This is a genomic window from Roseinatronobacter sp. (assembly GCF_051859525.1).
Lineage (GTDB): Bacteria > Pseudomonadota > Alphaproteobacteria > Rhodobacterales > Rhodobacteraceae > Roseinatronobacter.
On the sequence record NZ_JBHYFM010000002.1, the window covers coordinates 139,003 to 196,673 of the forward strand.

Sequence of the window (57,671 nt, forward strand, 5' to 3'; positions counted from 1 at the left end):
GGCGCATGGCTGGACAGCCACGAATTGCCCGACAGCGAAGGGCGCATGCAACGCGCCGTTCTGACCGCAGATGATATGGCGCGCTACAGCGCACAGATAGAGTTGCCCGTCTGGGGGCGCTACCGTGACTGGGATATCGCCAAATGCGGCGCGTGGACACAAGGGCCGGTGCTGCTGCAATCGCTTGCCCTGCTGGACGGTCTGGACCTGAACGGTCTGGACCCGCATGGGGCCGACTTCATCCATCTGGTCACAGAGGCGATGAAACTGGCGTTTGCCGACCGCGAAATCTATGTCGCCGACCCTGCGTTTACGGATGTGCCGTTACAGGCGTTGCTTGCCAAGGACTACACGTCTGCGCGCCGCGCCCTTATCGGCACGCGCGCCAGTCTGGACCTGACCCCCGGCACCCTGACCGGCTTTGAGGCGCAGCGCCGTGCCATGCTGGCAGCCCTTGACCGCCTGAGCAGCACGGACGGCGCGGTGTATGAACCCACAATGTCCCATCTGGCGCGCAAACGCGGCGATACCGTGCATCTGGATGTCATCGACGCCGAAGGGAACATGGTTGCGGCCACACCGTCAGGGGGCTGGCTGCAAAGTTCGCCCGCCATCCCGTCCTTGGGGTTCTGCCTGAACACGCGCGCGCAAATGTTCTGGCTGGAAGACGGCTTGCCCGGATCACTGGCCCCCGGCAAACGCCCGCGCACCACACTGTCGCCGACATTCGCCATGCAGAACGGACAACCGCGTATGGTGTTCGGCACACCCGGCGGCGACCAGCAGGACCAGTGGCAGCTGATATTCTTCCTGTATCACGCGGAATTCGGCATGGGGCTGCAACAGGCCCTTGATGCGCCGTTGTTTCATTCCACGCATTTCCCCGCCAGCTTCTACCCGCGATCGCGCAGCCCCGGCCAGATTATGGTCGAGGATACATTCGGCGCGCAGGTCATCGCAGACTTGCGTGCGCGCGGGCACGATGTGCAGATCGCCCCGCATATGAGTATCGGGCGGCTGACGGCGGCAGCACAGGGCGCGGACGGGATATTGCGCGCAGGCGCGTCACCGCGCCTGATGCAGGCCTATGCCGTGGGCCGGTAGCGCCCTATTCGGGATAGAGCACGCAGGCGACTTCGTGCCCGTCGGAAATCTTGCGCCGTTTGGGTGACGGGTGGCTGTCAAAGCTGACCACCAGTGCCTTGCCGGACTCGGTAATCGTCGCGGCCTCTGCCAATGATGCAGGGCGCGCGGCCAGCACTTCGGCCAGCTGTGCGCGGGCAAGCGCCACGCCTTTGGGTGCGGGAATACGCACTGCCAGCCCGTCGCGTTCGGGCACGCCCAGCGCATCGCGGTTGCGTTCATCCAGATCCCATTCGGCAAGGGCCGCGATCACGTCCCGCCCTTCCCACCCGCAGGTGACAGTTGCCAGCGGGCAGCGGTTGTGGAACCGGCAACCATTGGGAATGTCACTTGCAGACGGAATTTCCCCTGCCGATTCCAAGGGGGGCTTTTCCACACTTGGATCAGGTTCGGGCGACGCATCAAGCAGCAGTTGCGTATAAGGATGGCGGCGTTCGGCAATTACCTTTTCCGTGGGGCCAACCTCGACAATCTCGCCCAGATACATGATCGCGGTGCGGTCCGCGACATAGCGTATGGTGGGCAGATCATGGCTGACATAGATAAAGGAAATCCCCATCTCGTCACGGAAATGGCGCATCAGGTTCAACACGCCTGCGCGGATGGACACATCCAGCATCGACACAGGTTCGTCCGCGATGATGAAGCGCGGCTCCAACACAATCGCGCGGGCAATGGCCACGCGCTGGCGCTGCCCGCCCGACAATTCATGCGGAAAACGGTCCATATAGGTATCAGCGGGTTTCAGCCCTGCGCGTTCCAGCGCCTGCACCACCAGTTTACGCCGTGCAGCGCCCTTGGCCAATCCGTGTATCGTCAACGGTTCGCCCACAATGTCCTGAATGGTAAAGCGCGGGTTCAGGGTCTGGTACGGGTCTTGAAACACCATCTGGGCGCGGCGGCGGAAGGCCTTAAGCGCGGCACCTTTCAGGGGGGCAATGTCATCCCCCTCGGACACGATGCGACCGGCAGTCGGGTCTTGCAGCCGCACCAGCATTTCGCCCGTTGTCGTCTTGCCGGAACCGGATTCACCCGCCAGCCCCAGAATTTCGCCTTCTTGCAAGGTCAGGTCAATGCCGTCCACCGCGTGAACAAAGGTTTCGGATTTACCCAGAAACCCGCCCGCTATGGGGAAATGCTTGACCAGCCCTTCCACCTGCAACACCTCGGCGCTGGCCTTGTGTTCGCGGCGGGTCACACTGGTCACTTCTTCATTCAGGCGCTGGCCCACCTTGGCCCACGCGTCATTCGTGGCCGCGACGCGGCGGAATTCCTCGACACGGTCGGGGTAATGGCAGGCGGCATAGCGCCCCTCGCCGACTTCGTGCTGTGCGGGATCTTCCGCAATGCAGCGTTCCGTCGCAAACGGGCAGCGTTCGGCAAAGCAGCAGCCCTTGGGCGGGTCCAGCAGATTGGGCGGTGTGCCGGGAATGGAAATCAATTCGCGCTGCGCGCCTTCCAATGTGGGAAACGCGTTGGTCAGCCCCATCGTATAGGGGTGGAAGGGCTGGCCGAAGACCTGCCGCACAGGGCCGGTTTCCATGATCTTGCCGCCATACATGACCGCCACACGGTCGCAGGTCTGCACCACAACCGAAATATCATGCGTGATGAACATCAGCGCCATGCCACGTTCACGCTGCAGCCGCGCCAGCCGCGACAGGATTTGCGCCTGTGTCACCACATCCAGTGCAGTCGTCGGTTCATCCGCAATCAGCAGTTGCGGCTGAAGCGCCATTGCCATCGCAATGACGGCGCGCTGTTTCATGCCGCCCGACATTTCATGCGGATAGGCGCGCAGCCGCGACGGGTCCAGACCCACGGCGCGGAACAGGTCTTCGGCCTGCGCCCATGCATCGGCCTTGTCGATCTTGATATGCGCGTTCATCGCCTCCATGATCTGGTCACCCACGCGGTAAACCGGATCAAGCGCGTTCATCGCCGCCTGTGAAATCCACGCGATTTCCTTCCAGCGCACGCGGCGCATATCCTCGCCCTGCAAGGGCACCAGATCACGGCCCGCAAAATCAATCACCCCGCGCGGAATTTCACCATTGGGCGGCAGCAGCTTCAGCATGGCTTTGGCGGCCGTGGTCTTGCCGCAACCGGACTCGCCCACCAGCCCCAGTGCCTCGCCGGGGGCGATTGAAAAATCAATCCCGTCCACGGCCTGCACCGGCCCCGCCCCCGTGCGGTAATGAATGGCCAGATCGCGCACATCCAGAAGGGTCTTTTGTGCCATATCCTTCATTGCCGCGCCCTCAGCCTTGGGTTGGCGACCACTTCCAGCGACCGCGAGATGAAAAAGACCGACAGCACAGTGGTCATGATAAGAATACCCGGCGGCAGGTTCCACCACCACGCCGTGCGCCACGCACCCGACAGGCGCGCATCATGCAAGATGCCCCCCCAGCTGATGGATTGGGGCGGCCCAAGCCCAAGGAAGGACAGCGTCGCTTCGGCAATGATCGACACGCCCACAATGATTGCCAGCTCCAGAAAGACCAAGGGCAACACATTGGGGAAGATATGCAGATACATGATCCGCAGATCGGACGCACCCGCCACGCGCGCGGCCTTCACGAACGGACGTTCCCGCAAGGACAGCACCTGCGACCGGATCAACCGCGCGACCGTGCGCCATGTCAGCAAGGACACGGCCAGAATAACAATCGTCAGGCTGGGCTGGAACAGCAGCACCAGAATCAGCGCGAAGGGTTCAAACGGGATGCCATACATCACATCGACCGTGCGCATCAGGATGGTTTCGGTCCGGCCCCTGTAATACCCCGCAATCAGGCCGACATTGGTGCCGATCAGCACGACCAGCGTTGCCCCCAGAAAACCCACCAGCAGCGCGATCTGGCTGCCATGCACATTCTGGCTGAACAGGTCGCGGCCCAGATGGTCGGTGCCGAACCAGTGTTCCCGCGAAGGGGGCGAGAGGCGGGTGACGAAGCGGTCGGACCCCAGCGCCAGCCAGTCATCGCCTACGACCAGAAGCGCACGCAAATGACGCTCGCTTTCGGTGGGCACAATCTGCCACGCGGCACCGTCCCATTCCATGATGATGCCATTGCGCCCTGCGGCAACCGCGCGCCCGTCATCACCTATCCAGCCGGCACGCAGCGCGCGTGTGTCCGGTGCAGGGTCCGTGACCCAAGCGCCACCGGCGGTGTCGCGTCGCAACAGCGTGCCGCGTTCACCCACCACCAGCGCAGCCCCGTCCGGCGTAATATGAATGTGGTTCAAATCGCGGCTGGACCCGATACGTTCCAGTGCCGCCGTTCCCGTTTCGGGGTCATAGCGGATCGCAAGCCCCCGTTCGCCAACGATCAGCGCCGTGCCATCCGCATCCAGCGCCACACCGTGTAACGGAAAGCCGCGCCCGACAGGGCTGTCAATTTCCGTAATCGTCGCTGCGCCTGCATCCAGCAGCCAGATTTCTTCATTCGCGCCGACAATCAGGGCATTGTCTGTATCCAGCCAGATCACGGATCGCAGATCGGCTTCGGGGGCGGGAACAAGTTGCCAGGTCGCGCCATCCCCCAACAGGATGGTGCCCAGACCGCCCACGATGATCGTGCGCCCGTCCGCATTCAGGTCAACCGCGTTCAGGTCGGCATCGGTTTCCACATCGGCGCGCGTCCAGTCGTCACTGCCTGCACGCGTCCAGACTGTGCCACCCCGCCCGACAATGATGGACTGTCCGGCATGATGCGCCGCGTCGTTCAGCGCCAGCGGCCCCAGACTTTCGCGTAACTCCCACCCATCAGAACCGCGCAGCAGGACCGAGCCATCCTCGATTTCATTGATGTGGCGCGGGTCGTGCGGGGACAGAAGCGGGGCAAACAATGCCATTGCAATGATCACACCCAGCACACACATGCCAATCACGGCCAGCCGGTCTTGCACCATCAGCCGAAGCGGCCCCATGGCCGCGCGTAGGATCGGGGGAAGGGTCATCGGAAACTCACCCTTGGGTCAAGTGTGGTATACAAGATATCCACCAACAAATTCAAAGAGATGACGAAAGCCGCCATGATAAGGAAACTGGCCTGCGCCAGCGGGAAGTCAGACGTGCGCACCGCGTTCAGGATTTCGCGCCCCAGTCCGGGCCAGGAAAACACCACCTCGACCACCACCTGGCCGCCCGCGGCCAGACCGATGGTCACGGCCAGTTGCGTGACCACAGGCAGCAACGCATTGCGCGCGGCGTGCTTATACAGAATGTCGCGTTCCGGCAGGCCCTTGGCGCGGGCCATTTCAATGAAATCCTCGCCATAGACTTCCAGCATGGTGTTGCGCATGATCAACATGGGCGAGCCAAGATAATACAGCGCCACAATCAAGACCGGCAAAATCGCATGCCACAGGAAATCCAGCGTGAAAATCTTGTCCCAGAACCCCGTCGCATCATAGGGCAGCGTGCGCATGCCCGATGTCGGGAACATGGACAACCCCACCCCGAAGATCAGAATGGCAATCATGCCTGTCCAGAACATCGGGGCCGAGCGGAACATAAGGCCCACAAAGATACCCATTGTGTCCGTGCTGGACCCGCGCCGCCATGACAGCCACGCGCCCAAAGGCACACCGATCGCATAGGCCAGCACAATCGCCGCCAGCATCAGGATCATGGTATTGCCCAAGCGTTCCCAGACGATTTCCGCCACCGGCGCGCGGTAACTGAAGGATGTACCAAATTCGCCCTGCACGGCATTGGTCAGAAACAACACATATTGCCGCCAGAGCGGGTCATCCAGCCCGAACTGGGCGCGCACGGCGGCGCGTTGTTCGGCGTTCAACCCTTCGGTTATCAGCGCCGCAGTCGGGTCCGGCAGCCCCATGCGAAACAGGAAAAACAGGATCGTCGCGATAATCCACAGGGAAAAAACCGCCTGCAAAACGCGTTTGATCAGATAGGTGCGGCGTGTCATTGCCTGAACTTTCTGGGCAGTATCCCATTGTGCCGGATCATTACTGTCCGGCGGGACGGAAAAAGCACGCCCTGCCGCAGATCACTGCGGCAGGGCACAGGGCATTGCATCACATTCAGCGTTGCAGGCGTCCGTCGCTGTCCCAGCTATAGCCAGCCTCTTCCAACTCGGCGCGCGCGGCGTCCATGTCGAAGTCGAAGCGTTCCACAAACGGATTGTGCCAGAAGGCGTTGACAGGGGCCACCACAGTTGTGCCCACCTCGCCGCGACCATCCAGCAGCACATTGACCATGCGTTCACGGTCCATTGCCATGGTCAGTGCGCGACGCACTGCGCGGTCGTCGAACGGTTCGCGGCGCGTGTTATAGGTCATGTGGAAATAACCGAAATCGGGCACCGACACGACGGTCAGATCGCTGTTGCCTTCGGCCAGCGGAATCTGTCCCGGCTCCATGCGCCATGCGGTCATGTCGATCTGGCCGGTTTGCAGCGCGGTAAACACGCCTTCCGCATCGGCATAGATTACAAACTCCACACCATCCACGGCGATTTCATCGGCGTGGAAATGGTCGCGATTGGTGGTCAGCGACATGAATTCGCCGCGGTCATAGCGGTCGAACACGAACGGGCCGGACCCGACTGTCGGAATCTGTTCAGGCGTCAGATCCTGCGGGTTGTCGATTTCCGACCAGATATGCGCAGGCAGGATCGGAATCTGGCTAAGCGTGATGGTCGCAAATGGCGCAGACGGTTCAGACAGGTTGAACCGCACTGTCAGATCGCCTGTCACCTCGACCGAGGCCACGGGCGCAAGATAGGAATTGAAGTAGCTATATTCGCTGTCCATGTAGTAGTTGAAGGTAAACGCGATATCTTCAGCGGTCAGCGGCTCGCCATCATGGAAGGTCATGCCTTCGCGCAGGGTGACATCAATCGTGACCTCGTCCACGGCCTCGACACGTTCAGCCGCCCATGGCACAGGCTCCACATCCGGTGACAGGCGCACCAGACGGTCATAATACATGCGCATCCACTTCCAGCCCCACACGGATGTGGATGCAAGCGGGTTCACATTGTCCGGCTCCTGCGGGCCACCGATGCGCAGTGTCGTGCGATCCCCCACAGGCTGGGCTTCCATCGGGACCCATTCGGAATACAGCCCTTCACCCGCCATTGCGTTCATGTTGGTGAATTGGGTGTTGTTATAGGCCACGACTTCGTCACGGTGAAACAGCACCACGACAGGGACATCACCCATATACAGGTCTTGCATTTCATGCACGATATCGCGGCGCGCTTCGATGTCGAATTCGGCGCCTTGCGCGTCATACAGCGCATCATAATCGGGGTTGGAATAGCCGCCGGGGTTGTTGGCACCCAAATCTGCCTGCCGGCTGTCCAGCGTGCCAAGGAAGAATTGCGGGTCCAGACGATCCACACGCCCCGACCAGCCCAGTATGGTCGCGTCAAAATCCTGCTCGGAATAGAAGCGGTCCAGAAGGGTGCTGAATTCCATCGGGCGGACGGTTACATCCAGCCCCAGTTCGCGCCACGCTTCGGCAACGATAAACGCCCCTTCATAGCGGATCGGGTCGTAGGATTCCGTTGTGGTCAGGATCTCGACAGATGCGACCTGTTCCTGCGCAATACCCGGCGCGGCAAACGCGGCCAGTGCCAGCATCGATGTGCCGGCCAACATGAATTTCCGTGTCACAAGCATCTCCCCGTTGTTGTTTTGTTTTTAAATGACGATGCACAATAGAAGGCGCGCCATACGGCCACGGTATTACGCATGTTCACGAATGGTCAACCCATAGTGAAGGCAATATTGGCGCAGCATCGACATTAGCTAAGGCCGAATCGCGCGATCAGCCCCGCTTGTGGCGACGTATCGTGCAGCGCCAATCAGGCGTCAGACGGCTCGTGCGTGCCCTCGCGCGCGACGACCCAGCCGTTCAACCATGCCAGCCCCGCCAGCGTCAGCCCCAAGCCCAGAAATGCCCCCACGCGCAACAGCCCCTCCAGTTCGGAGGCATCGACCAGAAACGCCTTCGCGGCGGCAAATCCGGCAAGTGCAACGCCCAGTTTGCGCAGGTCCGGCCGCCTTGTGCGCAAGGCCCATGCCAAGGCGGCGGCACCGGCCAATAGCAGTGCAAATGTGTAGGCATAAAGCTCTCCCTGTGCGACGCCGTTCAACAGGCGTAGATCGGGGCCTTGCCACAGGTGACGGATTGCAGTTGCGAGCCACAAGGCGCACAGACCCCATGCCACAAACTGAAGATAGCGCACCCGTGCCAGCGCCAGCAACACAAGGGCGGGAAACAGATAGGCCAGCAACAGGTCATTCACCACGGGCCAGCCTGCAACCTCACCCCAGAACGGCCATATCCCGACAAGCGGCGAGGCAGGGAAAACCGCAGCCGCGACCAGCGCCACAGCCGCCCAAAGCGCAAACAGCCATGCGAGGGCCTTGCGGACATGTTGCAGCAACGGCAATGCGGCACGCCTGAGCTGCACCCATGTCAATGCAATCAGGACACCGGCCTGCAACCCCAACTGCGCATGCGGGCCAATCTGGTCCGGCAGCACACGCGCGATCACAAGCCCCGCAACAATCGCGGCACTGCCCGCCAATCCGGTTTCCACAACCAGACGCGCCTCTTGGCGGATATGCACATCCGCAAGGCGCTGCATCAGCCAAAGTGCCAGCAACGGTCCTGCAAGGGTCGCGACTATGGACGCCGCAAAGTCAAATCCCTGCGCCTGATCCAGATGCCAGGTGATGCCCGGGTCCAGCACCAGCCGCCAGCCCAGCGCAAGCGATGCCAGCACCATGAACGCCCCGATACCGGGAATGTCAAAGCGCCGGTCCATCGCGGCAGCCGCCACCATCAGCACCGCCAGCGCAATCGTCAGTGCCGCCTGCCCTAGAACCAGCGTCACGCCCAACGCCACAAACGCGAAACCCGCAGCAACGGATGCGCCCAGTCTGGGGCCGTGGCCCTTGTCACGCACGCCGTAGCGCAAGGCCAGCAGCGTTGCGAACCCGGCAGCGGCCATGGCGTGCAGCGCCCATGCATAGGGGCCAATAACGCCAGCAGGGTGCCACATGGTTTCCAGCGCCACCAATGCGCCGCCCGGCAAGACAAGTCCGGCAAGTGTGAAGGGCGCATAGCGGCCGGGGTTTTCCGCCTCGCCCCGCCAGATCATGGCCAGACTGGCCAGAAGGGCAAGCCCGAAGACATAGCTGGCCTGTAGCGGCATGGGCGATTCCGGCGGGCGCGGCAGGTGAAAGCCATAGACGACCGAGCCGCCGCCAAGCCACGCTTGCACAATAATCCACAGTGGCAGCGCAAGAACGGGCAACACCATCTGGTCGGACAACGCAGGCGCACGCAGGCACCAGACCGCGATCAATATGGCCAGCGCGGCAATGCCTATCGGTCCTGCCATGCCGTCCACCAACAGCGCCAGACCAAAGCCTGCGACAGCAGATGCCACGAAACTGGCGCGCACCCCTTGTGCGGGCCTGACCCGCCCCAAGGCGCGCGGCCCCTGCACCATTGGCGCGATATAGCCGAAAGGCAGCGTCATTGCAGCGCCCGCCACCATAATCACGGCAAGCGCGAAACCCAGCTCATCCGCGCCAGCAAACCGCCACATCACCATGGCGCCCAGCGGCCCGGCAAGCGCCAGCCATGTGACCCAACCCCAGCGCCGTTTTGCGTCAATTCCAAGTCCGGCGAAGGCCAGCAAAGCGAAATACCCGAACAACGCGGGTGGCGGCGGTCCCCCGCCCCCAAGGACGAAGGGAACTGCCGTGCCCGCAACCAGCCCCAGTGCCGACAACATGGGCCCGTATAGCCAGCCCAACCCGATAGCGGCAAAGGACAAGATTGCCAGACACGCCAGCGCTGTCGCAGGCCCGATCATCGCATAAAGATGCAGCGCTGCCAGCACAGCCGCCATTGCAATAACCAACCCCGCCCCTGTCAGCGTGGCGGGCAGAACAGGACCGGCAACAGGGCGGGGGCGCAACCATTCGCCTGCCCCCACCAGCATGGCGGCCAGAACCAGCGCCAGAACAATCTGCGTGAACGGTGTCAGTTTTCCGGTTTCAACCGCGTATTGAACCAGAAACACCCCTGACAGCACCAGTGCAGCACCCGCAACAGGGTAAATCCAGTTGTCGCGCAACCATGGCCGCAACCGCGCAAATACGCCTTCTCTAGACGCCTTCGCACCTGACTTGGGAACACGTGCCACTGTTGTCGCGTCTGGCGTCGCGCCTGCATTGCGCGAACGCTGGCCCCAGGGCGTTTTTCGGGTCGACATGTCAGGTGCCGCACTGACCGGTGCATCCGGCTGGCCCACTAGATCATGGCCAGCATCCACGCCCTGCGCGCGCAATGTCGCAATATCCTGTTCCAGCTTCTTGATGCGCGTGCGTGATGACAGGGCGATCCATAATGCCGCAACGCTTATCAAAGTCAGGAAAAGTTCCATGCTGGTCGCCTGTTGCCACGGTGTTTCATCAATAACGGCTGCTCTGTGCAACCATACTCGCGAAACGGCGCGGATCTAGCAAGGGCCTGCAATGAATTCCTGACAGGCAGCGGGCGCGGTCCGCGAACCCCGCCCTGCCGAGAGGCGGTCAATCAGGCCAAGGCAACCGTGCCTTCATGGCGGTCCAGCGTCTTGCCCGGCCTTGCGCCAGTGGGGGTGGCGTCCCGCCAGACGCAGCGTCCGTTTACCCATGTTTGCTGCAACCCGATTGCGGGGCGTTTGGGATCTTCATAGCTGGCCCCCGCCGCAATGCGCGCAGGATCAAACACCACCAGATCGGCATAATGCCCAAGTGCCAGACGCCCGCGCCCTGTCAGGCCAAAACGGTCGGCCGGCATGGAGGTCATGCGCTTGACGGCCTCTTCAAGGGTGAACACCCCCTCGTCGCGGGCATAATGGCCCAGCACGCGCGGAAAAGTGCCCCAGACGCGCGGATGCGGGTGTTTCCCCCGCCCGATCCCGTCGGAACAGATGATCGTATGCGGGTATTGCAAAATACGCCGCACATCGGTTTCGGCCATCAGGAAGAAAATACCGGTTGCAGGCAGCAGCCGTTCCATGGCGGTGTCCAGATCGACGCCCCACTCGCGCGCAATATCATCCAGATCGCGGCCCGCCATTTCAGGATAAGGCACGGAATCGGCGACCATCACGCGCTGTGCCTGTTTGTGCCGTCCGGAATTCAGCATCGTGGATGATGCGGTCCAGGGCGTTGTGTCCAGCCCCACATCCTGATGGGCGCGGGCGGTTTCAATCATCGCCAGCGTGACTTCTGACAGGCCGTGATTGGCCAGCCCTGCGCATTTGTGATGCGAGACATGCACACCGCAGCAGGCAGCGCGCCCGATTTGCAGCGTCTCATTCAGTGCTTCGATCACGCGGTCGCCTTCGTCGCGCATATGGGTGACATACAGCTTGCCATGCGCCTGCGCGATGCGCGCCATTTCAATCAGTTCTTCGGTGGGGGCGGCGCGCGCGGGCGGGTAGAATGCGCCCGTGGACAACCCGATCCCCCCGTCAGCCAGCGCGGCATCCAGCGATGCCGCCATCGCACGCAATTCGGCCTTGTCGGCGGGACGGTTCAAATCGGCGCATTCATTCACACGCAAGGTGCCATGCCCGATCAGGCAGGCAGTGTTCACCGCAGGCGGGGCTGCATCCAGATGCGCGCGATAAGCGGCGAAACTGGCAAAGCGCGGCACTTCGGCTGACAGGATAATGTCCAGCGGCGCGGGCAATGCCACATCGGCGCGCAAGGGGGCAATGGAAAACCCGCAATTGCCGTTAATGATGGTCGTCACCCCCTGCCCCACCATGCAGGCCATATCCGGATCGGTCAGCACGATTTCATCATGGTGCACATGCGGGTCAATAAACCCCGGTGCCAGCACCAGACCGGTGCAATCATGCTCCACGCCCGCGCTGTGCTGCGCCAGCTGGCCCATTGCCGTGATCCGGTCATCAGTGATGGCCAGATCGCCCTGCCATGACGGGCCACCTGTGCCGTCAATAATCGTTGCATTCCGGAAGATCACATCCGCTTTCATGGGAAGTCCTGATATTTGAGGGATAGGAACACGCCGGTTCAGTGTTGCGCCAGATCCTGTTCAACATTCACCGTATCGGGGGCTGCGCGTTCAAACGGGCGGGCCAACAGATGGATAAGGATGAACACAATCATCAGCGGCACAGCCACCGCGACCAGAAAGGTCGGAAAGCCCAGTGTTTCGGCCGTCATGCGCGAATGACGCACCAGAAAGCTGCGTTCCGGGTTCATGTTGGGACCAAAGAAGCTGAACCACAGGATTGGCAGCAGATAGATCAGCACCGCAAGCCCCTGAATGGCGCCCGTCACCGCCGACACCCACGCGGGGCGGTCGGCCTTGGCTGCGCCGATCAGGGCGGGGTCGAAACGGCGCTTGAACGACAGCGTCGCCCCCATCAACCCCGCCCAGATCATGGCATAGCGGGCCAGTTCTTCTGTCCATGCGGGGGGCGAATTCAGCACATAACGCGCGACAACCTGCGTCATGACTGCCCCCACCAGCACCACAAGGAACATCATCGACAAGGCACTGGCCAGACGGTCAATGCCACGGCTAAGCGCAACGACTATCCGTCCGGCCATCTGCATCAGTTGCGCACCAGATCCAGCGCGTCCAGATAGGCCTGCAGATGGTCTGCCTCCATCACGTCATCCCATGTGGGGCGTGTGGCCTCGACCATCTTCTCACGCTCGCCTTCGTCCAGTTCGGAAATGGTGACACCGGCCTCAATGTGACGTTCGGTGACGATTGTGCTCCAGTCCTCGATCCATGCGCGGTTGGCGGCAACACCTGCCTCAATGGCGGCATCGATCTGGGTTTTTTCTTCGTCCGACAGCATGTCATACCAGTCTTCGGACATCAGCACTATGCGGGTCGATGGCGTGACCGCGATTTGCGTGAAATGGCGCAGGAATTCCGTGTGGCCGGTGCGGATGGCGGAATTGGGCGGGTTGATATAGCCGTCGGCAATGCCGGTCTGGATGGCATTTGCGACCTCGGCCCAGGCGACAATCGTGCCCGATGCGCCCAGCGCCTCGATATAGGCCAGCTGTTCGGCATTCAGCGCACGCAGGCGCAGCGATGACAGGTCTTCCATCTTGGTGACTGCATGGCTGCGGTTATGAATACCGTTGGGCATACCGATATAGGTGAAGCCCACCAGACGCACACCATTGCGCACCAGCGGTTCATTCATCTGGTCCAGCAGGTCGGATTCCGCGATCACGGCATCGAATTCATCGCCATCTTCAAACATGAATGGCAGGGCCACGCCGCGGACCATGGGACTCATGCCATAGGTGGTGGATACGGTCGCCAGATTGATCTCCAACAAGCCCTGGGCCACCTGGTCAAAACGCTCGCGTTCGCTGCCCAATGTGTCGGACGGGAAGATGTTGACATCGAACCCCGTGCCTTCCAGCGCTTCGGCGAAGCCTGCGGCGAATGCGGCCTCGGCGTTGGTGGCAGGGTCGTTCACGCCATTCATGGCAATCTTGACTTCGGTTGCCGAAAGCGACGTTGTCGCCAGAAGGAAGCCAAGGCCGGTGGCCAGAAGTGTCTTTGTCATGTCTCAGTCCTCTTGGTTGTGAAACGGATCAGCGCAGCCCAAGTGCCTTGGGCAACGCCAGCGAGATTTCGGGAACAAATGTCAGCAGGATCAGAACGCCCAACTCGACCAGAAAGAACGGCAGGGTCACGCGGATCAGGCGCCAGTAATCCATCTTGACGACCGTGGCCAGAATCAGCAGCACCCCGCCCAGCGGCGGCGACAGCAAACCGATGGTGATGTTGAAACAGATCACAATGCCCAGATGCACAGGGTCAATTCCCATGGCCAGCGCAACGGGCACGAAAATGGGCGCGAACAATGCAACCGCCGCCTTCACATCCATGACCATACCCGCCAGCAGGAAAATGACGTTGATCAGCATCAGGTATTGCAGCGGCCCCAGACCCCAACCGTCAATCGTAGCCGCAATCGCTTGTGGCCATTGCATCAGTGCCGCCAGATAGCTGAAGGTCGAAATCGCGCACAGAATGATGAACAGCGCACCCAGCAAAACGCCCGTGCGGTGCAGGCTTTCGCCCACCTCGCGCCAGCCCAACTGGCCATACCCGATGCCAATCAGCAGGGCCGCCATGACAGCCACGCCCGCAGCTTCGGCCGGGGTCATGATGCCAAACAACGTGCCCCCCAGAATGATGACCGGCAACAACAACGCAGGCAAGGCCTTCAGCGCAGAGGGCAGCACCGCAGGCAGTTCGGCCCCCCGCCCGCCGGGGTGATCGTCGCGCCACGCATAGAACGCGTTCATCGCCATCAGCACAGCCGCCAGCAACAACCCCGGCACAATGCCCGCCGCGAACAGTGCCGCGATGGATGTGTCCATCAATGCGCCATAGAAAATAAGGATCGAACTGGGCGGAATGATTGGCCCGATGATGGATGATGCACCCGTAATCGCCGCCGCATAATCGCGCGAATACCCGCGCTTTTCCATTTCCGGCACCAGTGAATTGCCCAAAGCCGCCGCATCCGACACCGCAGACCCTGACACGCCCGCGAAAAACACACTGGTCAGGATGTTGACATGCCCAAGCCCCCCCTTCAGGCGCCCCACCAGCGACATGGAGAAATCGATCAGCGCCTTGGCCAGCCCGCCACGGTTCATCAGATCGCCCGCCAGAATGAACAGCGGCATCGCCAGAAAGGCGAATACATCCAGCTGGCTGAACAGGCGTTGCGGCAGCACCGCCATGTAGCGCGTGTTGTCGGACACGATGAATGTCACGATTGCAGCCGCGCCAACCGCATAGGCGATGGCCGCACCCGCAATCACGGCAACCATCAAAAACCCCAGGACGAAGACAGCTTGCATATGTTCAGACCCAGCATTCACTTAACATTTGAAACAGTATTGCGGCAAAGGCGCTATAATAAAATGAAAAGTTTTTGAAGCTTTCATAGCAATAGGCTATATCTATGACATGGATCATCGCGCAATAACCCTTCAACGCATGCAGGTTTTCTGCGCTGTATACGAGCATGGATCGTTCAGTGCGGCAGCACGCGCATTGTCAATTTCTCAACCGACGGTCAGCAAGCATCTGCGCGATCTGGAACGTGCCTTGGGAATGACCCTGTTTGTGCTGGACCACGGGCGCATCACCCCCAGCAACGAGGCGGGCTGGCTGTATCATCAAAGTAAATTCCTAAGCGAAGGTGTGCGCGAATTGTCCAAGCGCATCACGCGGTTTCGCAGTGGTGCCGAAAGACAGCTTTCTGTGGGCTGTGTGGGCATGTTGACCCGCCATCACCTGCCACAGGCCGTAGCGCGGATCATGGAACAAATGCCCGACCTGAACCTGAACCTGTGGGTGCAAACCGCGATCGAGCAGTTATCGGCCATTCGCGCAGGGCAAATAGATCTGGGAATTTGCGTTGGCATGGTCGACTGCGCCGATCTGCATGCCGTTCGGATCGGGCAGGGAAAACTGGTCCTGATGGCCCCGAAGGAAACCGCCGCCGCAGCCAGAATGCATGTTACCCCGCAAGATATCGTGGATCACGGGGTGGGCATAGATGTGCCGTTTGACCGCCCCTTGGGCAAACTGTTCCACAACTGGCTGGACGGTCGCGCCCCGTCGCAGGCTGCGGGACGTATAGTGGCCTATTCGCTTCAGCTTATGGTCCCGCTTGCACAGCAGTTGCGGCGCAGTGTGGTTATCGACAGCTTCTCGGCAAGCGCAATTATGGAAGATGACATGCAGCTGGTGGACCTGCACCCCGAAGTCACATTTGATGTGCTGGCCATTTCAGCGCGGCCGCTGGACCAGCTTGGGCCGGCGCGTGACCTGACACAGGCTTTGCAGCATATGCTGGCGGGGACCGGGTGCGGCACGAGGCAGCAAGAATAGTGCAGATTTTCCCTTGATTGGTGCGTCCATGTGCCTGACACTTTCGCAGCTTGCATCGCACCGGACGCCAAACCGACAAAAGGACTTCGCATGACACAACCGCAAGGACACCAGACACGCCTCGCAACGGCTGCCTTGATCGTGATATGCAGTGCAACCGCTGGCCATGCGCAGCTTGATGGCCATGGGCCGGATGCGTGGCGGGTCATTGATGTCGCGCCCGATGACGTACTGAACCTGCGCATGGGGCCGGGCACGCAATACCCGATTATCGGATCATTCGCCCCCGATGAAGGCGGGCTGGCGCAGACCACCTGCGTGCCGTTCATGCCCTATGGGCACGGCATGTCCCTTTCGCCCGAAAGCCGCGCAAGGCTGGACCTGCCGCCGCGCTGGTGCCTGATGGCGTCCGCCGACGCGCGCAGGCAAGGCTGGGTTTCGGCGCGGTTCCTTGCAGAGGATGCGACCCCAACAGATACGGACCCCGCACATTCCACCCGCGATGCCGAAGAAATCGCCGTGAATCTGGTCCGGCGCCTGTATACGCTTCACGATCTGGCGCTGCGCGGTCAGGCACTAAACCCGCTGGAGCCGCCGCGTATACAGGATTTTTTCTTTCTTGACGATGTCGCGCGCATCACAAACCACCCGATGGGGGCCGACCCCTTGTATGATGCCCAGGACACCGAGATAACCGATTTTCAGGTTTCGGTGGAATCCATGTATCGCGGTCTGATAACCGTGAATGCGACATTCAGGAATTTCGGACAACCGCAAACGGCCACCTTCAGCCTGCGCCCGGATACGCAGCAACCTGACGCCCCGATACGAATTCTGGAAATAACCCATCAGGACTGGCGTTTTCCGGGATAGTGAAACGCCACCACCGCGCACACTGAAACAGTGATTGCGCATCACGAAACTGCCTGTAATTTACCCATACACACAAAAAAGCTATTCAAAAATGCCCCGAAACGGTAAGGAACATGTGATAGTTCACATCGACCTGACCTACACCATCTGGGCAGCCGTTCTTACACTCGGAAGGGAGTGCTTGTGATTTCTGACGCATGTTGCACCGTCTAGTGGTCGTCGCGATGAAACAATGGCCGGGGCACATTCGCAGGGCCGTGCTGCGCAAGACCAATTTGCCAGCCGCACTGGCCCTGGTTGTCATTATCGCTGGCTGGGTTGCTGCCGAAACACAATCGCGCAACAACTACCTACAGGTCCAGCGCAATATTGTGCTGGCACAAGCGGCGGTGTTGCGCGCTGATCTGGAAGGCACGGTAAACGGGACGATCCAGCTTGTGCGTGGCTTGATCGCCACGATCGCGACCGAACCGGACATGGATCAGGCGCGCTTTGTGGAACTGGCCAGCAGGTTGCTGGCCGACCAGCAGGTGCTGCGCAATGTCGGGGCCGCGCCGGATATGGTCATCCGGATGATGTATCCGGTGGAAGGAAACGACGCGGCAATCGGGCTTGATTACGCGCGCCACCCCGACCAGCGGGACGCTGCGATGCGCGCACGCGAACTGGGCAAGATGGTGTTGGCGGGACCGCTGGACCTGTTGCAGGGGGGGCGGGGGTTCGCAGGTCGTTTTCCCGTATATGTGCCCCGCAATGATGGCCCGCCAGAATTCTGGGGGCTGGTGTCGGCGGTCATGGATGTTGACGTGCTCTACGCTCAGGCAGGGCTGAACGATGATCTGCCAATTTCCGTGATGCTGACAGGCCGGGACGCTACTGGCGCGCAAGGGCCTGCGTTTTTCGGGCCGGACATCACGCCGGAAGATGCGCCAGTGATAACCGAGGTGCAACTGCCCAGCGGATCATGGCAGATAGCGGCCCTGCCCCATGGCGGCTGGCAAACGCGCCCACCGCATATATGGACAACCCGCGCGCTGCTGTTGCTGGCGGCAATCCTGATCCTTGCGCCCAGCATACAGATGGGCCGCCTGATGGAAATGCGCCAATATGCCATCAGGGAACTGAAATCCGCCAACAGGATATTGCACCGCCAGATGCAGGAACGCGAGGCGGCGCGCGTGATCCAGCAGGAAACAGAAGCGCAGCTGCGCAACAGCCTGCAACAGCAACAAGCCATTACCAACCGGTTTCAGGATGTGGCAGATATTAGCCGTTCGTGGGTATGGGAAGTGGATGCGGACATGCGCTTCACCCATGTCTCGGACACGTTTCTGCGGCTGACCGAACTGCCCGCCGATAAAGTGCTGGGCCATACCCGTGCCGAGATTTATGCAGATAACCCGCATGCGATGCAAAGCGCAGACTGGAATTCACTGCTGGAACGGGTTGCGCGGCGTGAACCTTTCTCGGGCTTCGTGCACAGCATGATGACCGCGACAGGAAGGGAGCTTTGGGTACAGGTGTCCGGCACCCCGATGTTTGACGCGCACGGCCAGTTCACCGGATATCGGGGGGCAGGCATGGATGTGACGGAAATGCAGCTGGCCCGCGCCGCTGCCGAGGAATCAAGCCGCGTGAAAACCATGTTCCTTGCAAATATGAGCCATGAAATCCGCACACCACTGAATGGTGTCTTGGGCATAGCCGAAGCCTTGCAGGATGCGCTGCCAGACCCTGAACACCAGAAAATGGCCGAGACAATTCGCGCCAGCGGCGAAGGTTTGCTGCAAATCCTGAATGACATTCTTGATATATCGAAGATCGAAGCCGGAAAAATGCTGCTGGAGGAGACGGATTTCATTCCCGAAGATATCCTTGCGCAGGTTTGTTCGCTGCACCACCCCCGCTGCACGGAAAAAGGGCTTCGCCTGCGGATCATCCACCTTGCGCCCGAACGCGTGGCCCGCCGCGGCGACCCGCATCGGGTGCGTCAGGTGATCCATAACCTTGTCAGCAATGCAATCAAATTCACGGATCAGGGCGACGTGACCATCACGCTGAACAACATGCGCGATGGTCCTTTTGAAATAGACGTGCGCGATTCAGGCATTGGCATGACCGCCGAACAACTGGACAGGATATTCGAGGATTTCGCGCAGGCGGACGGTTCCATCACACGCAGGTTTGGTGGTACGGGACTGGGAATGTCTATCGTAAAGCGCCTTGTTACATTGATGCAGGGCACCATCAGCGTCGACTCAACCTTGGGCAGCGGAACATGTGTTCAAGTGGCCTTTCCACTGCCCGTTACGGACCAGACAACCGCCGTGCAACCGCCGGCACCCGCGAACCTTACGGGCCTGCGCCTGCTGGTCGCAGATGACATGCGCACCAACCAGATCGTGGTTCAGGCGCTGCTGGCAAACACCGGCGCCCAGATCACCATGGTCGATAACGGCGAACAGGCGGTCAATGCCTGGATGCAGGGGAAATTTGACGCGGTGCTGCTTGATATCTCGATGCCGGTTATGGACGGGCCGTCCGCACTTTCACGGATGATCCAGTATGCAGACAGCCACAGCCTTCCGCATCCGCGCGCCATAGCATTTACGGCCAATGTCATGCATCACCAGATCGAACACTATCACGCGGCCGGATTCGTTGCCTGTATTGCCAAACCGCTTAAGAAGGCGGATCTGATAAGCCAGATCGCCGCAGTTACAGGGCGGATCGCGGCATAAGGCGCGGCATTCCCGCGCCCCTGCCGTCACGCAATCTGGTCGCGCCAGCCGTGTTTGGGGGCAAACCCGACCAGATTGCGGGCCTTGTCGATCGCATAAACCGTATCATTGCCTGCAATGCTGCGGCGGACAGGCACGCCTGCGTAAAAACGCGCAATAACCTCTTGGGTGGGAATTCCGACAGAGGTGTCGGGATTTGCCACATTGAACACCTGATACCCCAGCCCGTCTGTGCGCAGACAACACGCCACCATATGCCCCAGATCACGCGCATCGATATAGCCGAAGATATTGCGCCTGCGCCGTGACGGGTCTTGCACGAAAGCAGGGAACATTTCGCTGTATTCATGCGGTTCAATCACGTTATTGATCCGCAACCCGTAAATATCAACGCCGGTACGCGCCTGAAATGACCGCGCTGTTACTTCATTGGCGACTTTCGACATGGCATAGCTGTCATGCGGCACGGTCGGGTGATCCTCGTCCACGGGCAAATAGGCGGGGCGCACCTCTCCTTGTGCGAAGCACACGCCATAGGTTGTTTCCGAAGACGCAAAAATCACCTTGCGAATGCCCAGCTTCACAGCAGCCTCAATGACATTATAGGTGCTTAGGGTGTTCACGCGAAACACCTCGGAGTCGGAGGTCACCAGAATGCGCGGGATCGCGGCAAAATGCACCACTGCATCGAAGCGCGGCACACCGGCGGGATCATCCAGTTCATCCATACCCGCAAGCCCGGACATTGCCGAATAGACCTGCCCGATATCCGTCAGATCCACCTTCAGGTTATCCACACGCGGATCATCCAGCGGCACCAGATCGGCATTCAACACCCTGTGCCCCTGATCCAGCAAATGGGACACCGCATGTTTGCCCGCCTTGCCCGAACCGCCCGTAAAGAAAATTCGCATGGAAACCCGCCTGTATTGTGTTGCCGAACTGGCTGTGGGTGCACGGTAAGGGACAAGCGCCGGACAATGCAAGCCCTGCACGCAGACCTACATTGTGTTGGGCAGGAACAGAACCAGCGCCGGAAACAGGATCAGCAGGATCAGGCGAATGACATCGGTTGCAACGAAGGGCAGCACACCGCGGAAAATCGTGGTCAGCCGAACGCCTTTGGATAACGTGTTGATCACAAACACATTGATACCCATGGGTGGCGTTATCATACCCAGTTCCGCCACCATCACGATAATGACACCGAACCAGATGGGGTCAAACCCCAGATGCATGACAACCGGAAACACGATGGGCACCAGCAACAGGATCATGGCCATCGTGTCCAGAATGCAGCCCGCGATGATAAACGCAATCAGGATCAGCGCCAGCGTGCCATGTGCGGACATGTCCAGACTGACCAGCCACGCTGTCAGCTTTTGCGGGGATCGTGTGATGGCCAGAAAATAGCCAAACAATACTGCCCCGATCAGCACCGTGAAAATCGACACTGAAATGCGCAGGGTTTCCACCAGTGACCGCAAAATCTTGTCAGTGTTCAACTGCCCGCGTGCAACCCCGATGGCCAGCGTGGCAATGGCACCAAGGGCAGATGCCTCGGTCGGGGTGGCGACACCCAGATAGATGGCCCCGATCACCGCCGCAAACAGCAACATGACCGCCCAGACCCCCGACAGTGACGCCACCGCATCGCGCAGGACAAACGGCTGCCCGTCCGGCAGGCCCCGCCCATAGGCAATGCGGATTGTCAGCATATACAGCACAATCGCCATCAGACCGGGAATGATGCCCGCGATGAACAACTGGCTGACATCGGTTTCGGTAATGAACGCATAGATGACCATCACCACTGATGGCGGGATCATGATGCCCAATGTGCCGCCCGCCGCAATCACGCCCGTGGCCATATCCTCGCGGTAGCCATAGCGGCGCATTTCTGGCAGGGCCACGCGGGTCATTGTGGCCGCTGTGGCCACCGAACTGCCCGATATGGCCGCAAACCCGCCGCAGGCCACCACCGTGGACATGGCGACCCCGCCGCGCAACGGGCCGAACCATGCACTGGCGGCGCGGAACACTTCACGGCTTAGGCCGGAATTGGTGGCAAGCGCGCCCATCAGGATGAAAAACACCACAAGGCTCAGGTGGAAATCCGTCAGCACGCGAATGGGCGATGTGGCCAGCAGGTTCAGGGCCGGCGTCCAGCCGCGAATGGCCGCGAAGCCGCCCACGCCCACCAATGCCAGTGCCACCCCCACCGGAACGCGCAGCAGCAGCATGGCAAACAATGCGGCGAACCCGCTGATGGCGACAATATCAGCGTATGCCACGGGTGACCTCTTTGAAATCCATATCCTCGGAAGATTCGACCTGATCATGGCCAGTGACAATCCGCACCAGCTTGATCGAAATGGTCACGATGCTGGCGGCAATCCCTGCCCAGATCAGCCCAAGAAACGGCCAGATCGGAATGCGCAAATCGAAGGTGGTTTCCCCCGATATACGCGCGCTGTCCACACGTCCGAACATTTTCCATGCAACCAGCGCGGCAAAACACAGCAGAAAGGCCCATGCCAGCGCATCAATCCCCCGGCGAATGCGGGGGCTGACGGTCTGGGCCACAATATCCACCTGCACATGCCCGCCGCGCAACCCGATCACCGCGAACCCCCATGCCAGACACGCCCCCAGCAACAGGCGCGAGAAATCGAAACTGTCGGGAACCGGCCATGCAAACACATATCGCCCCAGCGTGGAGGCCACGACCAGCAACGTCACAGCCCCCAGAAGGACTGCCGCGACCAGTTCCACAGCGCGCATGTAAAGATGAAGCAGACGCATCATTCAGGCACCAACGGTGTAATCAGCGGAAAAAGGGTGCGCGCGCCGCACATACCGGCGCGCGCGATCATGGCTTATTCGTAGGCTGCGCCCACAGCCTGCAAACGTGCAGTCAGGTCTTCCAGCGCGGCTTGCGGGTCCGCAAGTCCGGCATTGGCAGCCGCTTGTGCCCATTCTTCGCGCAACTGGTCCGACAGCGCCTGCCACTGTGCCATCTGCGCATCATCAGGGGTGTAGAAGACATGCCCTTCCTGATCCACAAGGCGCGCACGGCCAGAGGATTCCTGCTCGGCCCACGCAGCGTTGATCCGTTCGGACCATTCGGGCGTGCAATGTGCATCAATCACTTCGCGGTTTTCGGGTGACAGGCTGTCATACACGCCTTGGTTCATGGCATAGACAAACGTCACCGAATACAGCGGCAGGTCCAGATGGTGTGTGACAATATCGGCCACATTGAACACCGACAGGCTGTGCCATGGCGACACAGTCGCATCTGCGCCACCGGATGACAGGATCGCGCGCATTTCAGGAACCGGCACTTGCACGGGGCTTGCGCCCATCAGGCTGATCATGCGGGCAATCGTGCCCTGCGGGGGACGAATGTTCATGCCCGCGTAATCACCGGGTTCCGCGATGGGGCCGCGCGTTGCATGGAACGTGCCCGGATCATGCAGGTTGACCAGACAGACATGCACATCCGGCATTTCCTGTGCGGCATGCTGCATATACCATTCATGCAGGGCGCGGTTGGCTGTGGTGCCGTTGGACACAAGGAACGGCAGTTCCCCAGCTGCAATAATGGGGAAACGCCCCGCCTGATAGCCCGGATTGACGAAGGCGATATCGACAATGCCATCGCGCGCAAGGTCGTAATGGTCCGGCGCGGACCCAAGTTGCTGGGCGGGATACAGGTCAACCTGAATACGTCCGTCCGATGCCGCAGCGATTGATTCCGCCCATTCGGTCATGCCGTCCGTGTGCACTTCATGCACCGGCGGCAGCCAATGCGACAGCGCAAGCGTCACTTCTTGTGCGGTCGCAGCACTGCCTATGGCCATAGCCAGCGTTGCCCCTGTCATCATTACCTTTGCAGTCATGCTGTATCCTCCCTGATGTCTGCATGGATTGAATTTGTGGTCCGGCGCGCGGCGGCTTGCATGCGACGCGGCCTAAAGAGTTTCGCTGCGCTTACAGCTGCTTCAAGTTTGCAATGACACGATCAAGCGCGGCCAGCAGGTCTGTCACCTCGGCCTCGCTGAACCCTGCCAGCGTTTGTTCTTCCACGGCCTGCGCCTTGCGCGTCAGATCGGCGGTAACCTTTTCACCCAGCTTTGTGGCCCATACGGCATTGCTGCGGCGGTCGCCTTCGACTGCGCGACGCTCTACAATGCCGTTGGCTTCCAGCCGGTCCAGAATGGGCACCAGACTGGACCGCTGAAGCCCCACTGCTTCTGCGACGCGGTGCTGCGGCTGGCCGGGGTTGGCACAGATAATGGACAACAACCCCAGATATCGCGCGGCGCCCCCATGGTCCGGCGTGCAGGCCTCGAACGACTTATACGCCAGAATTTGCGCCATACGCAGCCGGAAGTTGATGCTTCCGGCCAGTTCCGGCTGCAACGCCAGTTCATCCTGCGGCGCGTCGTCCAAATCAGATTTAGCCAAAACAGATTTCGCCAGCATTGTTCTGCACCATATTGATTGATGTCGAACTATTCGATAACATCACATATATCTTTTGTCCAGCCGTTCTTTCGGCACAAGCTGGAGCGCACCCCGATGACCCCGACCCCTGCCCCCGCCATATGGCCAGCAAACCGCGATGGCCTTGCCCTTGTGGATACGACGCTTGGCGACATGCTGGACACACAAGCCGCCCGCTTTGGCACGCGCATGGCGGTTTGCGTGGATGATGCGGAACGGGGCGAAGCCGTCACATGGACCTATGAGGAACTGCGCGCCCATGCCGACCGTGCCGCGCGCGGTTTGATAGGTTTGGGTGTGCAGGCAGGCGACCGTGTGGCGCTGATGGCCCCGAACTGTGCGGAATGGGTCCTGCTGGAATACGCGCTGGCCAAGGTGGGCGCGGTGCTGGTCACGGTCAACCCCGCGCTGAAACGGGATGAACTGGCCTATGTGCTGGCGCAAGGGCGCGTCAGCGCGCTGATCTTCGCGCCGCAATTTCGCGGGGCGGATATTGGCGCGGACCTGCTGGCACTGATGCCAGATCTGGCCAGTGTCACGGACGGTCACCGCGACCAGCCTGCAGAATTTCCGCTGCTGCGCAATCTTGTGTGCATTGGCAAGGGCGGTAGTGCGTTCGCGCGGCCCTTCGCGGAAATGCTGGATCTGGGCGATACTGTGCCCGACAGCGCGCGCCAGACCCGTCAGGCCGCAGTGAAGGCCCGCGATGTGGCGCAAATTCAATATACCAGCGGCACCACCGGCAAGCCCAAAGGCGCAATGCTGACGCATCATTCCACGCTGAACAACGCCCGCCTGATGGCAGATCGCGGCGGATATACGCCCGATGATGTGATGCTGTCGGCCATGCCGCTGTTTCACACAGCCGGATGTGTGTGCAATGTCATGGCCATGCTGGCCTGTGGCGGATCTCTGGTCACGATGGACGCGTTCGACCCCGCGCGCATGCTGGCCCTGTGGCAAACCCACCGCCCGACCTTGCTGAATGCCGTGCCCACCATGATGACCCGTATGCTGGAACATCCCGACGCCGCACGCACCGACCTGCGCACGCTGCGCCGCGTCGTTTCCGGCGGCACCAATATTCCCCCCAGCCTGATGCGGCGCATGCGTGACCAGACGGGCGGCGAGCCGTTGATCATTATGGGCATGACGGAATGCAGCCCCGTCATAACCCAGACATGGCCCGATGACGACCTTGAAACCCGCCTGCAAACGGCGGGCACCCCCCTGCCGCATACCGAAATCCGCATCATCGATCCTGACACCGGCGCGGTTGTGCCATTTGGCACAGCCGGTGAATTGTGCATTCGCGGTTATCTGACTATGGCGGGCTATTTCGACATGCCCGACAAGACCGCCGAAACAATCGACAGTGACGGCTGGCTGCATAGCGGCGATCTGGCGGTGCTGGAGGCCAGCGGCCATTTGCGCATCGTCGGGCGCCTGAAGGACATGATCATTCGTGGCGGTGAAAACGTCTATCCGGTGGAAATTGAAACCTGCCTGCTGGACCACCCGTCCGTCAGTCAGGCGCAGGTCGTGGGCGTGCCCGATCCCGAGTTGGGAGAGGAGATTTTCGCCTTCGTTGTACCCACAGAGGGCAGCACTGCAACAGAAACCGACTTGCAAGGCTTTTGCAAAACCCGCATGGCACGCCACAAGATGCCGAAATATATTTCCATTGTGGACCGGATGCCCATGACGGCAAACGGCAAGATCCAGAAATTTGCGCTGCGCAAAGCGGCAGCGGACGCCATTGCAAATGGCACGATAAAGGCGGTGCGCAGATGACAAACTCCCCCCTGCTGACAAAACGCGATGGTGCTGTTCTGGTCCTGACCCTGAACCGGCCCGAAGCGCGCAATGCCCTTAGCCCCGAATTGATCTGCCGGCTGGCCGACACGCTGGCAAATGCCGCCGACGACCCCGATATCCGGTGCATTATCCTGACGGGTGCGGGCGAACAGGCGTTCTGTTCGGGCGGCGATCTGGCGCTGTCATTGCCACTGCTGTCAGGCGCGCGCGCACCCCAAACCGACTGGGACCACCGCCTGCTGAATGAAGACGGGCTGGATGCGCGCATCGCGTTTCGCGGGTTTGAAATGAACAAACCCGTCATTGCCGCGATCAATGGCCCGTGCATGGCGGGCGGAATGGAAATGCTGCTGGGCACCGACATCAGGCTGGCTGTGCCGCATGCACGGTTTGCCCTGCCCGAAGCGGCGCGCGGCGTCATTCCCTTCGCGGGGGCGCTGGTGCGGCTGCCGCGCCAGATCCCCTATGCGCTGGCCATGGAAATGTTGCTGACGGGCACTGCCATAGACGCCGAAACCGCACTGAAGGCGGGGCTTGTCAGTCGCATTGTGCCCGGCGAAGACCTTATGACCGCCGCCATGGACATAGCCCAGCGCATTGCAGAAAACGCCCCGATTGCGGTGCGTGAAATCAAGCGCACGGTCACTGCGGCAAGCGGGCTGACCCTGAATGCGGGCTTCGATCTGGAAGACCGCGCCAAGGATGTTGTTATGGCGACGGATGACGCGCGCGAAGGGCCGCGCGCCTTTATCGAGAAGCGCAAGGCGGTCTATCATGGAAGGTAATGCGCAGACATGCAGGCTGGATGGCAAAACCGTCATTGTCACGGGTGCGGGACAGGGCATAGGCAAAGCCACGGCACTGGCACTGGCGCAAGCAGGTGCGGCAGTTATCGTCAATGATGTGGACAAAGACGCCGCCAATTCGGTTACTGGCACCATACACGAACAGGGCGGCCAGGCTGCAACAGTGATTGCCGCCATCGGCACAGACGGGGCCGCAGAGGCCTGTGTCAGCGCAGCGGTAGACCATTTCGGCCGGCTGGACGGGCTGTTTGCCAATGCAGGTGTGCTGCGCGACAGTGTCTTGTGGAAAACCGAAGATGACGCGTTTGATATGGTCATCACCACCCATCTGCGCGGCACATTTCAATGCGCGCGCGCGGCAGTGCGGCAGTTTCGCGCGCAAGGCGGGGGCGGCAGCCTGATCTATGCGGCGTCCCCCGCTGGCCAGTCGGGCAATTTTGGTCAGGGGGCCTATGCTGCGGCCAAGGCGGGAATTGTCGGCATGATGCGCAGCCATACGCTGGAACTTGCACGCGACAAGGTGGCGGTCAACGCCATCATCCCCACGGCGCTGACACGCATGACCGCAACCATTCCCGCACTTGCCCCGCATGTGGCCGCCATGGAACAGGGCCACCCCCTGCCCGATAATTTGCGCGCGAAACATGGCATCGGCACCGCGCAGGACATCGCCCCGCTGGTTGTGTTTCTGGCATCTGACGCAGCGCGCGGCATATCGGGGCAATGTATCGGCATTGGCGGGGACCGCCTGTCGCTGTGGTCGCACCCGTCCGAAATACGGACCGCAACCCGTTCCGGGGGCTGGAGTGTCGAAGACCTGGCGCATGGCTGGCATGATTTCAGTGCGGATGCGGTGCAACCTGTCGGCGTTCCGCTGGTGTTTGACTGATACCTTATGCAGCCCTGAACCCAACGGAACTTCGGTCCGGACGGTCGCAAGGGGGATCACGGCGCGGCAGAAACCCGCTGGGACAATGGCATTTGTGCCAATGGCCTTGCACGGCACGGCACAGATTGTATTCAGGTCAGTGCCCCGCTGCATGGAACCTGTAGAATGACAACGCCCCAGTTTCTGGTCTTCGCAATCCTTGCCGCAACACTTGCGCTGTTTCTATGGGGTCGTCTGCGCCATGATGTCGTCGCACTTGTGTCGCTGATGGCCTGTGTAATTGCAGGGCTTGTTCCCGCGACCGAGGCGTTTTCCGGATTCGGACACCCCGCAGTCATCACCGTGGCCTGTGTTCTGATCCTTAGTCAGGGGTTGCAGAATACGGGTGCAGTGGACTGGCTGGCACGCAAGGCCCTGCCAAGGCAGGCGGGCCTGCTGGCCAGTATGACCGCGCTTATGGGCCTTGGGGCGCTGCTGTCGGGGTTTATGAACAATGTCGGGGCCATGGCGCTGCTTATGCCTGTGGCCGTCAAACTTGCGGGCAGGCTGGACATGACTGCGGGACAGGTGCTGATGCCGCTGGCGTTCGGCACCATCCTTGGCGGAATGACCACCCTGATCGGGACACCGCCCAACCTGATCGTTTCGGGGTTTCGCGCCGAAACAGGGCTGGGACATTACGGAATGTTCGATTTTGCGCCGGTGGGCGCGGCGGTTGCGGTGGTTGGGGTGCTGTTTGTCGCGCTGTTGGGCTGGCGGCTGGTTCCCGCACGCAAGGCGTCCGGATCCGAGAGTTTCGAGACGGGCAACTACCTGACAGAAGTGCGCGTGCCCGACGACAGCAAGGCCGTTGGCCTGACCCTGCGCGCCTTCGAGCGCGAGATCGAAGACAGCGAGTCGCAAGTTGTGGGGCTGGTGCGCAACGAGGTCCGCATCACTGCGCCCCATGGCGGGCGGCGCATTCGCGCAGACGATATTCTGGTTCTGGAAGCGGATGTGGAAACGCTGGCGAAAGCCTTGTCCGTCTTTGACATCAAACTGGAAGAACAAGGCCCGTCTTCCGACACACCCGATGTGCAGGACGCAACCACGACGAAACCGGACGAAACGGATGATAAACCCGACGATGATACGGATGACGACAGCACAAAACGCGACGAAGACGTCGTGCTGCGCGAACTTGCTGTGCTGCCCGGTTCCAGCATTGTCGGACGCTCGGCCAGTGATCTGCGGTTGCGCACGCGCTACGGGCTGAACCTGCTGGCCGTTTCGCGCGAAGGCCGCCCCCCGCGCGCACGTCTGCGCACCCTGAACCTGAAATCAGGGGATCTGTTGCTGATGCAAGGCCCCGCCGAAGTGCTGTCTGATTTCATCAACGACACCGGCTGTGTGCCCCTTGGCGAACGTGAATTGCGTATCCCCGACCGGCGCATGGCGCTGATCGCGGGGGCCATCATGCTGGGATCGGTGGGTATTGTCACCGCTGGCCTGTTGCCTGCGGCAGCCGCGTTCACATTGGGGGTGATCGCATCCATGCTGTTTCGCACAGTGCCGCCGCGACAAGTCTACACGGCAATCGACTGGCCGGTGATCGTGTTGCTGGCGGCATTGATCCCTGTTGCAGGCGCAATGCAGGCGACAGGGGCGGCCGATATACTGGCGCGGTTTCTGGTCAGCACAATCGCGCAGGGCAACGCCATTGCCGCGCTGGTCGTGGTGCTGATTACAACGATGCTGCTGTCGGATGTGATGAACAATGCCGCAACCGCTGCCGTGCTGTGCCCCATTGCAATCGGGATCGCCGGTGCATTGGGTGTCAATCCCGACAGCTTCCTGATGGCAGTGGCGATCGGGGCATCCTGTGCGTTTCTGACACCGATAGGGCACCAGAACAACACGCTTATCCTTGGGCCGGGCGGTTTCGGATTTGGCGATTACTGGAAACTGGGCCTGCCACTGGAGGCGCTGGTCGTTGCCGTCAGTATTCCGATGCTATTGTGGATATGGCCGTTATGACGCAGCACAACACATAAGGCCTTACAGCGCTGCTGCGGTAGTCAACATGCAAAATGAAAAGCACCGCCGCGCAAATATTCATGCGCGGCGGTGCGTATCGATATAGTGTTCTATCGTCAGTCGCGGTTTTAGCGATGGGTCGGTGCGTTGCCGCCAACCACTGTCCCTGCCGCTGCGCCGCCCAGAATTGCGGCTGTCCGGCCCGACCCTGACCCGATTTGCGTGCCCGCTGCGGCGCCCACAAGACCACCCGTTGCCGCATTGATTTGCGGATCGTTGGTGCAACCGGCCAACACGCCCAGACCTGCTACGAATACCGCGGTGATTGTAACTTTCTTCATTTCTGTGATCCTTTTATCTCACAAGCGTTCCTGAACCTTCGATGCGAAAGCAACTGCAAATCGCGACCCTTTCGGACACCAGCACCGTTGAACACACCATTCGTCTACCGATACCATCTGCACTGATGCAAAGGATGCTCTCGTCCCAATGATAACGCCGCAGACCGTGAAAAAGTTTCACCCCCTATGGCAGTTCACGCCGGTATCGTCGCACTTGTGCCCCGTATTTAACGGCACACACAGGCTGATATCGCATTATAGTCCAATGCTGGCACCCCCAACATAAAACTGCACACCATGTCACACATCTGTGTGAAAACCTGCGGGTCATACGCCCACGGGCCAGTGCGCGCACCAGCGCCCTTGGGGTATGTCGCATTCACGGGACATACCCTACTGAACGGTTTTGCATGTTCGAGAAGGCCGAAACCGGTTCCCGGTTTCAAGCAATACGCGCTACAGCATCAGAGGAACAAAGGTAACCGCAACCAGAACCACGATCAGCATGCAAAGATACGGCACGATTGCGCGGATAATACGTTCCAGCCCGATGCCAGTGACCGAAGATGCCACATATAAATTGATCGCCACCGGCGGGGTAATCATTCCGATCGCCAGCCCCATGACAATGATGATCCCGAAATGCACCGGATCAACGCCAAGCTGCACGGCAAGCGGCAGCAAAATCGGGGTCAGGATGATCAGCGCGGATGCCGTCTCGATGAAAACGCCTGTAAGCAGGATCAGCACCAGCATCAATGCAAGAATCAGATAGGTTTCGGTCGAAAAGCCCAGCACGAAGCGCGCGATTGTACCGGGAACCTGCCAGCTGGACAGCGCCCAGCTTAGGGCCGCAGATGATGCAATCACAATCATGATCACGGCCGTCGTCACGCCCGACCGGACCAGCAGGTGATACAAGTCGCGCAAACTGATATCGCGGTAGATAAACAACGACACCAGAATGGCGTAATTCACGGCAACCACTGCGGCCTCACTCGGGGTGAAAATACCGGAAAAAATGCCCCCCAGAATGATGACCGGCGTCATCAACCCCCAGAATGCCGCGCGGAACGTGCGCCAGATTGTGGACAGCGCAAATTTCTGACCCGCCGGATAGGCCCGCCGGTAACCTTGCACCAAGGCAATCGCCATCAGCCCCAACCCCATCGCCAGACCGGGGATAAACCCGCTTAGGAACAGTCGAGAGACGGATTCCTGCGCGATCACCGCATAAATGATCATCGGAACCGATGGCGGGATAACCACCCCGATTGTTCCGCTGGCCGCAATCAGGCTGGCAGCGGATGCGGGATCATAGCCCTTGCGTGTCAGTTCGGGAACCAATGTCGATGACACCGCCGCCGTGGTCGCCGCACCAGACCCCGAGATTGCCGCAAAGAACATGCCCGCCAGCACCGACACCACAGACAACCCGCCGCGCACAAACCCGATCAGGGCCTCGGCAAAGGCGACCAGCCGCGCACTGACGGCACCACGCGCCATAATATCGCCTGCCAGAATGAACATCGGGATCGCCACAAGCGCGAAGGAATTTATACCCGAAAACATTTGCTGTGGCATAACCAGCAACGGCACACCCGCCGCATACATGGCCGCAAGGGTCGCCGCCCCGATGGCGATTGCAACAGGCACACCAACCAGAAGAAACACGGCAAACAGGCCGAACAGCAGCAAGCTCATTGTGGCATGCCCCCTTGCCCGTCCAACCTTTGGCCGAAGATCAGACGCAGCAAATCACTCAGGCTGAACCACGCGATCAATCCGGCAGACAGCGGGATCACGGCATAAATATACGTCATCTGGATGCGCAGCGCAGGCGAGCGCTGGAAAGAACTCATGTCCATATAGGCCAGTCCCAGCCATGCCAGCGCCACGGCAAAGCCGCATGTTACCGAAAGCGCCGTAATCTGGATAATATGGCGCGGGGTGCGTGGCACCGCATCCGCAAGAAATGTCACGGCAATATGCTTGCCCTGATGCCACGCCAAGGCAGCCCCCAGAAAGGTAAGCCAGATCATCAGAAAGCGCGCCACCTCCTCGGTCCAGCCGACGGCGGTGAAGAACACGCGGCTGACAATCTGAAGTGTGATGACCGCAATCAACGCGGCCATCCCCAGTGCCACAACGGGCTTAAGGATGGCCGCAAGGGCATTATCAACAATGCCAATCAGACGCAGCATTTATTCGATCGCGGCCCGAATACGCGCAAGGTAGTCGCCGAACGCCTCGCCATAGCGGTCATAGACGGGCATGATGGCCTGCTGAAATGCCACCAGGTCGGCGTCATCGATGATCGACATGCCGGCGGCGCGCAACTCTTCAAGCTGGGACAATTCCATTTCAGCGTTGAACGCGCGGGCGGCTGCACCGGCCTCGGCGGCGGCTTCGACAACAAGCTCTTGCACGGCGTCTGGCAGGTTGTTCCATGTCGGCATGCCCATGACCACAACCGCAGGGGCATAGGTGTGGCGCGTCATGGTCATATGCATCTGGGTTTCATTCAGTTTGAACGAATGGATCACGCCCACCGGATTTTCCTGCCCGTCAATCGTGCCTTGCTGCATGGCGGTCAGGGCCTCGGTCCAGGCCATGGGTATGGCGTTGGCCCCCAATTCGCGGAATGTGTCGGTATAGACAGGGTTTTCCATGACACGAATGCGCAAGCCGTCAATATCTTGCGGGCTGCGAACTTCGCGCTGGCTGTTGGTCAGGTTCCGGAAACCGCGTTCGGAATAGGCCAGCCCCTTCAGGTTGACTTCTTGCAGGCGGTCCAGAAGTTCCTGACCGATCTCGCCATCCAGCACATCATAAGCGGCCTGTGGTGACGGGAACAGGAAGGGAAGCTCGAACACGGCCATATCTTCCAGAAAGTTGGCAACAGGTCCGTTGGTGATAACACCCATATCGACCGAGCCGATCTGCATGCCTTCCAGCAGGGTGCGTTCGTCCCCAAGGCTGGCATTCGGGAACAGTTCGACAGTAACCTTGCCATCTGTGCGGGCCTCGACGATTTCCTTGAACTGTGTCGCGGACACATGGAACGCATCCTGTTCATTGACAACATGTGCAAGGCGCAGGTTGATCGGTTCCATATCAGCAAAATCTGCCATTGCGGCGGTGCCGCTTGCCATAGCGAAAGCTGCCGCCAGGGTAATCATATTCGGTTGCATGTCTATCCTCCCTTTTGAATTTCCGGCGCATGGCGGGCGCCGCATATGCCCGACAGGCGCCGCCACATTCACGACTTGGGCGTAGCATTGCCCGTTTTCCGCGCCGCGTTCAAGCCCGCCCTGACACATAGCCTCTGGAACGATTCCGGCCGCCGCACGTTAGATAGGCTGGAGGAAGCCATGTCATCATTCCGCAAAAACCGCATCACCAAACCGATTTTCCAGTGGGCCAAAGGCGCTATGCCCGGCTTGTCCGCAACAGAACAGGAAGCGCTGGAAGCGGGTGAAGTGTGGTGGGACGCCGAATTGATGTCCGGCAATCCGGATTGGGAAAAACTGCTGGCTGTACGCCCGCCATCGCTGACACCACAGGAACAGGCGTTTCTTGACGGACCCTGCGTCACGCTTTGCGACATGCTGGACGACTGGGCCATCAACCGCATCGATGGTGACCTAAACCCCGAAGTCTGGCGCTTCATGCGCGAGAACGGTTTTTTCGGCATGATCATCTCCCGAAAATACGGCGGATTGGGTTTCTCGGCCTTCGCCCATTCCGAAGTTGTGCGCCGCCTGTCCATGGTTTCGATCCCCGCAGCAGTAACAGTGATGGTGCCAAACTCCCTTGGACCGGGCGAGTTGCTGCACCTGTTCGGGACTGACGACCAGAAGGATTACTGGCTGCCCCGACTGGCCGATGGTCGGGAACTGCCCGCCTTTGGCCTGACCAGTGACGACGCGGGGTCGGACGCTTCTGCGATGGTCGACAGCGGGATTGTGTGTCACGGCGAATGGCAGGGCAAGCAGGTGCTGGGCATCCGGCTGAACTGGGCCAAACGCTACATCACACTGGCACCCGTGTGCACGCTGCTTGGACTTGCCTTCAAGTTGCATGATCCGGACGGGTTGCTGGGCGACGATCCGGAACCCGGCATTACCTGTGCGCTGGTTCCGACTGATCTGGCAGGGGTCGAAACCGGACGCCGCCATATTCCCGCAGGCACCATGTTCCAGAACGGGCCGACAACAGGCAAGGATGTCTTTGTTCCCTTGGAAAACATTATTGGCGGTCCCGAGCAGGCAGGCAAGGGCTGGATGATGCTGATGAGTGCGCTGGCAGCCGGTCGCGGGGTTTCCCTGCCGTCACTGGCATGTGCCGGCACGACACTGGCCGCGCATTCCAGCGGGGCTTATGCGCGGGTGCGTCACCAGTTCAACCTGCCTATTGCCCAGTTCGGCGGCATTCAGGAACCGCTGGCACGTCTGGCCGCGAATGCATATGCCGTCAATGCCGCGCGCCACCTGACCTGCGCCGGACTGGATGAGGGGCGCGCGCTGTCTGTCATTTCCGCGCTTATGAAATATTCAGCCACCGAACGGATGCGCAGCGCCATCGATGATGCAATGGATATTCACGCGGGCAAGGCGGTCATTGACGGACCCATGAATTACCTTGGGGCCAATTACCGTGCGGTGCCAGTGGGTATTACCGTTGAGGGGGCCAATATTGTAACCCGTTCGCTGATGGTTTTCGGTCAGGGGGCAATCCGGGCGCATCCGCATTTGCTGGATGAAATTCAGGCATTGGAACAGGGGCAGGCACAGGCGGGGCTTGACGCGTTCGACACACATTTCTGGCGCCATGTCCGGCATTCCATACGCACACTGGGACGCAGTGTCGGGCGCGCGATAACCGGCGCGCGCTTCGCACCGGCCCCGCGCATGGCCCAAGAGGCGCATGACGCCCCCATATATCGTGAACTCGCCCGCTGGTCAGCCGCCTATGCGATCACTGCGGATATGGCATTTCTGACCATCGGGGGCGGATTGAAGCGTATGGAAATGCTCTCTGGCAGAATGGCAGATATCCTGAGCGAGCTTTACATCACCTCGGCAGTGCTGAAGCGCTGGCAAGATCAGGGCAGACAGGCCGAGGATTTTGAACTGGTCGCCTATAATGCGCAGCGTTCCTTTGCCCGCATCAGCGCCCTTCTGGATGAGACGATCGCAAATTTCCCTTCACGCAGTGCAGCGCTGCTGCTGCGGATGATTACCCTGCCGCGCTCGGTCGCGCGCCCCCCCTCGGACCGGCAAATCGAACGCTGTGCGGCACTTGTCAGCACGGCCGGACCTGCGCGCGACAGGCTGTGCGGCGATCTGGGCGGTCCGGGCCAAAGTGCTGGCATCAAGGCCCTGAACGACGCGTTTGACAAAACGAACGCAGCCGCCCCCCTGCGCCGGAAATTGCGGGAACTGGACATGTCCGCCACACAGGCACTTGAGGCGGGACTTCTGACACAAGCGCAGAAGGACCAGCTTGATGAGCTTGCGCGCGCAACCGCCAAGGTGGTTGCCGTGGATGATTTCAGCAAGGAAGAATTTTCCGCACTCCTGCCTGCTGCCGGACAGACAACCCGAACGCCAAAGCCACCGGAGGCCGCCGAATGACACAAACCCAAGACGTATTTCTGGTTGACGGCGCGCGCACCCCCTTTCTGAAGGTGCGCGGCAAGCGCGGGCCGTTTACACCTGTCGATCTGGCCGTGCAATGTGGCCGCCCCCTTCTGGCACGCGCAAATATTGCGCCGGATGCGTTCGACATGGTCATACTGGGCTGTGTGAATGTCATTGCCGATGAAATGAACCCTGCCCGCGTTGCCGCGCTGCGGCTGGGTATGGGGGCGCGGATGGTTGCGTTCACGGTCCAGATAAACTGCGGATCCGGCATGCAATCCATCGATACCGCATTCCGCACCATCCGCGAAGGGTCGGCCGATCTGGTGCTTGCGGGCGGGACAGAGGCCCTTAGTCACGCGCCATTGGTGCTGCGCGATGATGCCGTCGATTGGCTGGCAGGCATGCAAGCGGCCTCTGGTCCGCTGGCGTCTGCACAGCAGGCGTTGAAGGCCAGACCATCACATCTGAAACCGGTCGTAGGGCTGGAACGCGGGTTGACCGACCCGATTACCGATCTTGGCATGGGCCAGACAGCCGAAATTCTGGCCCACCATTTCGGCATTAGCCGGAAAATGGCCGACACCTATGCCGTAGAAAGCCACGCCCGCCTGCGTGCCGCGCAGGAAAACGGCGTATTGACGGATGAAGTCCTGCCCGCCTTTGACCGGAACGGAAACGCATATCATGCCGATGATGGCCTGCGTGCAAACAGCAATGTCGGGAAACTGGGCGGATTGAAGCCCGTTTTTGAAAAACCCTTCGGACAGGTCACTGCAGGCAATTCGTCGCAAGTGACCGATGGGGCAAGTTGGTGCATTCTTGCATCTGCCCGCGCTGTAGAAGCCCATAACCTGACGCCGGTTGCGCGGCTGGTGGACAGCGAATGGGCTGCCCTTGACCCGTCCGTCATGGGGCTTGGTCCGGTTATGTCGACCACACCATTGATGTCGCGCCACAACTATGGCTGCGATGACATTGACCTTTGGGAAATAAACGAAGCCTTTGCCGCGCAGGTGCTGGCCTGTCTGGCCGCTTGGCAAGATCCCCGCTTTTGCCGTGATGTTCTGGGGCTTGCGGACAGCTTCGGGGCCATCCCGCGTGACAAACTGAACGTCAATGGCGGCGCTATTGCACTGGGGCATCCTGTCGGGACCAGTGGAAACCGCATCGTGCTGCATCTGGCAAACGCGCTGAAGGCAACGGGCGGCAAGCGCGGAATTGCAACCGAATGTATCGGCGGCGGACAAGGCGGCGCAATGCTTCTGGAGGCTGTATAATGACCACCCGAATGCAAGATTATCTGAACGCATCAAGGCTGGAACTGGGAAACACCGCCGGTGCCTTGGGCGACGGGCACTGGCGCTATGGTGTTGATGATGACGGGATCGGCTGGCTGGTGCTTGATTGCACGTCATCCTCTGTCAACACGATCTCGGACAAGGTGCTTGAACAACTGGACACCCACCTGTCACAGATCGAGGCGGCTATGCCCAAAGCGCTGGTTCTGCGGTCGTCGAAGTCCGCAGGCTTTGCGGCCGGGGCCGATATAAATGCCCTTGCGGGACTGGCAACAGATCAGGCCGAAACGCTACTGGGCGATGCGCATGCGGTTCTGCACCGCTTGCAAGGGCTATCGTGCCCAACAATCGCGGTCATTCACGGCGCGGCACTGGGTGCAGGGTTTGAAGTGGCGCTGGCATGCGATTACCGCGTTGCGATTGACGGTGCATCTTTCGGCTTGCCAGAGGTGCAGCTGGGCCTGCATCCCGGTTTGGGCGGCACTGTGCGCCTGCCCGCCTTGATTGGTCCGCTGCAAGCCATGCAGATGATGCTGAGCGGAAAATCCGCACATACCAGACGCGCGAAGGATCTGGGCATTGCGGATCTGGTGATTGAAGAACGGCATTTGCGCAATGCAATCGCGCAGATTGTATCTGGCAAGGTAAAGCGGAAATCGCGCGGGGTGAAAGACAAGGCATTCGACCTTGCGCCCGCAAGATCGCTGGCCGCTGAAAAGATGCGCCGCAAGGTGGAACAGAAAGCCCCGAAGGCGCATTACCCCGCCCCCCATGCACTGATCGACATTTGGGTGCAGCATGGCCATGACCCGCACGCCATGCAAAAGGCCGAGATCGCCTCGTTCGCGGGGCTGCTGCAATCGGACACCAGCAAGAACCTGATCCGGGCCTTCATGCTGCGGCAGACCCTGAAACAGGCCGCCAAGGGCACCTGCGACATAGCCCGTGTTCATGTCATCGGGGCCGGTATCATGGGGTCTGAAATTGCCGCATGGACGGCAATGCAGGGCAAACGCGTCACGGTCAGTGATCCGGATGGCGACGCCCTTGGCAAAATGGTCGCGCATGCCGCGCAAATATGCAAGGACGCACACAAGGACAGCCTTGCCACACGCGACACGCTGGACCGCCTGATGCCCGATCCGAACGGCTATGGTCTGCGGCATGCCGATCTGGTTATCGAGGCGGGTCCGGAAAACGCCGACACCAAGACGGCCATATTCGCGGATCTGGCGGGCAAAATGAAATCCGGTGCCATTCTGGCGTCGAACACGTCCAGCCTGCAACTTGATGGCCTTACGGGACATGTGCCCGACAAGACGCGTTTTGCGGGGCTGCATTTCTTCAATCCGGTCAGCAAGGTTCCCTTGGTCGAAATCGTCAGTCACGGCGCGACCGATCCGCAGACGCGCGATCAACTGATGGCGTTCTGTGCGGCAATCAATCGGCTGCCAGTTCCGGTGTCGGACGCACCCGGTTTTCTGGTGAACCGTGCGCTTATGCCTTATCTGCTGGAGGCACTGTTGCTGATGGATGAAGGCATCCCTAAGGCCCGCGTGGACCGCGCCGCGCTGGAGTTTGGCATGCCAATGGGGCCTGTCACGCTGGCCGATCAGGTCGGGCTGGATATCTGCCTTGATGTGGCCGAAAGCCTGAATTCATCGCTGGACAAACCCATTGCCGACATCCCGCCCATACTGCGCGACAAGGTCGAGGCGGGCGATCTGGGCCGCAAGTCAGGGCGCGGCTTCTACGATTGGTCAGACGGCACACCCAAGCCGGTGTCAAACGCCAGCATCGGCCCCGAGCTGACCGACCGCCTGATCCTGCCCATGCTGAACGCCTGTGCGGAATGCCTGCGCAAGGGGGTGACGGACAGCGTGGACCAGCTTGACGCTGCAATGATCTTTGCGACAGGTTTTGCCCCCTTTCGGGGCGGGCCGATGAAGTACGCGGGAACGCGCGGGTATGACGCCATTCGCCAGCGACTGTCTGAACTGGAAAAGGCGCATGGCGCACGGTTTGCGCCGGACCCCTATTGGGGTGAACATGCCTGACTCACCTGCGCAGTTCACGTCAGAAGAACCTGTCATTGACTGGATCTTGCAAACGGTCGGGCATGACCTGCGCGTTGCCTTACCGCTTGGGCTGGGCAAACCTGTCACACTTGTGAATGCCCTTGTGCGCAGGGCCTGCGCCGATCCGTCAATCAGGTTGCGGATTTTCACGGCCCTGACACTGGAACGGCCCACGCCTGATACCGATATGGCGCGCCGGTTTCTGACCCCTGACGCAATGGACCGTTTGTTCGGCGATTACCCGCAAATTGAATATGCGCGGCTGTTGCGTGACGGAACCCTGCCTGAAAACATCGAAATCACCGAGTTTTTTCTGCAAGCCCCAAACTGGGTAAACGTGCCAGCGGCGCAACAGCGCTATGTGTCGGCCAATTACACCCATGCGCTTGATGTTTTGCTGGACCAACGTCCGAACCTTGTCTTGCAACTGCTGGCTGGCAACGGAACGCACCTAAGCCTGTCTTGCAATACCGACATAACCAGTGATCTGCTGCGGCTGCGCAGGCAGGGCAAGGCAGAGTTCACATTTGTCGGGCAAGTGCATTCCGATCTGCCATTCATGCCCGACCCCGCAGAAATCGCACCCGCAGAATGCGCAGCGCTGCTGGCGCAGGATGCGCCGCCGCATGCGCTGTTCTCGGTTGCCAAACAGCCGGTCAGCCAGCACGATCACGCCATCGCCTTGCATGTCTCGCGCTTGGTGTGTGATGGCGGCACGCTTCAGATCGGCATTGGCCAGATCGGCGATGCCATTGCCAATGCCCTGATCCTGCGACAGGACGGGCGAATTACGCCCATATGGCAAGACTGCCCGTTCCTGCGTGCGGACAGGTTTTCGGAACATGGTGCGTTCGATATCGGTTTATATGGCCTGACTGAAATGCTGGTGGACGGGCTGCTTGCCCTGTTCGAGAAAGGCATTATCCGCCGAGAGGTGGACGGCGCAGCCATCCATGCAGGTTTTTTTCTGGACAGTCATGATTTTTATGAACGCCTGCGCGCCCTGCCCCCGCGCGAACGCGCGCGCATTGCCATGATGCCTGTATCCTACACAAATACACTGCTGGGCGATGAAGACAGGAAACGGGCGGCACGCAAACAGGCGCGGTTCATAAATTCCGCGATGATGGTGACATTGCTGGGGGCTGTTGTTTCGGACGGAACCCAGGACGGGCAGGTTGTCAGCGGGGTCGGCGGGCAGTTCAACTTCGTAGATCAGGCCTTCGCGCTGCACGATGCACGCGCCATCATCACCCTGCCGGCCACACGGACCGGAAAATCGGGATTGTCGTCAAATATCCGGTTTTCCTATGGCCATATCACGATACCCCGCCACCTGCGCGATATCGTCGTCACAGAATACGGCATCGCGGATCTGCGCGGCAAAAGCGATGCGGACACAGCGGCCGCGTTGATTGAAATCGCCGACAGCCGTTTCCAGAACACCTTGATCAAGCAAGCCAAAGCTGCGGGAAAATTGCCGGAAACCTACCAACTGCCTGAAACGGCGCGCAACAACACACCCGAAGCGCTGCACAGATGGCTGGCGCCACATAGCGCGGACGCCCTGCCGGATTTTCCCTTCGGCACGGCCTTCACCCGGATAGAGAGATATTTGATGCCTGCACTCGCGGACCTGAAGACAGCCAGCGCCCATATGCCAACGCTGCTGTGGCGCATTCTGCAAGGGATGCGCGGCCACCCCGCACGCATGGAGGAGGACGCCGTGAAACGCATGGCGCTGGACCGGCCGGATGGCATGAAGGCGCGCGCGGCACAACTGGCCTTGCGCGGGGCATTGCGACGGCAGGAAAAGCAAGCCATCGCATAGCAACGCCTTGCTGCGCCTATCGATCAGGTCGCACGCATTTGCGCACGGACCACTATCCGGCCCGCGCGGCAATTGCGGCCCCGTCCTGCAGCGTGCTGGCGGGATACAGGATAACGCGGTCCCCTTCGGCCAGACCGTCCAGAACCTCGGCCTTGTCTGCGGCCTGTCGGCCAATCGTAACGCTGCGCAGACGGGCGCGGCCATCATCATCTATGAAAACCGCCCATCCCTGTGCATGGCGGAATAGCGCCGCTTGCGGGACTTGCAGGATATGTTCGTCTTCCCACAGGATCAGCCGCAAATGAACGCGAAACCCGTCGCCCAGACCCGCGCGCCCTTCTGGCGGCGTCAACAGGTCCAGCCGCAAGCGCACGCGCTGTTCTTCAATTCCAAGGGCGGATACGCGGGTAAACGCTGCCGGCTCGATCCTGCGCAGACGGGCCTCCAGCGTGCCATCTCCGCCCCAGCGTTCGACAATCGCGCGCGCACCGGACGGCACCTGAACCGCGTCTGCAGAAAGCAGGTCCAACTCCACCTCCAACTCGTCCAGATTTCCAATCGTCAGCAAGGGCGCGCCCGCCTGAACCAGACGCGCGTTTTGGTCGCTGACGGCCAGCACGATACCTGATTGCGGGGCAAGAATACGCAGACAGCATTCCCCCGCCGCGCCATTTGTCAAGGTATTGGACTGTGGCCCCATCAACTGGGCCTCGGTGCGAACCAGTGTTGCACGATTGAGTGCCAGCTGCTGCTCGGCGGCGGCGCGGGCCTGTTCGGCGTTTTGATATGCCGCTTCGATATCTTCCAGCATGCGTTGGGCAATGGTCCCGCGCGCCGCCAGTGCACGACCACGTTCCAGCTGGGTGGTGGCATGGGCAAGTTCCGTTTCCGCCTGACGCAGGCTTGTACGGGCCAGCGCGACAGCGGCTTGCGCTTCTGTTATTGCTGCTTCTGCCTGCGCGCGGGCGCGCGCATCCATCAGCGCGGGGTCCGACGGTTGCAGAATCGCAACCACGCTTTCGCCAGCCACCACGGCATCCCCCACCTCGACGGGGGAACGGGTCGCGGTGCCGGTGATTGGCGCAGCAATCGCGTAGGGGTCGCGCACCCGTGTCACGCCCTGCGCAAGGATTTCACCGCGCATGTCCCCACGGGTTACGCTGGCCAAATCAACCTGCAGGGGCTGCGGCCACAGCGCCCAGACCAGCGCGGCCGCCATACCCGCCGCAAACAGCCCTATTCCCACCCTGCGCATCATGCTCATCGCGTTCACTCCAATCTTCAAACGGCTAGCTTCGCGCCTTCAGCGCGGTTGCAAGATCAACCTGATCCAGACGCCGCCGCACCAGCAAAACCGCCGCCAGCGCGGCCAGAAACACCGCCAGCGCAGCCAGGGCAAACGTCCGGCGCGTAATATGAAACGGGATCTGGAACATGTCCGTCGACATTGCCGCGACCAGCCCCACGGCCAGCCAATACCCAAGCGCCCAACCCAGCGGAATGGCCAGCGCCGTCAGCAACATCATTTCGCCGACCAGCACATAGCCAACCTCTGCGCGGCTGAACCCCAGCACGCGCAGGCTGGCCAGTTCATAGCTGCGTTCAGACAACTGGATACGCGCGGCATTATAGACAACCCCCACCGCAATCAGCACCCCAATCAGCGTGTATATCCCCACCATTGTCAGCAGGTTTTCACTTAGCGTTGCGTCAAACTGGCGGCGCACCTCTGCCCAGTCCAGCAGCCCTGCAACGGCTGGTGTTTGCTTGATTGCCGCATTCAACGCATCCATACTGTCGGACTGGACGGACAAATGGATCATGTTGACTGCGGGCGCGCTGTCCATCGCCGCAAACAGCGTTGCTGCGGCCACATGAACCTCTTGACCCATACCCTGCGGGATGATTTCGGCAACAGGCATTTGAAGCACCGTGCGCGGTGGGGCCAGAAGTTCCAGCCGCAGGGACTGGCCCGCCTGAATACCCAGCGCGTTCGCCAGCATTTCGGGCAGGACCACACCGGCGTCACCGGGCGCCACCACGCGCCCCGCATCATCGACCAGACGCGCAAGTTCGGCATCCGGAAAATGGGCCTGCAACGCTGTAAGCCGGTTTCGGTGGCCATTTACCGCGCGGACAGGCAGCGCATAAACCCCTTCGGCCCGCAAAACCCCCGGAAGTGTCATTGCATCCTGAAGCGCGGTGACGGGCTGGTCGCTGGCCATCATCAATGTGACATGCTGGCGGTTCGCTTGTTGGAACACACTGTCCGCCAGCCGCTCGACCGCGTCGAACATGAAGTAACTCATCACCAGCACCCCGACCGAAGCCGCGACCCCAAACAATGTGATAGCGGCCCGCCCCGGCCAGCGCATGATCGAGCGGAAGATCATCATGGTCGTCTGGCGCAGTGACAGGCGCATCAATACCCTGTCGGCCCACCCCCTTGAGTAGTTGGGCGGCGCGGGGGGCTGCATCGCCACGGCGGGGGCCAGTTTCAACGAAGACCACACGGCACGCAGCCCCCCGAATACCACTGTCGCCATGCCAAGGGCCGCAGACACAACCAGCGCCTGCGTCCCCCAGTCGCGTATGACAAACGGAAAGCGGAAGAAATCACCGTAAAGGCCGATCATCGCATTGGCGATCCACCAGCCGAGCGCCCAGCCTGCCAGAACCCCGACCACACCGATCAGGGCCGCAATCTTCAGATAGTGTCCCGCGATTTCGACACGCCCATACCCCAGCGCCTTCATCAGACCGATCTGCGCGCGTTCCATCGCGATCAACCGCCCCAGAACCATATTCACCAAAAACGCCGCAACAATCAGAAAGATTGGCGGCATGAAGGTCGCCATTGCCCCAAGCTGCTGCAACTCTCCGTCCAGAAACGCATGCGAGACCTGCCGGTCGCGCCCATACGCCCCCGTGCCGCCATAGGGGTCCAGCATCCGGTCAAGGGCAGCGATAACCGCCCGCTCGTCACCCTCTCGGGTAAGGCGCACGGCAAGTTCATTCACGGCCCCCGCCATATCCATGGCCGCAGCGGCGGCGGCGTCATTCATCCAGATCAACGCAAAGCGCCTGTCATCGGGCATCATCGCGCCGGGGGGCATGGTATAGATGAATTCGGGGCTAAGCACCCAACCTGTTACCGTCAGGTCGCGCAACTGGCCGTTAAGGACTGCCCTGAACCTGCTGCCGGGTGTCAGCGCGTGGATTTCGGCAAAGGGTTCTGCAAGCGCCACCTCGTCGGGGCGGTCAGGATCAGGCAGGCGGCCAATGCGCACCAAAGGCAGATTCAACGCGGCCCCCGCTTCTGGCAGCGACAGGATGCGACCCGTCGCGGGCTCTGCCATGCCGTCAATATCCAGCACCGCCTGAAAACTGATGCGCCCCTCGGCCTGCGCAACGCCGGGGATCAGGGCCGCGGCCTGCACCACCTCCTTGGGGGCGCGCGTGGCACCGGCGAAAATGTCGGCGAAGCGGTGCCGCTCGTAATACGCAGCCTGCGTCTGGACCAGCGTGGCCTGCGTGGCTTGCGCCCCGACCAGCACCATAACACCACAGCCAAGAACCAGCGCAATGGCCAGCGCCTGTGCCCAGATCCTGCGCAGATCACGCAGCATCTTGACGTTCAGCACCCTCACCAGCTGACCTGCGCGGGCAAGGCGCGTTCTGCGTTCACCTCGTTGCGGGTAATGCGCCCGTCTGCCAGCACAACCACACGATGGGCAATGCGCTGGATAGCAGCGTTATGCGTAATCAGCACGGTTGCAGTGCCCAACTCGCGGTTCACGTCATACAGCGCTTGCAGAACCTGAATACCCGTTTTGCTGTCCAGCGCGCCAGTCGGTTCGTCGCACAACAAAACATCCGGCCGTTTGGCAATAGCGCGCGCAATGGCCACGCGCTGCTGCTCTCCTCCGGACATCTCGGACGGGAAATGATCCAGCCTGTGGGCAAGGCCAACGCGGTCCAGTGCTTCTTCCGGTGTCATGGGGTCGCGGGCAATTTCGGTCACCAATGCGACGTTTTCGCGCGCGGTCAGGCTGGGCACCAGATTGTAGAACTGAAAGACAAAACCGACATGGTCGCGCCGGAATGCGGTCAAATGCCGGTCACTGGCCTGCGTCAATTCCTGATCGCGGAAAAACACCCGCCCGCCGGACGGCAGGTCAAGCCCGCCCAGAATGTTCACCAATGTCGACTTGCCCGAACCGGAGGCCCCAAGCAGAACCACCATCTCGCCCTCGGCAAGGTCAAGGTCCACCCCGCGCAACGCCCAGACATCAACAGCACCGGTCCGGTAGACCCGTGTCACGCCTTCCGCACGAAAGACCGGTGAAATATGTGTATCGCGCGCCATAATGACGCAATTTATCATAGACGCGTGGCAACGTCTTGATCTGCATCAAGCCACGGGGTGCCCCCGACGCCGAACCGGAAGGGTCGCGTCTATAGCAACCTGCCCGGCAACCACAGCACAAGCTGCGGAAACAGAAACACCATAAGCACCGCCAGCATCTGCAACAGCACGAAGGGAATGACGCCCTTGTAAATGTCAACAATGGTTACGCCGGGCGGGGCAACACCGCGCAGATAGAACAGCGAAAAGCCGACAGGCGGTGTCAGGAACGATGTTTGCAACACCACGGCGAACAGCACAATGAACCATATCTGATCAAACCCCAGCAACACCACAACCGGGGCGACAAGTGGCAGCATGATCAACGAAATTTCCAGCCAGTCCAGAAAGAAACCTGCAAGGAACGCAATGAACAGGATTGTCAGAACAATTCCCGAAGGGCCGAATGGCAGCGAATTCAGGGATTGCGTAATGAACTCGTCCCCGCCCAGTTGACGCATGACGACGGCAAACATGGTGGCACCCAGAAAGATGCCGAATATGAAGGCGGTGGTCAGGGTGGTTTTGGCCCCCACATCCTTCAGCACGGCCCAGGACAGCCGCCCGTTTGCTGCCGCCAGCAAGGTTGCGCCAAACGCACCCACGCCCGATGCCTCGGTCGGGGTTGCAATGCCGAAGAAAATGGACCCAAGCACTGCAAAGATCAGCAATAACGGGGGAAGGACCGCCAGCAGGGTGTTCACGATCAACCGGCCAGATACGGGTGGCAAGTCCTTGGGTGCAGGGGCCAGCGTTTTAAAGATCGTTGCGGCCCCCATGATATAGATGATGTAGAACACACCCAGCATAAGCCCCGGGATCAGCGCGCCCATGAACAGGTTGCCCACCGAAACCGACATCTGGTCTGCCATGATAATCAACATGATCGACGGTGGAATCAGAATGCCCAATGTGCCCGCAGAACACACCACGCCGGACGCAAACCCCTTGTTGTAACCCTGTTGCAGCATGATCGGCATGGACAACAGCGCCAGCAAAACCACAGACGCGCCCACAATGCCCGTGGACGCAGCCAGCAGGATGCCGATCAGCACCACCCCCAGCGCCAGCCCGCCCCGAAAACGCCCGAACAGCTGGACAAAGTTCGACATCAGTTTTTCGGTCACTCCGGACCGTTCCAGCATAAGGCCCATGAAGATGAACATAGGCAGGGCAACCAGAATCCAGTTGGACATCTGGCCCCAGATTCGCTGCACAAAAATGCCGAAGATGCGGAAATCCGTCAGGAAATAGGTGTCCCAGTTGAACCACTCGAACCCATAGATCGCGATAAAGCTGAAACCGATCGAGACACCGGCCAAAGCCCAGGCCACAGGGATTCCTGTAAAGATCAGCGCGATGAAGGATACCAGCATCGCAATGACGAGAATTTCGTTGATTTCCATCCCTGGTCCCTGTCGAGAAAGCCGCGTGGGGGCATGCGGTCAGGTTGTTATTGAATGCCCCGCGCACGCGGGAAATTGAAAAGAAACGCCGTCACGCGCAGCAACCGTGCAAAAGCCGCAAGCGCGATATAGGCAAAGGCCAGTACAATCACGCTTTTTATCATCCAGCGATTTGCCAGCCCGCCGGGTGCTGACGACCGCTCTCCGCGGTTAAAGGATGCTTCGGCGAAGGGGATGCCATAGGAAATAATGATCCAGCACATCGGCAGGATAATCCCGACTATCGCGACAACCTCTACCCAGGCGCGTGTTTTGGGACGAAAATTCGCAGCAAGCACATCAACGCGCACATGGGAATCGTGCATCAACGCGTAGCCTATGCCAAACATGAAGCCCACGGCATACATGTGCCACTGCACTTCTTCTATCCAGACATAGTTCAGGCCGAACGCATAGCGCATCGTTACATTGGCCACGATGATCAGCACCAACACGATCCAGATTGTGTTCAAAAGGTAGGAAAACAGTTCGAGCACTTTTTCGATGATATCGGAAAGCCAGGTGCGTGGAAAATCCAGCCCGTGGCTGCGTGCGCCCGCATCCTCGACCTTGTCCAGATCAAGACTGATTTCGGATTGTAGCTGGCTCATGCTGCTTATCCTTCGTGAAAGCAGGGAATAGGCATCGGCATGCCTTGCCCGTATGGGCAATCGCGCCCCTTCTCAGGGACGCGACGACCTTACCAATTTTGGCTGTTAATCGCCGATGCGGCTCTGCCAGTCGCGTGGCAGATAACCCTGCTCTTTCCACGGGCGCAGTTCGGCCTGGAAGTCCATCATCGAAGTGTACACTTTGCCAAACATCTCGTCCTGTTCGGACCAGCGGCCAAGAACCGTTTGCGCAGCGTCATAGAAGGCAGCAATCTGTTCGTCCGAATAGGTGCGAACATTGGTCCCGCGTTCTTCAAAGCTGGTGATCACAGCGCCTTGCAGCGCTTCTGCACGCGCGATGGCATAGGCATTGCCCGCCATGCAGGTGGTTTCGATCATGGCACGCGTCTGGTCTTCCAGCCCGTTCCAAACATCCAGATTCACATACAGAAACTGGTTGGTAGAAGGCTGGTGCCAACCGGGAAGATAAAGATATTCGGCAACCTGATAGAAGCCAAGCTGCTCATCCACTGTCGGCAGCGAGAATTCGTGTGATGCGCTTGATACCCGCACGCAGCGCCCGCGCTTGGGCGTTCTTGGTGGAGTCTCCCCTGATCCTTCGCCAATCCGCGACACCGGCGGAATTGCACTCGGCGGCTTGCGTTGGCCGTGAAGCAAGGCTATATTTCGTCTAACGACGATAGACGAAATGATTCTTATGCTGTCCGATCTGACCCTTGGCTACGACATAGATGATGAACGCCTTGCATTGCTGGCCAAGGCGCTGGCCCATCCCGCGCGACTAAGGATTCTAAGGCTCCTTGCGCGCACACCGGGCTGCATCGGGGGGGATATCGTGCAGGCGGTGGGGCTGGCGCAATCAACCGTGTCGGAGCATCTGCGCATCCTGAAGGCAGCAGGTGTCATCGAGGGGCAGATCGACCCGCCGCGTGTCTGCTACGCGCTGTCCCCCGGCGCGCTGGCCCCACTTCTGGCGCTGGTCGACGCGCTGGAGGCTGCTGCGACCGACCCTGCCTGCTGTATTACACCTGACAGTCGCTGAACCCTGCATATGCACCCTCCCACACAAAGCCCTCCGCATGTCCGTTTTTGAACGCTATCTCTCGCTCTGGGTTGCGGCCTGTATTCTGGTCGGAATCGTGCTGGCCAATCTGTCGCCCGGCCTGTTCGGCTGGCTGGCGGGACTGGAATATGCCTCGGTCAATCTGGTCGTTGCGGTCCTGATCTGGGCGATGGTCTATCCAATGATGGTGGCCGTGGATTTCGCGTCACTCCGGCAGGTGGGCGAGCGCCCGAAAGGGCTGGTCATCACCATTACGGTGAACTGGCTGATCAAACCCTTCACCATGGCAGCACTTGGGGTGTTGTTCTTCAACCATCTCTTTGCGGACCTCATCGACCCTTCGGATGCGGGGCAGTATATTGCCGGGCTGATCTTGCTGGGGGCGGCCCCCTGCACCGCGATGGTCTTTGTCTGGTCGCAACTAACCAAGGGCGATCCAAACTACACATTGGTGCAGGTTTCGCTGAATGACGTGATCATGGTCTTTGCATTCGCACCGATTGTGGCGCTGCTTTTGGGTGTCACAGACCTAAGCGTGCCATGGGAAACGCTTGTGCTGTCGGTGGTCCTCTATGTCGTGCTGCCGCTGGCGGCAGGTGCATGGACACGCGCGCGGTTAATGGCGCAAGGGGGCGAGGCTGCGGTCACGGCCTTCACCACCCGGATCAAGCCCGCCTCGATGCTGGGTCTGCTGCTGACGGTCGTGCTGCTGTTTGGGTTTCAGGGCAATGTGATTCTGGACAGTCCTTTTCTGATCCTTCTGCTGGCAACCCCGATCCTGATCCAGTCCTATGGAATGTTTGCGCTGGCCTATTTCTGGGCGTGGCGCTGGCGCGTGCCCCATAATGTCGCCGCCCCCTGCGCGCTGATCGGCACATCGAATTTCTTCGAACTGGCGGTGGCGGTTGCCATCGGACTGTTCGGCCTGAACTCCGGCGCCGCACTTGTCACCGTGGTCGGTGTGCTGGTCGAGGTGCCGGTGATGCTGTCGCTTGTGTGGTTCGCAAACCGCACGCGGCACAGGTTTCCCGGCTAAACGGCCCAATTTCAAGGAAAGCTACTGAACATGCACACAGATGCAGACAAAACGCCGAATATTCAGGAAGATTGCCTCGCGTCCATCGACCGCGCCCGATTGCTTCATCCTGAAACCAGCGCGCATCCGCCCCGCATTCTTATCCTCTACGGCTCGCTGCGCGCGCGGTCCTTCAGCCGCCTTGCCGCCGAGGAGGCCGGCCGCATCCTGACACGGCTCGGGGCAGAGGTGCGCTTCTTCAACCCTTCGGGTCTACCGCTGGTCGATCAGCCAGGTGCCGACATGGCCAAGGTGCAAGAGCTTTGGGACCTCGCGCAGTGGTCCGAAGGCATGGTATGGTCCAGCCCCGAACGCCACGGTGCCATGACAGGACTGATGAAGACACAGATCGACTGGATACCACTTTCGGCAGGCGCGGTCCGGCCCACACAGGGCAAAACGCTGGCGCTGATGCAGGTTTCCGGCGGTTCGCAAAGTTTCAACGCGCTCAATCAGATGCGCATCCTCGGACGGTGGATGCGGATGATCACCATCCCGAACCAATCCTCGATCCCCAAGGCGTTTCTGGAATTCGATGAGGCAGGGCGCATGACCCCCTCGGCCCTGTATGACCGCATCGTTGACGTCATGGAGGAACTGATGAAGTTCACCCTCCTGACCCGCGACAGGTCCACATATCTGGTCGATCGCTATTCTGAACGCAAGGAAACCGCCGCACAGCTTTCGGCAAGGGTCAATCAGCGCAGCCTATGATTCCGCAAAAGCCGCTGTTTCGCGTGGGCGAACAAACGCAACCGGAACGCCGCCACTTCCCGACCACCCTTTTTCCATCGGACGCCGCGCAGGCAGTTTTATGTGCCTGCCTGTAGCGGGCAGTCGCACCAGCCATCGGTCAAGGTCTTTGGCTTGACGACATTGCGTCGTCATTAAACTTTCACAGAACCGTTATCCGAATGTTACATCGACTGAATACTTGCCCGTCATGTTCAAATTCCAAGGGGGAAAAGACATGATTGCTCGACTTCTTTCGACCGCAGCCTTCGGACTCGCGCTTGCGGTTCCCGCAGGTGCATTCCAGCTTGATCCGCGCTTTTCCGATAATGACGGCGATCTGGTTGCCGATATCCCGACAGATGAAAGCGAATGGGTCGATCCGGCGGTTCTGGTTTTCGCCTATACGCCGGTTGAAGATCCGGCAGTGTATGAAGATGTCTGGGCCGAATTTCTGGATCACCTGTCCGAGGCCACTGGCAAGCCCATCCAGTTCTTTCCGGTACAGTCGAACGCAGCCCAGCTTGAGGCGATGCGCGCAGGACGCCTGCATGTCGCCGCTGTGAACACTGGCGGCAATCCTATCGCTGTGGCCTGTGCAGGGTTCCGCCCCTTCGCCATGATGGCGGCAGAAGATGGGTCGTTCGGGTATGAGATGGAGATCATCACCTATCCCGGATCGGGCATTGAGACACTGGAAGACCTTGACGGCCGCCAGCTTGCATTCACATCCGAGACGTCGAATTCCGGCTTCAAGGCCCCGCAAGCGTTGCTTGAATCCGAATTCGGTCTGGTAGTTGACGAAAACTATACCCCGGCCTTCTCGGGTGGGCATGACAACTCTATCCTTGGTGCGGCAAATCAGGATTATGACGCTGCTGCCATTGCGAATTCGGTCCTGACACGAATGGAAGCGCGCGGTGTTGTCAGCCGTGATGATCTGGTGACAATCTACAAATCCGACACATTCCCGACCTCGGGCTACGGCACGGTGTATAACCTTCACCCCGAGTTGCAGGAAAAGATTCAGGACGCTTTCTTCAGCTTTGAATGGGAAGGCACAGGGCTGGAACGTGAATTCGGCGCGCAGAACGAAAGCCAGTTCATTCCGATCACCTTTCAGGAAAACTGGTCGGTCATCCGCCAGATCGATGCAGCCATGGGCGTGACCTATACCTGCAACTGATCCCGCGGAACACAACGTCATGCGACGGGCAGATTTTCGTCTCTGCCTGTCGCAGTTTGCATTGAAAGGTGATGCGCATGCTCAGGATCGAAGGGCTGACAAAGACTTACAAGACAGGGGACAAAGCGCTGTCAGATGTGTCTTTCGAAGTGCCGCAGGGACAGGTCGTCGGGCTGATCGGTCCGTCAGGGGCAGGGAAGTCTACATTGATCCGCTGCATCAACCGGCTGGTAGAACCGACATCGGGGAATGTTCTGTTGAATGACATGAACCTGCCCATGATGCGCACGGCGGAACTGCGCCGCGCGCGGCGTCGCATTGGCATGATCTTTCAGGAATATGCGCTGGTAGAACGCTTGACTGTTATGGAAAACGTCCTGTCGGGCCGGTTGGGCTATGTCGGCTTCTGGCGCAGCTTCATGCGCCGCTATCCTGCCGCCGATATCGCAAATGCGTTTCGTCTGCTGGACCGCGTTGGCCTGCTGCAACATGCGGACAAACGCGCCGATGCGCTGTCGGGCGGGCAGCGGCAGCGGGTGGGAATTGCGCGCGCGCTGGCGCAGGACCCCGAATTGCTGCTGATCGACGAACCGACCGCCAGCCTTGACCCCAAAACCAGCCGCCAGATCATGCGGCTTATTGTCGAAATCTGCCGCGAACGCGGATTGCCTGCGATCATCAATATTCATGACGTTGTTCTGGCACAGCAATTCTCGGACCGGATCATCGGGTTGCAAGCCGGACGCATGGTGTTTGACGGCCCGCCCTCTGGCCTGACCGAGGGGGTGCTGACCCAGATTTATGGCGAAGAGGACTGGACCGCCATGCGCAACGGCGCGGCCGAGGATGCCGAGGCAGAGGCCGAAGAAAAGGCACAGGCTGAAAAGATGCTGAGGGCATTATGAGCGCCGCCTATCCAACAACATGGCGCAAACCGCCCCAGATGATCCGGTCGCGCGGATTGCGCATTGCGCTGGCCGTAGGCGCGGTCGTCTATCTGGTGCTGGCCATCGGCACGATCGAGGTGAACTGGGCGCGCGTGATCGCCGGGATGGAGCGCGCGCAGCGCTTTGTTGCGGGCTTTCTGCAACCCGATTTCACCACCCGCTGGCGCGACATTTCCAACGGGTTGATGGAAAGCCTGACCATGACATTCACCTCGACTGTGGTGGGAGTTGCGATTTCCATTCCCATCGGCGTGGGGGCTGCGCGCAATATTGCGCCGCGCGCGGTGTATCTGGTCTGCCGCAGTATTATCGCCATCAGCCGCGCGCTTCAGGAAATCATCGTTGCAATCTTCTTCGTTGCCCTGTTCGGATTTGGGGCGTTTGCAGGTTTTCTGACGCTGACCTTTGCCACCATTGGCTTCATCGGCAAACTGCTGGCCGAAGACATTGAGGATATTGACGAAGCACAGGCCGAAGCGGTCCGCGCGACGGGCGCAAGCTGGGTGCAACTGATCAATTACGCCATTCAGCCGCAGGTCATGCCACGCCTGATCGGGCTGTCATTGTACCGGCTGGATATCAATTTCCGCGAATCCGCTGTGATCGGGATCGTTGGTGCGGGCGGCATTGGCGCGGCGCTGAACACGTCGCTGTCGCGCTACGAGTATTCCAGCGCGGGCGCGATCCTGCTGATCATCATCGCCATCGTTATGGCGGCCGAATATTCTTCGGGCTATTTGCGAAAGTGGGTGAAATGAGCGTGGCATCTGTTGAAACGCCCGTATGGGCACATCGCACGCCCGCAAAGCGCCTGATGCTGTGGGGGGGATGGCTGGCCTGCGTGGCCCTGTTCGTCTGGTGTTGGGAACGTATGACGCAACGCACAATCTGGGCCTTCGTCTGGGATTCGCCCAATGCCGCCGCAGATATCGGCAGTCGTGCCTTCCCCCCGCGCTGGTCCTATATGGAACGGCTTTGGGCGCCGCTGTGGGATACAATCAATATCGCCACACTGGGCACGCTTCTGGGCATAGCAATGGCGGTTCCGCTGGCATTTCTTGCCGCCAGCAACACCACGCCCTCGCGTCTGGTCTTGCGCCCGTTATCGTTGTTCATCATCGTTGCCTCACGCTCGATCAATTCGCTGATCTGGGCGCTTTTGCTGGTCTCGATACTTGGTCCGGGTCTACTTGCGGGCATTCTGGCCATCGCGCTACGCTCCATCGGGTTCATCGGTAAGCTGCTTTATGAAGCGATCGAGGAAACAGATATTTCGCAGGTTGAGGCAATCACCGCGACCGGCGCGACACAGGGCCAGATCCTGACCTATGGAATCGTCCCGCAGGTGCTGCCGGCCTTCTATGGGATCAGCGTGTTTCGGTGGGATATCAATATCCGTGAAAGTGCAATTCTTGGGCTGGTCGGTGCAGGCGGCATCGGTGCGCAACTGAACTCCAGCCTGAACATGCTGGCCTGGCCTCAGGTCTCTTTGATCATTCTGGTGATACTCGGGACGGTCGTTGTCAGCGAATGGGTGTCTGCCAAGGTCCGCCACGCCATCATATGATGGCGTGGCCCGCATGCTGCCAATAAGCGGGAACGGGCTTGAGGTTCCCGAACATGCGAAACCATTGGATCAAGGCATGTCTCGTGAATGCGAATGAACGTGACATGCCCTAACTTCGGGCCAGTCTGATCGCGTCTGCCAGATCATCTGCGTTCAGTGCACCGGGGTAAATGACTGTTCCGATAATGAATGCGGGCGTGCCCGAAAACCCGAATGCCGCCGCTTGCCTGCCATTTCGCACCATCAGCCCGTCCAGCCGGTCGCGTTGCGCGCTGTAGCCCGCGCGCAAACTGTCCACCGACAAGCCCGCATCCGTCAGGGCAGTGTCGATGTCATGGTCACTTAACCGGCCCTGCGTTGCCATCAGGGCCGCATGCGCGCGGGCATAACTGCCACCTGCCAGCCCGCCAAGCGCAAGCTGCGCCGCGCGCGTGGAGGTGCCGCCGAAAATCGGCCAGTCCTTCATCAGCAGCCTGATATTTCCATCGCGTTCCACCGCGCGCATCAGGTCAGGGTGATTGCGTTTGCAGAACGGGCATTGATAATCGAAATATTCAACGATGCTCAGGTCACCATCGGGGTTGCCCAGCACCGGCTGGTCGGGGTCGAACAGCACATCTTCAACGCTTGGACCGCTTTGGGCCAGTGCGCGCGATACAAGTGTCTGCGATACAGCCAGCATACCAAGCCCTTGGGTGAAGAAACGTCTTGTCAGCATTGTCATTCCTTTGGTTCGTGTCAGCGTGTCAACTGCCGCCCAGCAGCATGTCCAGTGTCAGCCCGTCATCATCGGCCATGCGCTGCAAGGTTTGCGCTTCGGCCATCGGGATGGGGGCCGCAGTGCTGCGCGCGCGCATGGTGCCGGGGGGCTGTGTGCCCTGACCGGCCTGATCTTCGCGCAGCACGGTCACGCGGGTGCGCCCCTTTTCAACGCGGTCATACAGGTCGATGACATCTTGCTGGAACATGCGAATACACCCGGACGAGCTTGCCTCGCCAATGGACCACGGATAGGGCGTGCCGTGAATGCGGTACAGTGTGTCCTTGCCGCCGCGGTGCAGATACAGCGCCCGCGCACCAAGCGGGTTTTCCGTCCCGCCCTTCATGCCGCTGCGATGCGGTTCATAGGTTTCGGGATCTTCGCGCAGCATGTTCGGCGTGGGTGTCCAGCGCGGCCATTCCCGACCATAGGGAATAGTCGCATCGCCGGAAAAATCGCGCCCCGCCTCGCCCACGCCGACGGTGTAGCGCATGGCGCGATTGCCGGCCATGACCAGATACAAATACCGGTCCCACGGGTCCACAATAATGGTGCCGGGGCGTTCTTCTGTCCAGTAATCCACTTCCTGCCGGATCGTGTCCATGGACAGGTGGCGCGGGTCCACCGCATCGATCCAGACATCGCCATCCTGCATTCCGGCATACATTTGCAGCACCTCGGGCGGCAGCGGTTCGGGGGCGGGGGCGGCGTCGGGCGTTGATTGGTGTTGCGACGGGACGGGCGCGCACGCGCCAACCAGCCCGGCCAGAAACAGGCCGGACACCAGATGTGCAATTTTCATGTCTTACCTCAGTGCTTGCAGTTGGGACCGGAACGCGGCGCGGGATATCTCGCCCAGATGCACGCCTTCCATTTGGCCCGATGATGAAAAGAACAGGGTTGCGGGCAAACCGGGTGTGTCGAACAACGCCATTGCCGTGGCTTCAGGATCAAGTGCCACGCGGTCTGTGGACAGCCCTTCGTCGTGCAGATATGCGCGTATGGCCGGCCCGAATTCCCCTTGGTTCAGAAAAACAACGTCAACATCCGGCGTGTTTTCAGCCAGTTCCATCATCATGGGCAACTCGCGGCGACAGGGCGGACACCATGTCGCCCACAGATTGACGACCACCGGCCTGCCCTGTGATTGCCCAAGCGCGACATCCCGCCCGTCAAGGGCTGCGAATGTCACATCGGGCAAATCCAGACGTGGCGCGGGAAAGGCCATCAGGCTGCCTTGCCAGACCAGCGCTGCCGCCATCACAGCCCCCAGCAACACGCCCGCAGCGTGCCCCTGCCAGCGCAACGCCATCCAGCCAAGCCCTGCGGCCACCGCGCCAAAACCGGCCGCCGCACTGAACCCGCCCTGCCAGATGGCCAGCACCGACAACGGCGCTTGTGCGTATATGTCCAGATGCAGCGCCACATGGCCAAGCCTGCCGCCGACCAGCCCCAATACCAGCAGGCGCGTGGCCCATGCATCCAGCGTGGCAGGCGGCTGGCCAAAGCGCCGGATCAGGGCAACCAGTACCAGAAACGCAGTGATACCCGCGATAAATGCAAACCGGTCCACAGACAGGACAATCGGCCCAAGGGAAATGCCGGTCATGGGTGCACCTGCATGGCCGATGTCATGACAGGGGCCGCGCGGGTTTCGCCCACCAGACGGGTGCCGCCCGCCTCTTGCAGCATGTCATCCAGGAAAATCATCGTGGGCGGGCCAGCCGCGCCCAGTTCGTTCAACAGTGCCTGCGCGGCCGCATCGAAGGTGCTAAGGTCCAGTTTGATGCGTGTCAGCGGGTCGAGAGCGGCCACCACATCAGGGTCGGGCAGAACGCGCCGGTCAATGACGCGGCATGTTACGCACCAATCCGCCGTCAGGTAAATGACACTTGCGCCATCCGCCTGCGCCAGCGCCGACTCCAGTCCGCGCTTGTCACTGACCACCTGCCAGTCCAGCGCGGCACTTGTATCCGCATGGCCGGTCTGGAAGGGGCGCAGCGGGTCATCCGCCCCGCGCAATGCCCCCACAACCAGCACAAACGCAGGCAGCAAGGCCACGATGGCAACCGCGCGCATCCAGACACGGGCCTGCGGGCTTTGCACATCGCGCAGCAGCGCACGCCAGACGAACACGCTGAACGCCAAAAACAGAAACCCCCATCCGGCCACACCCCATGGGCCTGTGCCCATACGGTCGGCCAGCCACAGCGCAAGCCCCAGAAAGACGAACCCGAACCCCTGTTTCACGCGCACCATCCATGGACCCGAACGCGGCAGGTAGCCCGGCCCCAATGTGCCGAAAATGACCAGCGGCGTGCCCTTGCCCAACCCCAGCGCGAATAACGCGGCAGATCCCAGCATCATGTCGCCTGTCTGCGCGATATACAAAAGTGCGGCGGCCAGCGGGGCGGTCACACATGGCCCGACGACCAGCGCCGATGTGAAGCCCAGCCCCGCAGCCCCTGTCACGGTGCCGCGCCGCGCCCCGCCCGCCCCTTGCAGGCGCGCGGTCCAGCTTGCGGGCAGGCTGATGTCAAACATGCCGAACATGGACGCGGCCAGCACCACAAACAGGACAATAATCACCGACAACACCACCGGCGATTGCAGCAGTATTTGCAGGTTCTGCCCCGTCGCGGCCGCAGCAAGGCCCAAAGCCCCGAAGGCCAGCGCCATGGCCAGCACATAGGATGCCGACAGCGCAAAACCGCGTCTGCGTGTCATCGCGGCCCCGTCACGGGCCAGATACCCGCCCAGAATGGGCACCATCGGCAAAACACACGGGGTGAAGGCCAGCGCCAGCCCGAACCCGAAGAATGCCAGCAGCAAAACCGGCACGCCATACGCGCCCAGCCGGTCGATCAGCCCAGTATCACCCGCCAGTGTAA

General features: G+C 60.4%; 47 protein-coding genes (1 of these 47 running past the window's edge). 19 read left to right on the forward strand and 28 right to left on the reverse strand.

The genetic code is table 11. The annotated features are described in order from the left end of the window. Positions 1 to 1,104 (forward strand): gamma-glutamyltransferase family protein (locus tag ACTIE1_RS03645; RefSeq protein WP_439563262.1); only part of this gene is annotated, 1,104 nt, incomplete at its 5' end. A 4-nt stretch (positions 1,105 to 1,108) separates the two neighbouring features. On the opposite strand, the gene ACTIE1_RS03650 is transcribed toward ACTIE1_RS03645, so the two are convergent. From ACTIE1_RS03650 to ACTIE1_RS03690, 9 genes are all read right to left on the reverse strand, one after another. Further along, on the reverse strand, positions 1,109 to 3,385 hold the full coding sequence (locus ACTIE1_RS03650) for a dipeptide ABC transporter ATP-binding protein (protein ID WP_439561727.1): 2,277 nt from the start codon (positions 3,383 to 3,385) through the stop codon (positions 1,109 to 1,111). A gap of 5 nt (positions 3,386 to 3,390) precedes the next feature. Beyond that, a complete protein-coding gene (locus ACTIE1_RS03655) occupies positions 3,391 to 5,109 on the reverse strand; it encodes an ABC transporter permease subunit (protein ID WP_439563263.1) in 1,719 nt (572 codons plus the stop codon). Further along, positions 5,106 to 6,083: an ABC transporter permease gene (locus ACTIE1_RS03660; protein WP_439561729.1), complete on the reverse strand. Its 978-nt coding sequence runs from the start codon at positions 6,081 to 6,083 to the stop codon at positions 5,106 to 5,108. Before ACTIE1_RS03660 ends, ACTIE1_RS03655 begins: the two co-directional genes overlap by 4 nt. Before the next feature lie 115 nt (positions 6,084 to 6,198). After that, complete coding sequence (locus ACTIE1_RS03665) at positions 6,199 to 7,782, reverse strand: ABC transporter substrate-binding protein (RefSeq protein ID WP_439563264.1); 1,584 nt, start codon at positions 7,780 to 7,782, stop codon at positions 6,199 to 6,201. Between the two features lie 206 nt (positions 7,783 to 7,988). Further along, complete coding sequence (locus ACTIE1_RS03670; RefSeq protein ID WP_439561731.1) at positions 7,989 to 10,589, reverse strand: DUF2339 domain-containing protein; 2,601 nt, start codon at positions 10,587 to 10,589, stop codon at positions 7,989 to 7,991. Positions 10,590 to 10,741: 152 nt separating this feature from the next. Continuing rightward, a complete protein-coding gene (locus ACTIE1_RS03675; RefSeq protein ID WP_439561732.1) occupies positions 10,742 to 12,196 on the reverse strand; it encodes an N-acyl-D-amino-acid deacylase family protein in 1,455 nt (484 codons plus the stop codon). Positions 12,197 to 12,234: 38 nt separating this feature from the next. Then, positions 12,235 to 12,777: a TRAP transporter small permease gene (locus ACTIE1_RS03680; protein WP_439561733.1), complete on the reverse strand. Its 543-nt coding sequence runs from the start codon at positions 12,775 to 12,777 to the stop codon at positions 12,235 to 12,237. Positions 12,778 to 12,782: 5 nt separating this feature from the next. Beyond that, positions 12,783 to 13,763, reverse strand: a complete 981-nt coding sequence (locus ACTIE1_RS03685; RefSeq protein ID WP_439561734.1) for a TRAP transporter substrate-binding protein — start codon at positions 13,761 to 13,763, stop codon at positions 12,783 to 12,785. A 28-nt stretch (positions 13,764 to 13,791) separates the two neighbouring features. After that, positions 13,792 to 15,075, reverse strand: a complete 1,284-nt coding sequence (locus ACTIE1_RS03690) for a TRAP transporter large permease (RefSeq protein ID WP_439561735.1) — start codon at positions 15,073 to 15,075, stop codon at positions 13,792 to 13,794. Positions 15,076 to 15,214: 139 nt separating this feature from the next. On the opposite strand from ACTIE1_RS03690, the gene ACTIE1_RS03695 reads away from it, so the two are divergent. The 3 genes from ACTIE1_RS03695 to ACTIE1_RS03705 all read left to right on the forward strand — a co-directional run bounded on the left by ACTIE1_RS03695 (position 15,215) and on the right by ACTIE1_RS03705 (position 19,728). Then, on the forward strand, positions 15,215 to 16,114 hold the full coding sequence (locus tag ACTIE1_RS03695) for a LysR family transcriptional regulator (protein WP_439563281.1): 900 nt from the start codon (positions 15,215 to 15,217) through the stop codon (positions 16,112 to 16,114). 90 nt (positions 16,115 to 16,204) lie between these two features. Further along, positions 16,205 to 16,987, forward strand: a complete 783-nt coding sequence (locus ACTIE1_RS03700) for a hypothetical protein (protein WP_439561737.1) — start codon at positions 16,205 to 16,207, stop codon at positions 16,985 to 16,987. A gap of 224 nt (positions 16,988 to 17,211) precedes the next feature. Then, positions 17,212 to 19,728, forward strand: coding sequence for an ATP-binding protein (locus ACTIE1_RS03705; protein ID WP_439563265.1), 2,517 nt, complete (start codon positions 17,212 to 17,214; stop codon positions 19,726 to 19,728). Positions 19,729 to 19,754: 26 nt separating this feature from the next. On the opposite strand, the gene ACTIE1_RS03710 is transcribed toward ACTIE1_RS03705, so the two are convergent. The 5 genes from ACTIE1_RS03710 to ACTIE1_RS03730 form a co-directional block, all read right to left on the reverse strand. Then, the gene (locus ACTIE1_RS03710) at positions 19,755 to 20,642 is read right to left on the reverse strand and encodes an NAD-dependent epimerase/dehydratase family protein (protein ID WP_439561739.1); all 888 of its coding nucleotides are present in this window, start codon (positions 20,640 to 20,642) and stop codon (positions 19,755 to 19,757) included. An 87-nt stretch (positions 20,643 to 20,729) separates the two neighbouring features. Next, entirely contained in the window at positions 20,730 to 22,070 is a 1,341-nt protein-coding gene (locus ACTIE1_RS03715; protein WP_439561740.1) for a TRAP transporter large permease, read from the reverse strand. After that, positions 22,009 to 22,536: a TRAP transporter small permease gene (locus ACTIE1_RS03720; protein WP_439561741.1), complete on the reverse strand. Its 528-nt coding sequence runs from the start codon at positions 22,534 to 22,536 to the stop codon at positions 22,009 to 22,011. Before ACTIE1_RS03720 ends, ACTIE1_RS03715 begins: the two co-directional genes overlap by 62 nt. A gap of 71 nt (positions 22,537 to 22,607) precedes the next feature. Beyond that, the gene (locus ACTIE1_RS03725) at positions 22,608 to 23,633 is read right to left on the reverse strand and encodes a TRAP transporter substrate-binding protein (protein WP_439561742.1); all 1,026 of its coding nucleotides are present in this window, start codon (positions 23,631 to 23,633) and stop codon (positions 22,608 to 22,610) included. 91 nt (positions 23,634 to 23,724) lie between these two features. Continuing rightward, positions 23,725 to 24,201: a MarR family winged helix-turn-helix transcriptional regulator gene (locus ACTIE1_RS03730; RefSeq protein ID WP_439561743.1), complete on the reverse strand. Its 477-nt coding sequence runs from the start codon at positions 24,199 to 24,201 to the stop codon at positions 23,725 to 23,727. Between the two features lie 114 nt (positions 24,202 to 24,315). On the opposite strand from ACTIE1_RS03730, the gene ACTIE1_RS03735 reads away from it, so the two are divergent. The 4 genes from ACTIE1_RS03735 (at position 24,316) to ACTIE1_RS03750 (ending at position 29,769) form a co-directional block, all read left to right on the forward strand. Next, positions 24,316 to 26,034 carry an AMP-binding protein gene (locus ACTIE1_RS03735; protein ID WP_439561744.1) on the forward strand — a complete coding sequence of 573 codons (1,719 nt, stop codon included), beginning with the start codon at positions 24,316 to 24,318 and terminating at the stop codon, positions 26,032 to 26,034. Continuing rightward, the gene (locus tag ACTIE1_RS03740) at positions 26,031 to 26,843 is read left to right on the forward strand and encodes an enoyl-CoA hydratase/isomerase family protein (protein ID WP_439561745.1); all 813 of its coding nucleotides are present in this window, start codon (positions 26,031 to 26,033) and stop codon (positions 26,841 to 26,843) included. The genes ACTIE1_RS03735 and ACTIE1_RS03740 overlap by 4 nt, the downstream gene beginning before the upstream one ends. Beyond that, positions 26,833 to 27,753 carry an SDR family NAD(P)-dependent oxidoreductase gene (locus tag ACTIE1_RS03745; protein ID WP_439561746.1) on the forward strand — a complete coding sequence of 307 codons (921 nt, stop codon included), beginning with the start codon at positions 26,833 to 26,835 and terminating at the stop codon, positions 27,751 to 27,753. The genes ACTIE1_RS03740 and ACTIE1_RS03745 overlap by 11 nt, the downstream gene beginning before the upstream one ends. A gap of 165 nt (positions 27,754 to 27,918) precedes the next feature. Next, positions 27,919 to 29,769, forward strand: coding sequence for an SLC13 family permease (locus ACTIE1_RS03750; RefSeq protein ID WP_439561747.1), 1,851 nt, complete (start codon positions 27,919 to 27,921; stop codon positions 29,767 to 29,769). A 128-nt stretch (positions 29,770 to 29,897) separates the two neighbouring features. Here the strand turns inward: ACTIE1_RS03750 and ACTIE1_RS03755 are convergent, their stop codons facing one another. The 4 genes from ACTIE1_RS03755 to ACTIE1_RS03770 form a co-directional block, all read right to left on the reverse strand. Further along, entirely contained in the window at positions 29,898 to 30,110 is a 213-nt protein-coding gene (locus ACTIE1_RS03755) for a glycine zipper 2TM domain-containing protein (protein ID WP_439561748.1), read from the reverse strand. A 456-nt stretch (positions 30,111 to 30,566) separates the two neighbouring features. Continuing rightward, a complete protein-coding gene (locus ACTIE1_RS03760; protein ID WP_439561749.1) occupies positions 30,567 to 31,814 on the reverse strand; it encodes a TRAP transporter large permease in 1,248 nt (415 codons plus the stop codon). Further along, positions 31,811 to 32,314, reverse strand: coding sequence for a TRAP transporter small permease (locus ACTIE1_RS03765; RefSeq protein ID WP_439561750.1), 504 nt, complete (start codon positions 32,312 to 32,314; stop codon positions 31,811 to 31,813). The genes ACTIE1_RS03760 and ACTIE1_RS03765 overlap by 4 nt, the downstream gene beginning before the upstream one ends. Then, a complete protein-coding gene (locus tag ACTIE1_RS03770; protein WP_439563266.1) occupies positions 32,315 to 33,304 on the reverse strand; it encodes a TRAP transporter substrate-binding protein in 990 nt (329 codons plus the stop codon). Positions 33,305 to 33,484: 180 nt separating this feature from the next. Here ACTIE1_RS03770 and ACTIE1_RS03775 point away from each other — a divergent pair, with 180 nt between their 5' ends. From ACTIE1_RS03775 to ACTIE1_RS03790, 4 genes are read left to right on the forward strand one after another with little or no spacing between them, the layout of a single operon-like run. Further along, complete coding sequence (locus tag ACTIE1_RS03775) at positions 33,485 to 35,749, forward strand: acyl-CoA dehydrogenase (RefSeq protein WP_439561752.1); 2,265 nt, start codon at positions 33,485 to 33,487, stop codon at positions 35,747 to 35,749. After that, positions 35,746 to 37,035, forward strand: coding sequence for an acetyl-CoA C-acetyltransferase (locus ACTIE1_RS03780; RefSeq protein WP_439561753.1), 1,290 nt, complete (start codon positions 35,746 to 35,748; stop codon positions 37,033 to 37,035). Before ACTIE1_RS03775 ends, ACTIE1_RS03780 begins: the two co-directional genes overlap by 4 nt. A gap of 11 nt (positions 37,036 to 37,046) precedes the next feature. Next, entirely contained in the window at positions 37,047 to 39,113 is a 2,067-nt protein-coding gene (locus tag ACTIE1_RS03785; protein ID WP_439563267.1) for a 3-hydroxyacyl-CoA dehydrogenase NAD-binding domain-containing protein, read from the forward strand. Continuing rightward, positions 39,106 to 40,965 carry an acetyl-CoA hydrolase/transferase C-terminal domain-containing protein gene (locus tag ACTIE1_RS03790; RefSeq protein ID WP_439561755.1) on the forward strand — a complete coding sequence of 620 codons (1,860 nt, stop codon included), beginning with the start codon at positions 39,106 to 39,108 and terminating at the stop codon, positions 40,963 to 40,965. The genes ACTIE1_RS03785 and ACTIE1_RS03790 overlap by 8 nt, the downstream gene beginning before the upstream one ends. Before the next feature lie 52 nt (positions 40,966 to 41,017). Here ACTIE1_RS03790 and ACTIE1_RS03795 read toward each other — a convergent pair whose 3' ends face one another. The 6 genes from ACTIE1_RS03795 to ACTIE1_RS03820 all read right to left on the reverse strand — a co-directional run bounded on the left by ACTIE1_RS03795 (position 41,018) and on the right by ACTIE1_RS03820 (position 48,002). After that, positions 41,018 to 42,223, reverse strand: coding sequence for an efflux RND transporter periplasmic adaptor subunit (locus ACTIE1_RS03795; protein WP_439561756.1), 1,206 nt, complete (start codon positions 42,221 to 42,223; stop codon positions 41,018 to 41,020). A gap of 31 nt (positions 42,224 to 42,254) precedes the next feature. Continuing rightward, positions 42,255 to 44,615: an ABC transporter permease gene (locus ACTIE1_RS03800; RefSeq protein WP_439561757.1), complete on the reverse strand. Its 2,361-nt coding sequence runs from the start codon at positions 44,613 to 44,615 to the stop codon at positions 42,255 to 42,257. After that, positions 44,612 to 45,334, reverse strand: a complete 723-nt coding sequence (locus tag ACTIE1_RS03805) for an ABC transporter ATP-binding protein (RefSeq protein WP_439561758.1) — start codon at positions 45,332 to 45,334, stop codon at positions 44,612 to 44,614. Before ACTIE1_RS03805 ends, ACTIE1_RS03800 begins: the two co-directional genes overlap by 4 nt. 89 nt (positions 45,335 to 45,423) lie before the next feature. After that, positions 45,424 to 46,779 (reverse strand): TRAP transporter large permease, encoded by a 1,356-nt coding sequence (locus tag ACTIE1_RS03810; RefSeq protein WP_439561759.1) that lies wholly within the window; start codon positions 46,777 to 46,779, stop codon positions 45,424 to 45,426. Between the two features lie 47 nt (positions 46,780 to 46,826). After that, the gene (locus ACTIE1_RS03815; RefSeq protein WP_439561760.1) at positions 46,827 to 47,429 is read right to left on the reverse strand and encodes a TRAP transporter small permease subunit; all 603 of its coding nucleotides are present in this window, start codon (positions 47,427 to 47,429) and stop codon (positions 46,827 to 46,829) included. Between the two features lie 105 nt (positions 47,430 to 47,534). Further along, positions 47,535 to 48,002, reverse strand: coding sequence for a hypothetical protein (locus ACTIE1_RS03820; RefSeq protein WP_439561761.1), 468 nt, complete (start codon positions 48,000 to 48,002; stop codon positions 47,535 to 47,537). A gap of 145 nt (positions 48,003 to 48,147) precedes the next feature. On the opposite strand from ACTIE1_RS03820, the gene ACTIE1_RS03825 reads away from it, so the two are divergent. From ACTIE1_RS03825 to phnE (ACTIE1_RS03855), 7 genes are all read left to right on the forward strand, one after another. Next, the gene (locus tag ACTIE1_RS03825) at positions 48,148 to 48,492 is read left to right on the forward strand and encodes an ArsR/SmtB family transcription factor (RefSeq protein ID WP_439561762.1); all 345 of its coding nucleotides are present in this window, start codon (positions 48,148 to 48,150) and stop codon (positions 48,490 to 48,492) included. Positions 48,493 to 48,529: 37 nt separating this feature from the next. Beyond that, complete coding sequence (arsB, locus tag ACTIE1_RS03830; RefSeq protein WP_439561763.1) at positions 48,530 to 49,549, forward strand: ACR3 family arsenite efflux transporter; 1,020 nt, start codon at positions 48,530 to 48,532, stop codon at positions 49,547 to 49,549. Between the two features lie 30 nt (positions 49,550 to 49,579). Continuing rightward, positions 49,580 to 50,302 (forward strand): arsenical resistance protein ArsH, encoded by a 723-nt coding sequence (arsH, locus tag ACTIE1_RS03835; protein ID WP_439561764.1) that lies wholly within the window; start codon positions 49,580 to 49,582, stop codon positions 50,300 to 50,302. A 256-nt stretch (positions 50,303 to 50,558) separates the two neighbouring features. Beyond that, positions 50,559 to 51,506 (forward strand): phosphate/phosphite/phosphonate ABC transporter substrate-binding protein, encoded by a 948-nt coding sequence (gene phnD / locus ACTIE1_RS03840; protein ID WP_439561765.1) that lies wholly within the window; start codon positions 50,559 to 50,561, stop codon positions 51,504 to 51,506. A gap of 77 nt (positions 51,507 to 51,583) precedes the next feature. Further along, entirely contained in the window at positions 51,584 to 52,411 is an 828-nt protein-coding gene (gene phnC, locus ACTIE1_RS03845) for a phosphonate ABC transporter ATP-binding protein (protein WP_439561766.1), read from the forward strand. Further along, on the forward strand, positions 52,408 to 53,211 hold the full coding sequence (gene phnE / locus ACTIE1_RS03850) for a phosphonate ABC transporter, permease protein PhnE (protein ID WP_439561767.1): 804 nt from the start codon (positions 52,408 to 52,410) through the stop codon (positions 53,209 to 53,211). Before phnC ends, phnE (ACTIE1_RS03850) begins: the two co-directional genes overlap by 4 nt. Further along, complete coding sequence (gene phnE / locus ACTIE1_RS03855; protein WP_439561768.1) at positions 53,208 to 54,020, forward strand: phosphonate ABC transporter, permease protein PhnE; 813 nt, start codon at positions 53,208 to 53,210, stop codon at positions 54,018 to 54,020. The genes phnE (ACTIE1_RS03850) and phnE (ACTIE1_RS03855) overlap by 4 nt, the downstream gene beginning before the upstream one ends. 109 nt (positions 54,021 to 54,129) lie before the next feature. On the opposite strand, the gene ACTIE1_RS03860 is transcribed toward phnE (ACTIE1_RS03855), so the two are convergent. The 4 genes in view from ACTIE1_RS03860 to dsbD are tightly spaced (at most 28 nt apart) and all read right to left on the reverse strand, a layout consistent with a single transcriptional unit that may run on beyond the window. After that, positions 54,130 to 54,738: a DsbA family protein gene (locus ACTIE1_RS03860; protein ID WP_439561769.1), complete on the reverse strand. Its 609-nt coding sequence runs from the start codon at positions 54,736 to 54,738 to the stop codon at positions 54,130 to 54,132. A 28-nt stretch (positions 54,739 to 54,766) separates the two neighbouring features. After that, entirely contained in the window at positions 54,767 to 55,582 is an 816-nt protein-coding gene (locus tag ACTIE1_RS03865) for a L,D-transpeptidase (protein WP_439561770.1), read from the reverse strand. A 3-nt stretch (positions 55,583 to 55,585) separates the two neighbouring features. After that, positions 55,586 to 56,389 (reverse strand): prolipoprotein diacylglyceryl transferase family protein, encoded by an 804-nt coding sequence (locus ACTIE1_RS03870; protein WP_439561771.1) that lies wholly within the window; start codon positions 56,387 to 56,389, stop codon positions 55,586 to 55,588. Next, positions 56,386 to 57,671, reverse strand: the 3' portion of a protein-coding gene (gene dsbD, locus ACTIE1_RS03875) for a protein-disulfide reductase DsbD (RefSeq protein ID WP_439561772.1). 496 nt of this gene lie beyond the right edge of the window; 1,286 of the gene's 1,782 nt are visible here — the last part of the coding sequence; its start codon lies off the right edge, out of view; it ends in the stop codon at positions 56,386 to 56,388. The genes ACTIE1_RS03870 and dsbD overlap by 4 nt, the downstream gene beginning before the upstream one ends.

Excerpts from the sequence above, each read along its gene's own strand:
- ACTIE1_RS03650 (WP_439561727.1), bottom strand. The coding sequence starts at position 3,385 with ATGGCACAAAAGACCCTTCTGGATGTGCGCGATCTGGCCATTCATTAC.
- ACTIE1_RS03655 (WP_439563263.1), bottom strand. The coding sequence starts at position 5,109 with ATGACCCTTCCCCCGATCCTACGCGCGGCCATGGGGCCGCTTCGGCTG.
- ACTIE1_RS03660 (WP_439561729.1), bottom strand. The coding sequence starts at position 6,083 with ATGACACGCCGCACCTATCTGATCAAACGCGTTTTGCAGGCGGTTTTT.
- ACTIE1_RS03665 (WP_439563264.1), bottom strand. The coding sequence starts at position 7,782 with ATGTTGGCCGGCACATCGATGCTGGCACTGGCCGCGTTTGCCGCGCCG.
- ACTIE1_RS03670 (WP_439561731.1), bottom strand. The coding sequence starts at position 10,589 with ATGGAACTTTTCCTGACTTTGATAAGCGTTGCGGCATTATGGATCGCC.
- ACTIE1_RS03675 (WP_439561732.1), bottom strand. The coding sequence starts at position 12,196 with ATGAAAGCGGATGTGATCTTCCGGAATGCAACGATTATTGACGGCACA.
- ACTIE1_RS03680 (WP_439561733.1), bottom strand. The coding sequence starts at position 12,777 with ATGGCCGGACGGATAGTCGTTGCGCTTAGCCGTGGCATTGACCGTCTG.
- ACTIE1_RS03685 (WP_439561734.1), bottom strand. The coding sequence starts at position 13,763 with ATGACAAAGACACTTCTGGCCACCGGCCTTGGCTTCCTTCTGGCGACA.
- ACTIE1_RS03690 (WP_439561735.1), bottom strand. The coding sequence starts at position 15,075 with ATGCAAGCTGTCTTCGTCCTGGGGTTTTTGATGGTTGCCGTGATTGCG.
- ACTIE1_RS03695 (WP_439563281.1), top strand. The coding sequence starts at position 15,215 with ATGCAGGTTTTCTGCGCTGTATACGAGCATGGATCGTTCAGTGCGGCA.
- ACTIE1_RS03700 (WP_439561737.1), top strand. The coding sequence starts at position 16,205 with ATGACACAACCGCAAGGACACCAGACACGCCTCGCAACGGCTGCCTTG.
- ACTIE1_RS03705 (WP_439563265.1), top strand. The coding sequence starts at position 17,212 with ATGAAACAATGGCCGGGGCACATTCGCAGGGCCGTGCTGCGCAAGACC.
- ACTIE1_RS03710 (WP_439561739.1), bottom strand. The coding sequence starts at position 20,642 with ATGCGAATTTTCTTTACGGGCGGTTCGGGCAAGGCGGGCAAACATGCG.
- ACTIE1_RS03715 (WP_439561740.1), bottom strand. The coding sequence starts at position 22,070 with ATGATCAGGTCGAATCTTCCGAGGATATGGATTTCAAAGAGGTCACCC.
- ACTIE1_RS03720 (WP_439561741.1), bottom strand. The coding sequence starts at position 22,536 with ATGATGCGTCTGCTTCATCTTTACATGCGCGCTGTGGAACTGGTCGCG.
- ACTIE1_RS03725 (WP_439561742.1), bottom strand. The coding sequence starts at position 23,633 with ATGACTGCAAAGGTAATGATGACAGGGGCAACGCTGGCTATGGCCATA.
- ACTIE1_RS03735 (WP_439561744.1), top strand. The coding sequence starts at position 24,316 with ATGACCCCGACCCCTGCCCCCGCCATATGGCCAGCAAACCGCGATGGC.
- ACTIE1_RS03740 (WP_439561745.1), top strand. The coding sequence starts at position 26,031 with ATGACAAACTCCCCCCTGCTGACAAAACGCGATGGTGCTGTTCTGGTC.
- ACTIE1_RS03745 (WP_439561746.1), top strand. The coding sequence starts at position 26,833 with ATGGAAGGTAATGCGCAGACATGCAGGCTGGATGGCAAAACCGTCATT.
- ACTIE1_RS03750 (WP_439561747.1), top strand. The coding sequence starts at position 27,919 with ATGACAACGCCCCAGTTTCTGGTCTTCGCAATCCTTGCCGCAACACTT.
- ACTIE1_RS03755 (WP_439561748.1), bottom strand. The coding sequence starts at position 30,110 with ATGAAGAAAGTTACAATCACCGCGGTATTCGTAGCAGGTCTGGGCGTG.
- ACTIE1_RS03760 (WP_439561749.1), bottom strand. The coding sequence starts at position 31,814 with ATGAGCTTGCTGCTGTTCGGCCTGTTTGCCGTGTTTCTTCTGGTTGGT.
- ACTIE1_RS03765 (WP_439561750.1), bottom strand. The coding sequence starts at position 32,314 with ATGCTGCGTCTGATTGGCATTGTTGATAATGCCCTTGCGGCCATCCTT.
- ACTIE1_RS03770 (WP_439563266.1), bottom strand. The coding sequence starts at position 33,304 with ATGCAACCGAATATGATTACCCTGGCGGCAGCTTTCGCTATGGCAAGC.
- ACTIE1_RS03775 (WP_439561752.1), top strand. The coding sequence starts at position 33,485 with ATGTCATCATTCCGCAAAAACCGCATCACCAAACCGATTTTCCAGTGG.
- ACTIE1_RS03780 (WP_439561753.1), top strand. The coding sequence starts at position 35,746 with ATGACACAAACCCAAGACGTATTTCTGGTTGACGGCGCGCGCACCCCC.
- ACTIE1_RS03785 (WP_439563267.1), top strand. The coding sequence starts at position 37,047 with ATGCAAGATTATCTGAACGCATCAAGGCTGGAACTGGGAAACACCGCC.
- ACTIE1_RS03790 (WP_439561755.1), top strand. The coding sequence starts at position 39,106 with ATGCCTGACTCACCTGCGCAGTTCACGTCAGAAGAACCTGTCATTGAC.
- ACTIE1_RS03795 (WP_439561756.1), bottom strand. The coding sequence starts at position 42,223 with ATGATGCGCAGGGTGGGAATAGGGCTGTTTGCGGCGGGTATGGCGGCC.
- ACTIE1_RS03805 (WP_439561758.1), bottom strand. The coding sequence starts at position 45,334 with ATGGCGCGCGATACACATATTTCACCGGTCTTTCGTGCGGAAGGCGTG.
- ACTIE1_RS03810 (WP_439561759.1), bottom strand. The coding sequence starts at position 46,779 with ATGGAAATCAACGAAATTCTCGTCATTGCGATGCTGGTATCCTTCATC.
- ACTIE1_RS03815 (WP_439561760.1), bottom strand. The coding sequence starts at position 47,429 with ATGAGCCAGCTACAATCCGAAATCAGTCTTGATCTGGACAAGGTCGAG.
- ACTIE1_RS03825 (WP_439561762.1), top strand. The coding sequence starts at position 48,148 with ATGCTGTCCGATCTGACCCTTGGCTACGACATAGATGATGAACGCCTT.
- arsB (WP_439561763.1), top strand. The coding sequence starts at position 48,530 with ATGTCCGTTTTTGAACGCTATCTCTCGCTCTGGGTTGCGGCCTGTATT.
- arsH (WP_439561764.1), top strand. The coding sequence starts at position 49,580 with ATGCACACAGATGCAGACAAAACGCCGAATATTCAGGAAGATTGCCTC.
- phnD (WP_439561765.1), top strand. The coding sequence starts at position 50,559 with ATGATTGCTCGACTTCTTTCGACCGCAGCCTTCGGACTCGCGCTTGCG.
- phnC (WP_439561766.1), top strand. The coding sequence starts at position 51,584 with ATGCTCAGGATCGAAGGGCTGACAAAGACTTACAAGACAGGGGACAAA.
- phnE (WP_439561767.1), top strand. The coding sequence starts at position 52,408 with ATGAGCGCCGCCTATCCAACAACATGGCGCAAACCGCCCCAGATGATC.
- phnE (WP_439561768.1), top strand. The coding sequence starts at position 53,208 with ATGAGCGTGGCATCTGTTGAAACGCCCGTATGGGCACATCGCACGCCC.
- ACTIE1_RS03860 (WP_439561769.1), bottom strand. The coding sequence starts at position 54,738 with ATGCTGACAAGACGTTTCTTCACCCAAGGGCTTGGTATGCTGGCTGTA.
- ACTIE1_RS03865 (WP_439561770.1), bottom strand. The coding sequence starts at position 55,582 with ATGAAAATTGCACATCTGGTGTCCGGCCTGTTTCTGGCCGGGCTGGTT.
- ACTIE1_RS03870 (WP_439561771.1), bottom strand. The coding sequence starts at position 56,389 with ATGACCGGCATTTCCCTTGGGCCGATTGTCCTGTCTGTGGACCGGTTT.